Annotated in this window: 39 protein-coding genes and 4 pseudogenes (1 of these 43 running past the window's edge); 23 read left to right on the forward strand and 20 right to left on the reverse strand. The window is 68.8% G+C overall.

The annotated features are described in order from the left end of the window. On the reverse strand, nucleotides 1-460 hold the 5' portion of the coding sequence (locus tag V6U89_RS17020; RefSeq protein WP_334572178.1) for a hypothetical protein. Its footprint begins 605 nt before the window's first position; only the first 460 of its 1,065 coding nucleotides appear in the window; it begins with the start codon at nucleotides 458-460; its stop codon lies off the left edge, out of view. A gap of 981 nt (nucleotides 461-1,441) precedes the next feature. Between V6U89_RS17020 and V6U89_RS17025 the strand changes: the two genes are divergently transcribed. The 5 genes from V6U89_RS17025 to V6U89_RS17045 are packed head-to-tail and all read left to right on the forward strand — an operon-like array spanning nucleotide 1,442 to nucleotide 10,266. After that, a complete protein-coding gene (locus V6U89_RS17025; RefSeq protein WP_334572179.1) occupies nucleotides 1,442-1,981 on the forward strand; it encodes an RNA polymerase sigma factor in 540 nt (179 codons plus the stop codon). After that, nucleotides 1,974-3,893 carry a hypothetical protein gene (locus V6U89_RS17030; protein WP_334572181.1) on the forward strand — a complete coding sequence of 640 codons (1,920 nt, stop codon included), beginning with the start codon at nucleotides 1,974-1,976 and terminating at the stop codon, nucleotides 3,891-3,893. Before V6U89_RS17025 ends, V6U89_RS17030 begins: the two co-directional genes overlap by 8 nt. Further along, nucleotides 3,890-4,708 carry a hypothetical protein gene (locus tag V6U89_RS17035; RefSeq protein WP_334572182.1) on the forward strand — a complete coding sequence of 273 codons (819 nt, stop codon included), beginning with the start codon at nucleotides 3,890-3,892 and terminating at the stop codon, nucleotides 4,706-4,708. The genes V6U89_RS17030 and V6U89_RS17035 overlap by 4 nt, the downstream gene beginning before the upstream one ends. Beyond that, on the forward strand, nucleotides 4,701-9,152 hold the full coding sequence (locus V6U89_RS17040; protein WP_334572183.1) for a hypothetical protein: 4,452 nt from the start codon (nucleotides 4,701-4,703) through the stop codon (nucleotides 9,150-9,152). Before V6U89_RS17035 ends, V6U89_RS17040 begins: the two co-directional genes overlap by 8 nt. Next, on the forward strand, nucleotides 9,136-10,266 hold the full coding sequence (locus V6U89_RS17045; protein WP_334572185.1) for a Wadjet anti-phage system protein JetD domain-containing protein: 1,131 nt from the start codon (nucleotides 9,136-9,138) through the stop codon (nucleotides 10,264-10,266). The genes V6U89_RS17040 and V6U89_RS17045 overlap by 17 nt, the downstream gene beginning before the upstream one ends. 786 nt (nucleotides 10,267-11,052) lie before the next feature. On the opposite strand, the pseudogene V6U89_RS17050 reads toward V6U89_RS17045, so the two are convergent. From V6U89_RS17050 to V6U89_RS17100, 11 genes and pseudogenes are all read right to left on the reverse strand, one after another. Next, nucleotides 11,053-11,693: pseudogene (locus tag V6U89_RS17050) on the reverse strand (nucleotidyl transferase AbiEii/AbiGii toxin family protein). Nucleotides 11,694-11,695: 2 nt separating this feature from the next. Continuing rightward, nucleotides 11,696-12,193: a hypothetical protein gene (locus V6U89_RS17055; RefSeq protein ID WP_334572226.1), complete on the reverse strand. Its 498-nt coding sequence runs from the start codon at nucleotides 12,191-12,193 to the stop codon at nucleotides 11,696-11,698. Between the two features lie 285 nt (nucleotides 12,194-12,478). Beyond that, nucleotides 12,479-13,549 carry an LLM class flavin-dependent oxidoreductase gene (locus V6U89_RS17060; RefSeq protein ID WP_334572186.1) on the reverse strand — a complete coding sequence of 357 codons (1,071 nt, stop codon included), beginning with the start codon at nucleotides 13,547-13,549 and terminating at the stop codon, nucleotides 12,479-12,481. 152 nt (nucleotides 13,550-13,701) lie between these two features. Next, complete coding sequence (locus V6U89_RS17065) at nucleotides 13,702-14,943, reverse strand: vanadium-dependent haloperoxidase (protein ID WP_334572188.1); 1,242 nt, start codon at nucleotides 14,941-14,943, stop codon at nucleotides 13,702-13,704. 134 nt (nucleotides 14,944-15,077) lie between these two features. After that, nucleotides 15,078-16,142, reverse strand: coding sequence for an aldo/keto reductase (locus V6U89_RS17070; RefSeq protein WP_334572191.1), 1,065 nt, complete (start codon nucleotides 16,140-16,142; stop codon nucleotides 15,078-15,080). A gap of 19 nt (nucleotides 16,143-16,161) precedes the next feature. After that, nucleotides 16,162-17,499: an LLM class flavin-dependent oxidoreductase gene (locus V6U89_RS17075; RefSeq protein WP_334572192.1), complete on the reverse strand. Its 1,338-nt coding sequence runs from the start codon at nucleotides 17,497-17,499 to the stop codon at nucleotides 16,162-16,164. Next, nucleotides 17,496-18,233, reverse strand: a complete 738-nt coding sequence (locus tag V6U89_RS17080; RefSeq protein ID WP_334572194.1) for an ABC transporter ATP-binding protein — start codon at nucleotides 18,231-18,233, stop codon at nucleotides 17,496-17,498. The genes V6U89_RS17075 and V6U89_RS17080 overlap by 4 nt, the downstream gene beginning before the upstream one ends. Next, on the reverse strand, nucleotides 18,209-19,045 hold the full coding sequence (locus V6U89_RS17085) for an ABC transporter permease (protein ID WP_334572196.1): 837 nt from the start codon (nucleotides 19,043-19,045) through the stop codon (nucleotides 18,209-18,211). Before V6U89_RS17085 ends, V6U89_RS17080 begins: the two co-directional genes overlap by 25 nt. Then, complete coding sequence (locus V6U89_RS17090) at nucleotides 19,042-20,106, reverse strand: ABC transporter substrate-binding protein (protein ID WP_334572198.1); 1,065 nt, start codon at nucleotides 20,104-20,106, stop codon at nucleotides 19,042-19,044. The genes V6U89_RS17085 and V6U89_RS17090 overlap by 4 nt, the downstream gene beginning before the upstream one ends. Next, nucleotides 20,107-20,619, reverse strand: coding sequence for a flavin reductase family protein (locus tag V6U89_RS17095; RefSeq protein WP_334572199.1), 513 nt, complete (start codon nucleotides 20,617-20,619; stop codon nucleotides 20,107-20,109). 341 nt (nucleotides 20,620-20,960) lie between these two features. Continuing rightward, nucleotides 20,961-21,335 (reverse strand): hypothetical protein, encoded by a 375-nt coding sequence (locus tag V6U89_RS17100; RefSeq protein ID WP_334572202.1) that lies wholly within the window; start codon nucleotides 21,333-21,335, stop codon nucleotides 20,961-20,963. A gap of 328 nt (nucleotides 21,336-21,663) precedes the next feature. Between V6U89_RS17100 and V6U89_RS17105 the strand changes: the two genes are divergently transcribed. The 5 genes from V6U89_RS17105 (at nucleotide 21,664) to V6U89_RS17120 (ending at nucleotide 25,788) form a co-directional block, all read left to right on the forward strand. Further along, complete coding sequence (locus V6U89_RS17105; protein ID WP_334572203.1) at nucleotides 21,664-23,742, forward strand: hypothetical protein; 2,079 nt, start codon at nucleotides 21,664-21,666, stop codon at nucleotides 23,740-23,742. A gap of 48 nt (nucleotides 23,743-23,790) precedes the next feature. Further along, complete coding sequence (locus tag V6U89_RS30200; protein WP_442933939.1) at nucleotides 23,791-23,859, forward strand: hypothetical protein; 69 nt, start codon at nucleotides 23,791-23,793, stop codon at nucleotides 23,857-23,859. Continuing rightward, nucleotides 23,840-24,232: a hypothetical protein gene (locus V6U89_RS17110; protein ID WP_334572204.1), complete on the forward strand. Its 393-nt coding sequence runs from the start codon at nucleotides 23,840-23,842 to the stop codon at nucleotides 24,230-24,232. The genes V6U89_RS30200 and V6U89_RS17110 overlap by 20 nt, the downstream gene beginning before the upstream one ends. A 186-nt stretch (nucleotides 24,233-24,418) precedes the next feature. After that, nucleotides 24,419-24,886: a hypothetical protein gene (locus V6U89_RS17115; protein WP_334572206.1), complete on the forward strand. Its 468-nt coding sequence runs from the start codon at nucleotides 24,419-24,421 to the stop codon at nucleotides 24,884-24,886. A gap of 602 nt (nucleotides 24,887-25,488) precedes the next feature. Further along, a complete protein-coding gene (locus V6U89_RS17120) occupies nucleotides 25,489-25,788 on the forward strand; it encodes a helix-turn-helix domain-containing protein (protein ID WP_334572207.1) in 300 nt (99 codons plus the stop codon). A gap of 168 nt (nucleotides 25,789-25,956) precedes the next feature. Here the strand turns inward: V6U89_RS17120 and V6U89_RS17125 are convergent, their stop codons facing one another. After that, nucleotides 25,957-26,565, reverse strand: a complete 609-nt coding sequence (locus V6U89_RS17125) for an ATP-binding protein (protein WP_334572208.1) — start codon at nucleotides 26,563-26,565, stop codon at nucleotides 25,957-25,959. A 177-nt stretch (nucleotides 26,566-26,742) separates the two neighbouring features. Between V6U89_RS17125 and V6U89_RS17130 the strand changes: the two genes are divergently transcribed. Beyond that, on the forward strand, nucleotides 26,743-26,946 hold the full coding sequence (locus V6U89_RS17130; RefSeq protein WP_334572209.1) for an STAS domain-containing protein: 204 nt from the start codon (nucleotides 26,743-26,745) through the stop codon (nucleotides 26,944-26,946). Nucleotides 26,947-27,259: 313 nt separating this feature from the next. Continuing rightward, nucleotides 27,260-27,963 (forward strand): annotated as a pseudogene (locus tag V6U89_RS17135) (IS701 family transposase); the annotation flags it as partial. Between the two features lie 94 nt (nucleotides 27,964-28,057). Here V6U89_RS17135 and V6U89_RS17140 read toward each other — a convergent pair. Next, nucleotides 28,058-28,291 (reverse strand): annotated as a pseudogene (locus V6U89_RS17140) (IS701 family transposase); the annotation flags it as partial. 979 nt (nucleotides 28,292-29,270) lie between these two features. On the opposite strand from V6U89_RS17140, the gene V6U89_RS17145 reads away from it, so the two are divergent. The 4 genes from V6U89_RS17145 to V6U89_RS17160 all read left to right on the forward strand — a co-directional run bounded on the left by V6U89_RS17145 (nucleotide 29,271) and on the right by V6U89_RS17160 (nucleotide 33,580). After that, the gene (locus V6U89_RS17145; protein WP_334572210.1) at nucleotides 29,271-29,573 is read left to right on the forward strand and encodes a DUF4193 domain-containing protein; all 303 of its coding nucleotides are present in this window, start codon (nucleotides 29,271-29,273) and stop codon (nucleotides 29,571-29,573) included. 1,320 nt (nucleotides 29,574-30,893) lie between these two features. Further along, entirely contained in the window at nucleotides 30,894-32,321 is a 1,428-nt protein-coding gene (locus V6U89_RS17150; protein WP_334572211.1) for a DEAD/DEAH box helicase, read from the forward strand. 192 nt (nucleotides 32,322-32,513) lie between these two features. Then, on the forward strand, nucleotides 32,514-32,717 hold the full coding sequence (locus tag V6U89_RS17155) for a cold-shock protein (protein ID WP_091456013.1): 204 nt from the start codon (nucleotides 32,514-32,516) through the stop codon (nucleotides 32,715-32,717). A gap of 74 nt (nucleotides 32,718-32,791) precedes the next feature. Further along, nucleotides 32,792-33,580: a class I SAM-dependent methyltransferase gene (locus V6U89_RS17160; RefSeq protein WP_334572212.1), complete on the forward strand. Its 789-nt coding sequence runs from the start codon at nucleotides 32,792-32,794 to the stop codon at nucleotides 33,578-33,580. A gap of 804 nt (nucleotides 33,581-34,384) precedes the next feature. Here the strand turns inward: V6U89_RS17160 and V6U89_RS17165 are convergent. Continuing rightward, nucleotides 34,385-34,756, reverse strand: coding sequence for an ArsR/SmtB family transcription factor (locus V6U89_RS17165; RefSeq protein WP_334572227.1), 372 nt, complete (start codon nucleotides 34,754-34,756; stop codon nucleotides 34,385-34,387). Between the two features lie 481 nt (nucleotides 34,757-35,237). On the opposite strand from V6U89_RS17165, the gene V6U89_RS17170 reads away from it, so the two are divergent. The 5 genes from V6U89_RS17170 (at nucleotide 35,238) to V6U89_RS17190 (ending at nucleotide 39,899) form a co-directional block, all read left to right on the forward strand. Then, nucleotides 35,238-35,420, forward strand: coding sequence for a hypothetical protein (locus tag V6U89_RS17170; RefSeq protein ID WP_334572213.1), 183 nt, complete (start codon nucleotides 35,238-35,240; stop codon nucleotides 35,418-35,420). A gap of 111 nt (nucleotides 35,421-35,531) precedes the next feature. Next, nucleotides 35,532-36,947 carry a multicopper oxidase family protein gene (locus tag V6U89_RS17175; RefSeq protein WP_334572214.1) on the forward strand — a complete coding sequence of 472 codons (1,416 nt, stop codon included), beginning with the start codon at nucleotides 35,532-35,534 and terminating at the stop codon, nucleotides 36,945-36,947. Between the two features lie 292 nt (nucleotides 36,948-37,239). Further along, nucleotides 37,240-38,631 carry a ferredoxin reductase family protein gene (locus tag V6U89_RS17180; protein ID WP_334572215.1) on the forward strand — a complete coding sequence of 464 codons (1,392 nt, stop codon included), beginning with the start codon at nucleotides 37,240-37,242 and terminating at the stop codon, nucleotides 38,629-38,631. 51 nt (nucleotides 38,632-38,682) lie between these two features. Further along, complete coding sequence (locus tag V6U89_RS17185; RefSeq protein ID WP_334572216.1) at nucleotides 38,683-39,168, forward strand: FMN-binding protein; 486 nt, start codon at nucleotides 38,683-38,685, stop codon at nucleotides 39,166-39,168. Further along, nucleotides 39,165-39,899, forward strand: coding sequence for an FAD:protein FMN transferase (locus tag V6U89_RS17190; RefSeq protein WP_334572217.1), 735 nt, complete (start codon nucleotides 39,165-39,167; stop codon nucleotides 39,897-39,899). The genes V6U89_RS17185 and V6U89_RS17190 overlap by 4 nt, the downstream gene beginning before the upstream one ends. Here the strand turns inward: V6U89_RS17190 and V6U89_RS17195 are convergent. Beyond that, nucleotides 39,888-40,157, reverse strand: a complete 270-nt coding sequence (locus tag V6U89_RS17195) for a hypothetical protein (RefSeq protein WP_334572218.1) — start codon at nucleotides 40,155-40,157, stop codon at nucleotides 39,888-39,890. The two genes, V6U89_RS17190 and V6U89_RS17195, sit on opposite strands and share 12 nt — an antisense overlap. Nucleotides 40,158-40,651: 494 nt before the next feature. On the opposite strand from V6U89_RS17195, the gene V6U89_RS17200 reads away from it, so the two are divergent. Next, nucleotides 40,652-41,350 carry a putative quinol monooxygenase gene (locus tag V6U89_RS17200; RefSeq protein WP_334572220.1) on the forward strand — a complete coding sequence of 233 codons (699 nt, stop codon included), beginning with the start codon at nucleotides 40,652-40,654 and terminating at the stop codon, nucleotides 41,348-41,350. A gap of 182 nt (nucleotides 41,351-41,532) precedes the next feature. Further along, complete coding sequence (locus V6U89_RS17205; RefSeq protein ID WP_334572221.1) at nucleotides 41,533-43,725, forward strand: FUSC family protein; 2,193 nt, start codon at nucleotides 41,533-41,535, stop codon at nucleotides 43,723-43,725. Between the two features lie 121 nt (nucleotides 43,726-43,846). Here V6U89_RS17205 and V6U89_RS17210 read toward each other — a convergent pair whose 3' ends face one another. The 4 genes and pseudogenes from V6U89_RS17210 to V6U89_RS17225 form a co-directional block, all read right to left on the reverse strand. Continuing rightward, nucleotides 43,847-45,022 (reverse strand): glutathione-independent formaldehyde dehydrogenase, encoded by a 1,176-nt coding sequence (locus V6U89_RS17210; protein WP_334572222.1) that lies wholly within the window; start codon nucleotides 45,020-45,022, stop codon nucleotides 43,847-43,849. After that, nucleotides 45,019-45,364 (reverse strand): annotated as a pseudogene (locus V6U89_RS17215) (DUF1275 family protein); the annotation flags it as partial. The gene V6U89_RS17210 and the pseudogene V6U89_RS17215, both read right to left, overlap by 4 nt. Nucleotides 45,365-45,442: 78 nt before the next feature. Further along, entirely contained in the window at nucleotides 45,443-45,901 is a 459-nt protein-coding gene (locus V6U89_RS17220; protein ID WP_334572223.1) for a PPC domain-containing DNA-binding protein, read from the reverse strand. Between the two features lie 1,192 nt (nucleotides 45,902-47,093). Beyond that, the gene (locus tag V6U89_RS17225) at nucleotides 47,094-47,318 is read right to left on the reverse strand and encodes a hypothetical protein (RefSeq protein WP_334572224.1); all 225 of its coding nucleotides are present in this window, start codon (nucleotides 47,316-47,318) and stop codon (nucleotides 47,094-47,096) included. Nucleotides 47,319-47,696: the final 378 nt, after the last annotated feature.

Consider the following 47,696-nt stretch of genomic DNA (forward strand, 5'->3'; position numbering starts at 1 on the left):
CAGCCATGGAGCGCACGTCGGGGAGCTTCTCCGGCTCGCCGAGGGCACGTACGGCCTGCCTGATCAACGTGTCGGGGATCAACCCGGTGCTCGACAAAAAGGTCAGCATCGCTGACGCGGTCTTCATCTCCGAGGTGCGGAGCTTGCCGGCGGCGGTGGGGTTGTGCAGGCACCAGAGACCGAGAATGCACGTCTCCATCGAGGCGCGCGCCAACAGCGCCGCAGCCTCCCGCTGGCGGGTCCGTACTGCGCGGCGCGTTTCGCGTTGCAGCCACAGCAACCGCAGCAGCGCCAATTGCGCGAAGTCCAACCCAGTCGCGGCCGTCTCGTCCTGCGGCCAGGGGGTGCTGGTAGCGAGGTCGCGGGCGCGGCGCCGGACGCGGGCGCGGCGCAGCAAGTCGGGATACGGCAACACACCACGAAGGACCACTCGGGCGATCAGCAGCACGACGGTCGTCACAGCCGACAGCATCGCAGGTCCATGATGCTCCGACCTCGCGATTTTGCCGGAGTCGGCCCATTTCGTCGTACCGTCGTACCGGGCCGGCAAGATTTGGTTGTGCCGATCCGCCAGAGGCAAGGAGCGATTGGACCACTGCTCCTGTCACTGCTGGGGGCAACCCTGTGCCCACACCGCGCGCACGAGAAGCTTTGGATCTTGGCCACACTGCCCGTGACCCGGTCGCCCATCGAGTTGTGTCCTTCGTACGCCGGCAGCGTCCGGCGATCATGTTCGATGGCCCCGTGTACTTTGCCGCGCTACGGCCAGGTGACAGAAATCTGACGCGGCGCTCAGGGCGGCGCGTACGCCAAGTTATCGATAGTGTCACTCGCGGCATCGAGCCGGAGTCATGCTGCCGCAGCGGAGCATCTTGGGGGATTGATGGCACCGAGCAGACGTTCCGCAGTCCTGATCGGAGTCGACCAGTGTGGCGGTGACGTCCAGTTACCTCCGCTTCGGCATGCCGAGAGCGATGCTCTTGCGCTGCGGGACGTGCTGTTGGACCGGGAGATCGGCACCTTCGACGACGGCGCGGTAGAGATGTGGCGTAGCGGCGATCCGTCACCTCCTAGCGACGTTCACAGCCGCCGGAAACCAAGCGGCGCTCGCGCTCGCGTACACCCTTTGCCAACGTTTCCGGCTAGCGGCTTGCGAAATCTACCGCCTCTACTGAACCAACTGGGTCTTTGGGGTCGGTCCGCTGTTCCGGTGGGCCGCCTGCCTGCGCAAGGACGCCCCGATACGCTCGACGATCGACCGAGCAGCGGCCGACGGACTGGCTGTGCCTCTCTTCGGCTCAATCACCAGACAACGTGACCGCCGTGGCGGACCTCCGGTCACCCGATCGGGTGATTCGAGAGTGGATCGCGGCAACCCGTGCAGCGAATCGTGGCTTCCGAGCACATCTACTCCTGACAGCGGATCGCGAGGAGGAAGACGGTGCCGACAACGAGTGAGGATGGCGCCGATGACGTCGTTTCTGACGAAACCGCGCCACGACTCGACTACGAGGACTTCTTCCGCCAGCACCATAACCGCCTGTTCGACCACGCTCGCCGGATCGCGGACAACCGCCAGCAGGGTGAGGACGCTGCCCAAGAAGCCTTGATCGAGGCATACAAGCGGTGGTCCACGGTATCGGTTATGGATCAGCCGGTGGGTTGGGTCATCCGGGTCATCACGCACACGCTGTATCGGCTGCGCAAGGAAGGACGGCGACTTCCCACGGCACCGCTGACCAACGAGCGGCAGGCAGTGTCGGACCCCTCCGAGGCTGTGGCCCAGTACCTCGACTTCGAGGACGCTGTGGCTCACCTTCCACCGCGCCAGCGTCAGATCATCGAACTCTGGTGGAAGTCAGACATGGGAACGAAGGAGATTGCCGCAGCGCTCAACATCAGGGAATCCAGCGTCCGCACCAACCTCGCCCGTGCCCGTGGCCGGCTTAAGGTACTGCGGGGGAATGACACCAGTGAGTGACGACGACCTCAGCGTGCGGCGCTGGATGAAGCTGCTGGAAACCCAGCATCGGTACCGCCCGCCGCGTGCGGAGATGGAGCTGTTCGACCAGGCAGAGCAGGCACTGGAGGAAGGGCGGCACGCGGAGCGCCGCGGAGACCTCGACGAGGCCGTAAGGCACCTGAGGGTTGCGGCTCGGGAGGGTGTCGGAGACTCCTTGCTCCTGCTTGCCGGCGTGCTGGTCCGCGCGAAGCGATACGCCGAGGCGCTGAATTGGTGCCAGGTTGCCGAGGAGGAAGGATTCGACGAGGCCGTGGACCTGGCGGCCCGCTGTCGGACCGCGCTGGGCATTCCGTTTCCCGTCCGGGCAGACAAGCCAGCTCCCCCCGGGCTGGCGTCCGTACCGGCCACGCCCGCACCGAAGCAGGGGAAAATTCCGGGACGCGGCATCGGTTCCACGCCCAGTGCTGACCTGGGGCTGACCCGGCGGCTCAAGGCCCTCGCCTGCACCGTCCCACTTCACGAGTTGGATCACCACAAGGCCAAGTTGGAGCGAATCGACGCCTCGGTCTACCAGATGGCCGAGATTGCGATGCACATCATCGACCAGGTCACCATCGCCATGGACTTCGACACCGGAGTGGCCCACGAAACCGTCGAGGAGCGGGTCACGCCATTCGTGGCAATCCAGGCACCTGATCGAGGATCCGACGAGCACCGGCGCGTGGCCCGATGGGTCCTCGAGAAGCTGATCAACGTCGGCACGGTCGACCGCGTCTTCCGACACGTCTACGGCGAGATCAACGCCGACGGCGACTACCAGCGGCACACCTTCGACTTCAAGCTAGTACGCGAGGTGCCCGGGCTCCACGGCGAAATCTATCTTCGCGCGACCGACGAGGCGATCAACGTGCTCGTCGGCGCACTCGATACCGACGTCGAATCCGCGCAGGTGGCGGCCGAAGTGAAGCTAGACAATCTGATCAACCGCGGCCAACTCGCGGACGCGAGGGTGGCCGCCGAGCAGGCCCGTTACCGAACTGTCCAGTACGGAGAAATGCTTCGCCAGAAGCTCGACGCCACCCGCCGCAACGTGCGCGTAGTGGACTGGGAGCACGAGCTGCCCGACATGCTCGACCGGGCGCTCGACCACATCGAGAAGCGGTTCAATGTCGAGCACGCCATCCTGCGCAACATCACTGAGGCGCGCGACGAGTCGGACGACCCGGATCACAAACGCCGGGCCGCGGAACTCGTCGACATCGTCACGGACTGCATACGGAGGCACACCCAGCTCCAGAGCCGTCTCCAGTCTGCACGAGGGGTGTTCCGCGAGGAGCAGGACCGTCAGCAGTTCTCCGGTCCGCCGCAGCGGGCGGCGCTCGACCTGCACGGCCAGCTCCTCAGGCCCATGCTCGGCCTGTCCGTCTCGGACGCGGTGGCCCCGCTTGAGCGGTTCTTCCGCGCCGCCTCCGGCGTGCACAGCCCGGACACGCCCGCGCTGCCGTCCCTGGTATCCATGTTGCTGCGTCCCGTCGTCGACCGCGACCCGACGGCGGGCCCTGTGGTCGTCCCCCGGGTCGACCCGGTGCCAGACGACCGGAGGTTCACCGACGAGCATCGGCGCAGGGCGGAGGCCTTGCTGAGCCTCAGCGACGAGGTTCGCTACCTCAGCTCGCTGTTGCGCGAGGCCGCAGACTTCGACGACGACCTGCCGGCGCTGATCGCGCTGCGCGCCGCCCACGCGTACAGCCCGGGGATCGGCGCGGCGGCCCTGCACGGCCATCGCCGGATACTGCTCGCCGTTCCGGCCGGCCATCTCATCGACTCATCGCTCGCCGGAGTGACCGGCGACGACCTGCTGCTCACCACCGCCGACGTGGTGGAGGCACCGACCGATGATCCCATCGCCGTACCGAAGGAGTCCGCGTGAACCAGCCCGACGTCACCGACACCGAGCAGGCGGCTCGGCTAGTCGGCCTGGGACTGCGGGGCAAGCAGGTGCCCGACCGCGATATGACCTACCGCGGCCTGGTGCACCGCTACCAGCAGGACGAGGTCTTCGCGGCCTCGGTGGACGCGATAGCCGACGGGCTCGGGCTGACCGTGCTCGATGTCACTAAGCGCAGCGGTATCGTGCTGGCGGCCCAGCCCGGCTCGGCGTTCGAGATCAAGATGGACGAGTACGCGCGCCAGGCGAAGCTCCGCGAAAGACGTGACACCGAGAAAGTGCTCCACGGCATCGCCCACCTCGCCGTCGCGGCGCTGAGCTTCCCACGGCCGGACGACCTGGCCAACGACCAGTACGTGGGTCGTGTCTCAGTCGAGTCCGTGGACCTGGTGGTGCGGGAGACCTGCCGCCTGCTGGACGAGCGGGCCAACCGCGACTCCGCCAACGCCGACCCCTCGGCCGACGAACCGGAGTTGGAACGCGCGTGGCGCGCCTACCTGCGGCGCCCCGAGGTGGCGGCCACGAAGGACAGTAGGCGCAACAGTGACAGCACACGCGGCATGGTGAGCCGTGCGCTCCGGTGGCTCGCCGACCGCGGGCTTCTGCAAGCCGTCGGTGAGGAGGCCGACGAGGTCTTCCGCACCACCAGCCGCTACCAGATCCACGTCCGCCAGCTCGCGTCGCAGGCCGCGTTCCGCGAGCTGCTCGACCTGGGTGTGGTGCCTCCGCCGAGTGGTAGCGGCCTGAACGTCACCGCGGTTCCCCGAGAAGATCTGAAGCGAGGAATCGATGTATGAGCTTTCCAAAGTACGGCTGTACTCCGTCGGCCCTCCCGGCGCCCGCTACGAGGACGTCACCATCGACCTGTCCGGCGCGGGAGAGCCCGTACCCGAGCAGCAGTTGATGCTCGGCCAGCCGGAGCTGCGGCGGCCGTCGCCCGCCTCGATCCTGTTCCTGGAGAACGGCGGCGGGAAGTCGGTGCTGATCAAGCTAATCTTCTCGGTCATGCTGCCCGGACGCCGTCAGGTGGTCGGTACGTCGAACACGAAGGTGCTGGAAAATTTCGTGGGCCGCCACGACGTCGCCCACGTCGTACTGGAATGGATGCATACCCGAACCGGCCGCCTGCTGCTCACCGGCAAGGTCTCGGATTGGCGCGGCCCGCAGTCCGGCGATGACAACCTCGTCGACCTGTGGTACAGCCTGCGTCCCAATGACACCGTGAGCATCGCGACGCTCCCGTTCGCCGACGACGGTCACAATCTCGTTGCCACCGAGTTCCGCTCCCGGCTCGACGACCTCGCCGACGACGACCCCGCCCTCGAACTGGAGTGGGCGGACAAGCACGGGAAGTGGTCCGCGTGGCTCGGCAAGCTCGGGCTGGACTCCGAGCTGTTCCGCTACCAGCGCGCCATGAACGCCGGGGAGGGCGAGGCGGCCGACGCATTCACGTTCACTACCGACGAGGCGTTCGTCGACTTCTTACTCAAGGCGGTGCTGCCGGCCGGGGAACTCGCCGATTTCGCCGACTCGATTGCTGGACACGCGAGCAAGCTTGCCACGCGCAACGACCTGGAGTTGGAGCGCTCGTTCGTGGAGGGGGCCATCGAGCGCCTCGAACCACTGGAAGGGCAGCGGTCCCTCACCGAGCGGGCCGCCGCCGAGGCCGCCGAAGCGTCGTTAGACCTCGACCGGTTCGTCGCGCGGCTGGACGCCCGGGTCGCTCATGAGGCCAAGCTGCTGGAGCAGCGCGAGGAGCACATCGGGGAACTGGCCGGCGCCGTCTCGGACGCCGAACGTGCCCTCCGCGGCGCGGAGGACCTCCACGCCGCGCTGATGCATCACACCGCGACTCTACGGCTGGACGCCGCTCATGGGGCCGAGCGGGCCGCGAGCGAGGAGAAGGCACGCGCCGAGCGTGTCGTCGGGGGATGGGCGGCGACGCGCACGCTCATGGACATGGAAAAGGCGGCCGGACGCGCCGCCGCGCTGCGGGAGGTGGTGGGACAGCGGCACGACGCCGCCCGGGTGGCGTTGTCCGCCCGCAACGCGAGGTCGCGCGAACTGGCGCGCGCCCTGCTGGTTACCGTGGACGAGGCCCACGGCGAGGCGGAGCGGGAGGACGCCGAGCTGGAGAGGTTGCGCAGCGCGACGGAGGCCACCGACCGGTCATGGCGTGCCGCGATCGAGGAAACCGCCCAGGCCAATGCCCGGGCCGCGCAGCTCGAGGAGCGCGTGGTCGGCGTGGACGCCGAGATCGCACAGGCCATCCGAGCGAAAGTGATCACGTCGGCGGCCACTCTCGCCCAGGACGCGGTGTCGCTGGCCGAGAGCGTCCGGGCCGAGGCGGCCGCTCTCGCCGAAAGCGAGCAGTCTCTGGAGGGACGACAGGCCGAGGTGGAGCAGGCCCGGACGGAGTTGGCCTCGGCGCGTGAGGCCCGGATAGCCGCCCATGGCCACGACAACGCCGCGCGGGCCGCACTGGAGCATGCGCAGGCCGTTGCCGCGGCGCTCGCCCGGGAGCCACGTCTGGCTGAACTGCTCGACACCGACGACGTCCTGCTGGAGTACGACGCCGAGACGCTGCTCGACCAGCTCGCGCAATCCCATGCCGACATCGACGCGCAGCGCACCGCCCTGCGGGTGGCGAACGTGGGTGACGAACCCACCTTGTTGATATGGGAAGCCGATCCTGAAGCGCTGCTGCCGCCCCACGACGAGGTCACTCGGATCCGGGACCTGCTGGAGTCAGAGGGAATTGCTTGCGGGACCGGGTGGGACTACCTGGCCGACCGCACCGACGAGTCGATCCGGGCCGAGCTCGTCGGGCGACTGCCGCACCTGGCCGGTGGCGTCCTGGTCAACAAGCCCGAGCACCTGACCCGTGCTCAAGAGGTGATCGCCGCGCATGGTTACCGGCCGACGGGTACCGTCGTCGTCGCCACCTCCCAGTCGTTGGACGTCGTGGTGGACTCACGGTTCGACCTCTCGATTCCCTCGTCGGCGGGGTTCGTCGCCCCGCCCAGGGCTGGGCTGTTCGACCGTACGGCTGCACACGCGGAGTACACGCGGATCGCCGAGGAGCACGCGATTCGAAAGGCTCGGCTGCGCGAACTGGATGCCGCCTACGGCGCGGACCGGGCGCTCTCGGCCAGGCTTGAAGAGTGGTGCCGCGAGTACCCGCCCCGCGCCCTGGCCGACCTCGCAGAGGCGGCCGCCTCGGCCGAGGCCGCTCTGCGGGAAGCGGTCACCCACGTGGACAACCGCGAGCGGGTGCTCGGCGACGCGGTCACGGCGCAGGACAGCCTAAAGAGTCTGCTCGTGGACATGCGCCGAGCATTCGACGCGCTCAAGGAGCGATCCCGCGGGCTCACCGAACTCGCGTCGCGCGGACGCGAGGCAGAAATCTGGCGGCGCGAAGCGACACAGGCTCGAATCGAGGCCAGAGCCGGGGAGGAACGGGCCGCACGGCTTGCCGCTGACCTCGACCGGCTACGCGACAACATCGAGGCCAGCCAACGCAGAGCCGACGACCATCGCACACTAGCGGTGAGAACGCGCGAGGAGATCGACAATCTCCCGGAGGGAACCACGGTCGACCGTCATGACCCGCTCCCCACACAGCCCGTCGCCGTGCTTCGGGACGTGCTGCGCGAGGCGCAGCGCGTCTACGACAAGGCAGAGGTCGGTGATGACCAGCTTAAGGAACTGAAACAGGCTGAGGGCACGGCGCGCGAGACGCTGCAGCGCTGGGAGGAGGTACCTGTCGACGTACGGAACATCACTCGACTCCTGCTCGCCTCCACGAACGGGGCCGATGTCGCGTCGAGAGCCGCCGCTGTGGCCCAGGCCGACAGGCGTCTCGAGGCCGCCAGCCAGGAGCACGAGCGAGCCCTTCGCGAGAGGGCAACGCTCGAAGAGCGTCTGGGGCAACTCCGGAAACCGTCGGTCATGCTTGCTCAGTCGACCCGTCCGAGGGACGTCGCGCACGGCACACGGCTGATTGCCGAAGCTGCCGAGACCGTCGCGGAGGCGGAAAAAACCTACAAGATCCGGGCCGACGAACTCGGCAGAGTTCGCACGGAAGTGCAGCAGGCGAGGGCCCTCGTCGATTCGCTCAGGACCATCGCCGACCTGCACCGTGGGGTGCAGGACGCTCAATGCCCGTCGAGTGACTCCGAAGCCGAGCCGTTCCAGGGAGACGGCGCGTCCGCCAGCAGTCGGTATCGCGAACTGCACCGTATCGCGGTCACGAAGCAGAAGGCGGCCGCGGACGGCGAGCGAGCGCTGCAGAAACTGGCGGAGGGACTCCACCAGTTCGCGGCGGAGGCCAGGTTCGTGAGCCTCAGCATTCCGATCCGCATCCTGATCGCCGAGGTGACCATCTCGGCGTTGGCAGGTTACGCCGCTGAGTGGATTCGGCAACTGCGACCGCGCCTCCGGTCGCTTTCTGACGACCTGGCACAGGTCGATCGGCACCGCACCATCATCCTCGAACGGCTCACGGCAATCGTGGACGGCGCACTGCGCCGGCTGCGCATGGCGCAACGGCTGTCGAAGCTTCCTGACGGGCTCGGTGACTGGACCGGACTCGAGTTCTTGCGCATCGGCTGCTCACCCGTCGCCGGAGATCTGCTCGCCCACCAACTGGGCACGGTCCTCGACGACGCTGTGGAGCGCTACGCGGCGACCGAGAAGTGCGACGGACTCGGCGTCGTGCTGCGTGCTGTCCGGGCTGCCGTACCCAGAGGCTTCAAGGTTACGATGCTCAAGCCGGACGCCGTGCTACGTGCCGAACGAGTCCGGATCTCCGACGTGCGTGACGTGTTCTCCGGCGGACAGCACCTCACCGCCGCGATCATCCTCTACTGCACGTTGGCCGCGCTGCGCGCGAACGACCTGGGGAAGACCCGTCGCCACCACTCCGGCGTGCTGTTCCTGGACAATCCCATCGGCCGCGCATCCGCCACCTACCTGCTCGATCTCCAACGTGGGGTGGCGGCCGCCCTCGGCGTTCAGCTCGTCTACACCACGGGCCTCTACGAGGAGGAGGCATTAGGTGGCTTTCCGTTGATCGTCCGGCTGCGCAACGACGCGGATCTGCGGGCCGGACGCAAGTATCTTTCCGTGAACGAACGGATCGCGCCGCATCTGGAGGCGCTCGCGTCGTCCAACGGCACCGGCGTCGTCACCCCCACGAGAATCCTCATCCCGAAGCGGCGTCGTGGCGAAGCGCACTGACCGGCTCGCGGAAGCCCTATACGACAAGCTCAGTGAATGGGCCATCGCAAAGCGGTGGCGCGGCACCACGTTCAAGGAGGTCCCCATCGACGAAGTGCGCCGGTGCTTCCATGCGGTCTACCAGCGCAGAGAGAGCGACGACGCCGCCACGGCGATGCTCCGCGCGAGCCTGTCCGTCCTGGCCGAACGGGCGCAGATCGTGCCGGTGCAGGCCACTGACTCCGAGAGGATAGCGCTGCCCCAGAAGATCAAGCTCGTGCCCGTAGCGTCAAAGACCCCGAGGACCGTGCCGCCGATGCCGCGATGGCATCCGCAGATGTACGACCTGGAGGACGCCTGGCAGACGGCCACGGACAAGCAGCGCGTCCGGTACGAGGCGATCAACCGTTGGCTACTGAGCAATCCCGACACGACCCCGGTCCCGCTGCGGGAACGTGCTCTAGAAATCTTCAGCGCCTCCGGTGATGAGGAGAATTTCCCATCGCCCGAGAAGGCGCTGGACGGCATGCGCGACGGGCCCCTCTTCGGTGACCAGGAGAGGCTTCTTCGACTGTTGCATGCCGTCGCGACCCCACCCCCCCTGCTGAGCAAACGCGTACTGACGGAGGTGTCGGCGAACCACTGGACCCACGTCGGCGACGGTGACCTGCTGCTCGTGGTGGAGAACAGCGCGACCTGGTGGTCGATCGTGAGGGCCCTGCCCGCACGGCATAACGTGGGACACATCGCCTGGGGTCTGGGGGCGAGCTTCATGGCGTCCGTCCGGTCGATCGCCGACAACCACGAAATCCGCCGGATCCGCTACTTCGGCGACGTGGACCTCTCCGGATTGCGCATCCCGGACTCCGCGCAGCGTACGGCGTGCGCCGCCGGCCTGCCACAGGTGCGCCCTGCGGTGCGGCTCTACGCGGAACTCTTCGCGACGGGTCGAAGCTGGCGGGCCGGTGACAACGCCGTGGACCAGGGCCGCGCCCGAGCGTTGGTCGGCTGGCTTCCCGAGGAACACCATGACGCAGCCGCCCGGCTGTTGGTCGAGGGACGCCGTATCGCCCAGGAATGGGTCGGATATCGGCACCTCGTCCGCACCCGGACGTGGCACCGCGACCTCCTCTGACAGCGAGAATGTAGGAGCGGGTGACCCGGACGGTATGACTCACCCTTTGCCTGACCGTAGATGTTTTCAAGGGGATTCGTCGGCTTGTCCGGACGGGGGCCTGCGGTCCGCCCATCGAGGACCCTCATCCGCATCTCGCCGGGGCCTGCCTTCGCGGTGACGAGCCCACAGCAGGTCAGCGAGCTTCGCGGTACCCGGGCGCCAGGTTCCGTGCGGTCAGCTTCGGAGTAGCGTCGTCTGGCCTCTGAACCGAAGCTTTAATCGCCTACCTGGCAGGCATGATCAAAATTTTGGGTCGTCGTGTAAACCCTATGGGCCACGCATCGATCGCCCCACTGATTCGAACTCCCACGGCAGCAGTGACGCCAGCCGACCTGTGAAGGGCTTACCGATCTCTACCCACCGGTCCAACTCCGCGGACCCGGATCGAAGGCCCCACCGACCGGTCCGGTGCTGACACCATAGACACTCTTATGTACGTCGGTGCTCGGTCTGCTCCATTTGGAGCCGCAAAGCGGTGCCGCGAGTAAGGGGGGGCGGTCCGTCTGCCCGCTGCGGCCGCCTGACGTTGAGCTCGCTCTCGAGGCCGGCTCGCGGACGAACGGTTTCCTAACCCGACGCTCCGCCGGTCTCCACAGGCCGATGACCTGCGGCTTTCTATCTTCTGCCGTTGCGTGCCGGTCGCTCCGCGGGCTCGCTGCGATCGCTTGCTGAAGATCAGCTGGAACGTTGTGGGTCCTGCGTGTACATGCTTGGCGCTGCCGCGAGTCGGGAGCCGAGTCATCCTTACTCGTCGTCGAGCAGTTCACGGCGCCATTCGGCGAATCGGCTCCGGAGACTGTCCAGCGCTCGGCCAGTGACGCCGTACTGGGCGAAGTCGTCAGGGTCGAGCAGGGCGGCTTGTCCGAGGGCGTCGGCGAAGATGCGCGGGTCGAAGCCACGGTCGGCGCGCTTGGCGAGGGTGAGGAGGGCTTCGCGGTGTAGCGGCCGGATCGGAGGGTGGCGTCGATGTCGATGAAGTCGCGGGCGAACGCTCGGCCGTAGAGGGCGCTCATCTTGTTCGCGACCGCGTCGTCGGGGTGGAGTACCGGGCCGATCGCCATGAGGATCGGTTCGTTGGCGCGCCAGTCCACGCCGAGTTCGACCTTGGAGATCCGCACACCGTCGGTGACGGCCAGCCGGGCGAAGGTGTCGTACTGGCGCTCGGCCTCGACGGTCAGGCCGTCGTCTCGGTAGGCGTGCACGACGGCGGTGACCGCGGCGGTGAACTCGTTGCGGCGGTCCCAGGCGGTGAACAGGTCGACGTCCTCACTGGGCCGCTCGACGAGCCCGGCGGCCTGAACCGCGTAACCGCCGGCCAGCGCGAAGCCGTATCGGTCGGCGGCCGCGAGCCCGGTACGGGCGAGGCGTTCGTGGAAGGGGTCCACCGCTATGCCGCGTTGCTGCGGGTGGCGGTGAGTTCGGGAAAGGCTTCCTCCCAGCGCTGGCGGAGCTGGGGTGGCAGCCAGAGGGTGGGCCAGAGCCGCCGGAGGAGGTCAGCATTGAGCCAGGTGTTCAGATCCTCGACCGTACTGGCTTCGCTGAGTACCACCTTGTACATGCTGCCCAGGCGTGCGGTCCTGTTCAGGTCGTACTCGGCGTGCCCGGACCAGTCGAGATGACGCGGAAGCGTCACCGTGCCTTCGGTCGGGCCGTGCAGTTCGGCAAGGGTTTCGGCCACCACGTAGGGCCTCCGGTCACCGTAGGGCCGGTAGTCCGCCGGCGGCTGGGGTGATGTCCTGCGCCGGCTGAGGTTGGTCGCCCGTCGGACTTCCGGTCGTAGCGCCTGACGGATCGTCTCCCGGCTGTACCCGGTGACCCGCTGCAGATCCACCGGCCGCCATCCGGCCGCATGAAACGCCCGCAGCTGCTCGTCCCGCTCGGTCAACGCCTCCGCCCGCGTCGCCTCGTACCTGGAAACAACCGCGGGGAGCTGTGGTCCACAAGCGTGGAAGCCATTGACAGCTTCGTTGTACACCAGCGCGCCGAGGCCGAACGCGCTGCTCTCGCGGACGGCGACCTGGATGGCTTCGAGATTGGCGAGCACTTGAAGTCACCACGTGCCAGCTTTGCCCTGGTATGTCTGTGTCGGCGGCGGTAGCTGGCTCGACCGTGTACCGAGGCCGCCCGAACCGAGCAGCTCCGTGTCACTGGGACCTCAGACCACCGGCGCTCATCCGCGTAACAACGGCAGGAGTTGGTCGCCTTGGCGCTCGACCTCCGGCAGGTAGGGCGTGTCGGAGAGCACGAAGTGGGTGATGCCGAGCTCTTCGTACTTGCGCAGTGACCTCGCCACATCCTCGGCCGAGCCGACCAGCCAGGTGGTGCCCGCTCCGCCGGCCCCGAACCTCCCGGGAGTGGTGTAGAGGTTGTCGTCGAGCACCTCTCCGCGTGCGGCGAGATCGAGCAGCCGCCGCTGACCGACGGCGGCCTGCCAGTTCGGGTTGCGCACGATGGTGCCCGTGCCGTTCGCCATCTGTGCGACCTTGGCTTCGGCGTCGGCCCAGGCCTGTTCGGTGGTGTCCCGCACCAGCGTGGTGACACGCAGCCCGAACTCCAGCGGGGCATGCTCGCGTCCAAGCTTCGCGCTGAGCTGCTTGAGTCGCTCGATTCGCTCGGCCACGCCGTCGAGTGGCTCGCCCCAGAAGAGCTGGACGTCGGCCTCGGTGGCGGCCACCTTCTCGGCGGCGGGGGAGGCGCCGCCGAAGTAGAGCCGCGGGTTCTTGCGCTCGCCGCGCACGACCGGTCGGGGCGCCACCGTGGAGTTGGTGACACTGAAGTGCTCGCCCTGGTAGGTGACGTTCTCCTCGGTCCACAGCTTGCGCACGAGCCGGATGAACTCCTTGGTGCGGGCGTAGCGGTCGGCTTGGTCGCCGTCGCCGTCGCCGTCGCCGTAAGCCGCCAGGTTGTCCTTGCCCGACACGATGTTGATCAGCACTCGCCCCCCGGTGAGATGGTCCAGCGTGGCGGCGGCGGCGGCGAAGTTCGCCGGGCGCCAGTAGCCGGGCCGGATCGCGATCAGCGGTTGAAAGGTGGTCGTCCGGGCTGCCAATGCGGTGGCGACCGTGAAGGTGTCGGGCCGTCCCCAGCCGGTCCCGATGAGCGCGCCGCCCCACCCGTGCTTCTCGAGCGCCTGTGCGTGGCTGGTGAGCGTGTCGAGGCTGTTGTGGTTTTCGACGACGTCGTCGCCGCGGTGACCGGGCTCGACCTGGTTCGGGATGTACCAGAGGAACTCGAGGCTCATCAGTGGGTCTTCCTGCTCTTTCGATGACGTGGCGGAAATGGACGTTGCTTGCGGGGGAACTTCCGGCGCAGGACTGCGTGATCTCGCTCTGGAAAGGCTCGGAGCCCGCCGGGGCGAAGCGGCGACGGGCCGCCCCGCGCCGGCGAGCCGGTTCAGCCGAACAGCCGTGGTGCGTTGCGGACGGTGTGCGCAGCGACGTCGCGGCCGAGCCGGACGCCGACCTCGTCCGCGGTACGGGTATGGATCCCCGACCACACCCGGGCGTCGATGTTCTCCTTCGTGGGGCGCCGCCAGTCGCGGTAGGTGCGGGTGGTGCCGGGCTGGCTGGGGCTGGTGATGGTGTACGGTTCCCGGGCTTGCGCCCCCAGCAGGGCGGTGAGCACCTGCTCGGCGGCACCGGAGTAGGTGTTGTGCCCGCTCGGGTAGTCCGGGTGCGCGGGCGTCGTGTGCAGCGGCGTCCATTCCGGGTCACCGTCGGCGATGGCGCGGATGGCGGTGACCGGTCGCCAGCGTAGGTAGGCGTACTTGGCGTCGGAGGTTGCGATCTGAGTGTCGACGAGCGCGACGTGGAAGATGGCCACGAGGCTCGCCCGCCAGGCGACCGGCCGGGTGGACTGGGCGAGCGCGGCGCGCAGGATACCGGTATAGAGGGTCAGCGAGGAGCCGAGCCAGAACGTCGCCGTGTCGGTCTGCTGCGGTGTGCGCACCACGCTGTCGGCCGCGCCGTACGCACGGACCTCGGCAAGGTCCGCGCGGTAGCGCTCCGAGTCCAGCGCGGGCGGTGGACCGGGCCGGTACCGGTCCGCGCGGTCGAGCAGGAACGGCGTGGCGAACCGGGTTCCCGCCTGCTGGGCGGAGGCGAAGCTCGGCGGGGTGGGTTGCCAGACGCCTGGTCCCGGTTGGGGGTTGGGATACGCCGGGTTGACGGAGGCGGGATCGAGCCGGTCGCCGGCTCGCTCGGCGAGGAGCGAACGCGCTTCAGTCTGACCCGCGGCCACGCCGCGCTCCTTGGCGTGGCCGTCGGGAATCCGGTCCAGCGTGGTCCGCAGTGCCGCGTCGAGCGTGGGCGCACCTTCGGGTATCAGAGTGCTCAGCGCGGTGTGGACGGCAGACGCGAGCGCGGCGTCCTGGTAGTGGCGCACGCCCCCGGTGGGCGCGGTGCGGAGGGCGCGGGCGGCGGCGAGCCAGCTGATCGCCCACGCGCGGCTGTTGGTGACCTGCGGCCGGGTGCCGGTCGCGATGGTGGCCGCGGTCGCGTCGTACCACACGAGAGTGGTGTCGACCGAGACGGTGGCGGCGGCTGCCGGTGCGGCGGCGGGAATGCCGGCGACCAGCGCGGCGGCGGCGATCCCGGCCACGCCACGGCGCCAGCCGCGAAGTGTCAGCAGGGTCATGATGCGGTCGCTCCTTGGGCGGGTGAAGGGCGGAATAGCGGGGTGTTGAGGGACCCGCGGTGTCGGGCGTCAACAGTCGCCGGACACCCGCTCGTGGCCCACGAGACGCCGCCGCGTCAGCCGGCGGCCTCGGGTCACTGAGCCCCTCCGGTGGCGTGTGGCGATGTCCCGCCGCGACGGCGGCGCGTCAGGTCGGCCAGCGACGGGGGTTGGTAGCCGGCGTCGGCGGGGTTCAGGGTGGTGCCGGGCGGGACGATGGCGTCGATGCGGTCGAGCACGTCGCGGGACAGCGTCACCTTGGTGGCCCCGAGCTGCGACTCCAGGTGTGCCAGGGTGCGTGGTCCGATGATCGCCGACGTGACGGCCGGGTGTTCCAGGACGAACGCGATCGCCAGGTGGATGAGCGACAGCCCGGCCTCGTCGGCGAGGGCGGCCAGCTTGTCGACGGCGGTCAGCTTGGCGGCGTTGGCCGGCACGGTCGGGTCGAACCGGGCCGGGAACCGGTCGGCCCGGCGGGAGATCGGGGCGTCGAGCCCGGCGTGGTAGCGCCCGGACAGCCAGCCGCCGGCCAGTGGGCTCCACGGGATCACCGCCAGCCCGTACCGCTGGGCCACGGGCAGCACCTCGCGCTCGGCCCCGCGGGCCAGGATCGAGTACGGCGGCTGCTCGCTGACCACCCGTTCCCGCCCGCGCCGTTGCGCGATCCACTGGCCCTCCACGATCGCCGACGGCTCGAAGGTGGAGGTGCCGATGTAGCGGACCTTGCCCTGGCGCACCAGGTCGGTTAGCGCGCCGAGGGTCTCGTCGAAGTCGGTGTCCGGCTCCGGCCGGTGCGTCTGGTACAGGTCGATCCAGTCGGTGCGCAGCCGGCGCAGGCTGTTCTCCACCGCCCGGATGATCCATCGGCGGGAGTTGCCGCGGTGCTGCGGGTTGTCGCCGACCTGGCCGTGGAACTTGGTGGCGAGGAAGACGTCGTCCCGCCGCCCGCCGGCGAGGGCCTTGCCGACTATCTCCTCTGACTCGCCGCCGGAGTAGACGTCGGCGGTGTCGATGGCGTTGATGCCCTCGTCGAGCGCCCGGTGAATGATCCGGATGCCGTCCTCGTGGTCCGGATTGCCTCGTTGCCCGAAGTTCATCGCGCCCAGAGTCAGGGAGCTGATGCGTACGCCGGTGCGACCGAAGGGTCGGTAGTCGACCATCGTTCTCCGTTCCTGGTGATCAGCGGGACGCGGCCGCGAGCTGCCGCGTGAACTGGTTGGCCGGGCGGGGCAGCCCGTAGTGGTCGCGCAGGGTCGCCCCGGTGTATTCGGTGCGGAACAGGCCTCGGCGCTGCAGGATCGGCACGACGTGGTCGACGAACGCTTCCAGCCCGGACGGCAGCACCGGGGGCATGATGTTGAAGCCGTCGGCCGCGCCGCTGCGGTACCACTCCTCCATGGCGTCGGCGACCTGCTCCGGGGTGCCGGCGAAGGTGCGGTGCCCGCGCCCGCCGCCGAGTCGGCCGATGAGCTGGCGTACCGTCAGTCGTTCCCGTCGGGCCAGGGTGACGATCAGCGTGTACCGGCTCTTGGCGCCCTCGATCTCGTCCTCGCTGGGTAGGTCCGCGGGGAGTTCCTTGTCCAGGTCGAGGTCTTCGGGGTCGACCCGCAGCGTGGTGGCGAGCTGCTGGCGGGCGTACTCAGGCTTGATCAGCCGGTCGAGCTCCTCTTCCAGAGCGCGGGCCTCCGCCTCGGTGGCGCCGATCGCCGGCACGATGCCCGGCAGGATCTTGATGGTGTCCGGGTCCCGGCCCACCTGCGCGGCACGCTGCTTGAGGTCGCGGTAGAACGCCTGCGCCTCGACCAGCGTCTGCTGGGCGGTGAAGACGGCCTCGGCGTACCGGGCGGCCAGTTCCTTGCCGTCCTCGGACGACCCGGCCTGCACCAGCAGCGGGTAGCCCTGCGGCGACCGGGGGACGTTGAGCGGGCCGGCCACCCGGAAGTGCCGCCCGGAGTGGTTCGGCGGGTAGAGCAGGTCGTCGTCGCCCCACCGCCCGACGTCCTTGTCACCGAGCGGTGCGGCGTCGTCCCAGCTGTCCCAAAGCTTGAGCGACACCTCGATGAACTCCGCCGCTCGCTCGTACCGGTCCCGGTGCGCCGGCAGGTCGTCCAGGTTGAAGTTGCGGGCCGCCTTCTCGCCGGCGGTGGTGACGATGTTCCAGCCGGCCCGGCCGCCGCTGATGTGGTCCAGCGACGCGAACCGGCGGGCCAGGTTGAACGGCTCGTTGTACGTCGTCGAGGCGGTGGCGATCAGCCCGATGTGGTCGGTCGCACCAGCCAGGGCGGTGAGCAGCACGGTCGGCTCCAGCGTGCCGCCCGGCCGCCGGCCGATGCTGTTCCACAGCACCGGGCTGTCGGCGAGGAACAGCGAGTCGAGCTTGCCGCGCTCGGCGATGCGGGCCAGGCGCTTGAAGTGCTCGACGTCGGTCTGCGCGAACGGGTCGCTCTCCGGCAGCCGCCAGGCCGCCTCGTGATGGCCGACGCCCATCAGGAACGCGTTGAGGTGCAGCATGGTCATCCTTCCGTCTGATTGACGCCGAGTGCCCGCAGCAGGGAATCCCGGTACGCGAGGAACTGCGGTTGCCCGTGTGACCGCGGTGCGGGCAGGTCGATGGCGAGGTCGAGCGCGATCCGGCCGGTGTCGAGCAGCAGCACCCGGTCGGCGAGCGTGACGGCCTCGTCCACGTCGTGCGTGACGAGCAGCACCGTGGGCCGGTGCCGGGCGCACAGCTCGCGCAGCAGGCCGTGCATGCGGAGCCGGGTCAGCGCGTCCAGCGCGCCGAACGGCTCGTCGGCCAGCAGCAGCTCCGGCTCGGACACCAGCGCCCGGGCCAACGCCACCCGCTGCTGCTCGCCACCGGACAGCTCGTTCGGCCAGGCCCGTTCGCGGCCGGCCAGGCCGACCTCGGCCAGGGCCGCGCGGCCGCGCTCGTGTGCGTCCGGTCCACGCAGGCCGAGGACCACGTTGTCCAGGACGCGCTGCCACGGCAGCAGCCGGGCGTCCTGGAACACGACCGAGGAGTTCTCCGGTACATCCACCAGGCCCGAGACCGTTGCGTCGCCGTCGAGGCCGGCGAGCGCACGCAGCAGTGTGCTCTTGCCGGAGCCGCTGCGACCCAGCAGTGCGACGAAGTCGCCCGCGCCGATCTCCAAGTCGAGCCCGTCCAGGACAGCTCGATCACCGAAGCCGCGTACGAGTCCCTGGACCCGTACGGTGCGGGTGGCGGTCAGTCCGCCAGCGTGCGTCGCCACGACAGCGCCCTCCTCTGCGCGAGCCGGACGGCGCCGTCGGACAGCAGCCCGAGCAGTCCGTACAGCACGAGTCCGACGATGATGACGTCGGTCTGGCCGTACTGGCGGGCCAGCTCCATCATGTAGCCGATGCCGCTGGTCGAGTTGATCTGCTCGACGACCACCAGGGACAGCCACGCGCCCACGACCGCGAACCGCATGCCGAGCAGGAAGCCGGGCAGCGCGCCGGGCAGCACGATCCGGCGGATGAAGGCGACCCGCGGCAACCGCAGCGACTCGCCCAGTTCGACGTACCGGCTGTCGATGCTCCGCAGCCCGTTGTGGGTATGTATGTAGACCGGGACGAACACGCCCAGCGTGATCGTGATGACCTTCATCTGCTCGCCGATGCCGAACCAGAGGACGAGCAGCGGCAGCAGCGCGAGCGCCGGGATGGCCCGCTTGATCTGGATCGGGCCGTCGAGGACGGCCTCGCCCCATCGGCTCAGTCCTGCGATCAACGCGAGCACGGTTCCCACGACGGTGCCGATGGCGAGGCCCAGGCCGGCCCGCTGGGCCGAGATGGCCAGGTTGTCCTGAAGTCGGCCGTCGACGATGAGGTCGCCCGCCGTGGTCACGACGGTCCAGGGCGCCGACAGGGTACGGGGGTCGATCCAGCCGGCTGCCGAACCGCCCGCCCACACCGTCAAGAGCAGGAACGGACCGATCGCCGCTCCGAACGGGATGGGGCGGCCCGGCTTCAGGCGGCGCCTGGGCTTGCGGGCGGGAACGGTCGCCGTCGCCGCAGGCCGGGTGAGAACGGATGCGCTCACCGGGCACCCCCCGCGGTGAGCGCGTCTGCGGCGACGGATTCGTACCGCCGGTCGTACAGGTCCTCGGCCTTGAGCGGCTTGTTTTTGGTCTCCTTGGCCAGCAGGTCGATGGTCTCCTGGTGTCGGGCGATGGCCTCGGTCCAACTCGCCGGGATGTCGGCCACGCCGGCGTTCTGGACCAGCCACCTGCCGTCGTCGGTGGTGAGGCCCTGGTCCTTGACGTAGTACCGCTCGATCCACTCGTCCGGGTTGGCCTCGCGCCACCGCCAGGCCCGCGCCCACGCCTGCACGTACTCGCGGATCGCGGCCGCCTTCCCCGGATCGGCCAGCACGGTGACCGGCACGTACAGGTGGCCGGGATCGTCCCGCAGGCCGTGTGCGATGGTGGTGGCGCCGTCCCGGCCGTACTTGGTCTCGTAGCGCTTGATCTGCACACCCCCGATAGGGGCGACCTCGACCTGGCGGCTGGCGAGCGCGGTCGAGTAGACGTCGCCGGTGCTCGGCAGCTCCACCAGTTTGACGTCCTCCTTGGACAGTCCGGCCTTGTGCAGCACCCGCAGGACCAGCGCGCCCTGTGCCTGCCCCGGGCTGTACGCGACCTTCTTGCCCCGGATGTCGGCGAGCGTGGCGACCGTGACGCCGGGTGCGATGCCGAGCCGGTAGATGGCGTGGTTCAGCGGGTCCTGGCGGTACCTCGACGCGACGATCTTGGTGGGGATGTTCGTCCAGTGCGAGTGGATCGGCGGAATATCGGCGACCGCCCCGACATCGAGGGCGTCGGCCCGGAAGGCCTCCAGGGTCTGTGGGCCGCCGCTGATGTTGGCCCACTGCACCTCGAACGAGAACTTCTCTGCCTCGCCGGAGAACTCGATCGCCTTCTGGTGCTCCTTGTCGCCGACGACGAGCTTGGTGCCCTTCGGTACGGACTCGGGCAGCGGCGCGCCCGCGGCCAGCGCCGCTTGTGGCGCGTCGTCGCCGGCGCACGCGGTGACGCCCAGCGCAACCGCGCCGAGGGTGGCCGACAGGAACGCCCGGCGGTCCAGGATGATTGGAGATTTCACCTATGACTCCTTCGTGGCTGGTTGCAGGGCGGCGTACCGCCCCATGTGGTAGAGCAGGGGTGCGCCCTCTTCGTGGTGGCCGGTCAGTGGCTCGGCCAGCACGATCGCGTGGTCGCCGGCGAGCACCCGCTGGGTCACCCGGCACAGCAGCCAGGCGACCGGTTCGTGCAGCAGCGGCACCCCGTACGGGCCGTACCGCCATCCGGAGTGCGCGGCGAACCGGTCGATACCGCTGGTCGCGAACGTCCGCGCGACGTCCCGCTGCTTCTCGCCCAGCAGGTGCACCGCGACGTGCGCCGCGCCGGCGACGGTCGGCCAACTCGACGACGACCGGGCCAGGCAGAACGACACCAGCGGAGGGCGCAGGGACACCGACGTGAACGAGGTCGCGGTGAACCCCACCGGCGGATTGCCCGCGGCGGTGACGACCGCGACCGACGCGGCCTGCCGGCGCAGCAGGGCGCGGAACGTCTCCGGGTCGACCGGCGCGGGCGGTTCGGCGATGACAGTCATGGACGTTCCTCCTGTCGAGGTACGACGGGCACGCGCCGGCCCGGGCAGGTGTGGGTGCGACGCGGCATCGAGCGGCCGTTGATCGGATCCCGGAGACGCAGCCGGTCGTCGTCGAGCCAGCGGCGCGGCGGTGGAGGGAAGTCAGGGATGCGCGCTCAGCGGCAGCAGCCGCATGCGGCGGTCCAGCCACGGCAACATCCCCGGGACACCGCGACCGCGGTGCCGTCGAGCGGGGTTCCCTGGCTGATCATGGCTCATACAGTAACCCCTAATACCTACAGGCTAAATAGGAATTCCAGCCACTGGGACACCCCGCACCTTCGGCAATCTGCGCGCTGGCCTCACAGGTGAACGAGCCGGGCAGCAGGCGGCGCGCGTGGGGGTGGTGTTTCGGTGTCGGCGGAACGCTGCCTGCGGGCCGCGGGGGCGATGCCGGCGGCGGCGGCCATCTCAGCGACGGTGATTGGTCGGTCGGCGTGGTCCTCGGCGTAGGCCATCGCCCGGCGCAGCCCGCGGGGTGTCACGTCGTCGGACGGTAGGTGCGTGGTGAGGCTGGTGTTGGGGAACACCGCGAGCGCCGTCGCGGCGAGGAGGTGGCGTGCCGGTCCGGCGATCAGCGGGTTGGCGATGAGGGCGGCCTCGCTCAGCACGCTGCTGGTCAGGTAGGAGACGGTCTGGGTCCGTGTCGAGAAAGTTGCGCGGAGATCGGCCGGCAACTGTCGAAGCGCAGGTCCGCGTCGCTGATACCGTGCCTCGACCGCAGCAGCGACATCGTGACGTCCGCCTGCGAATTGCCACGGAACTCGTGGTACACCTGCTCGGCGTTCGGCCCCGCCAACCGGTGCCCACCTCCTCGCCGACCCGACGCCCACTCACCCGCAGTAGATGACCACCGCAGCTGGCCGCGTGACTGTCGCTTCCCGCACTGTAGGACGCGGAGGTGTCACTTTCATCGACCCACCGGTCGGGAGAGGCTCAACCCGCAGGAACGGCTGAGGCGAATTGTCTTTGACGGACTCACTTGCATTCCGGGATCATGTTCTGGTGACTGCGGTAAGCGATCCGGCGAACGAGGAAGACGTCGAAGAGTTGACCGGCTCGGCGGACGGCGGTGAGTTGAACACTGCCGACTGCGATGCTTCACCCCCAGACGCGGATGCTCCCGACAGTGAGCCAGTGCTTCGCCCGCCCACCGAGGACGATCTGGCCCACCTCGTTGATCTTGCCTTCGCCACGGCGACGGCTTGGACAAGCCTGCCGGACCGGTTTTACACGCTCGCCCGTGGAACCGGCATCGACCCTGACTCGGCCCCGACGCAACCCGTCCTTCGTGCGCTGGGATTCTTCCTTACCGAGGAAACCAAGTCCGGGCGCCGATTGGTGGAACTGCGGTGGAAGACCGGTTTCCACACGGAAGCGTTGCCACCACCCCGTCTCCGCTCCGTAGCTGACGCCGAAGCCGAGGCGTGGGAGAGGCTTGCTGGCAAGGTCACGCATCCGGCTGCTCGGGCCAGGCTTTTGGACATGTTGGTGTTACGCGGTGGGACGGGCACACCTGACCGCGCCGCTGCGGCGGTTGCTGCGTACCTGGACCATGCGATGGCACCGTCGACCGTGATCCGACGGTCTGGCGATGACGACGTTGAGGCGAGGTGGCTCGACCGCGGGTTGACGCTCTCCTTGGGCCGTGCCCTGTCGCTTACGCGTATCGCGGCTGCTGCCGCCACCGGACCGGCGATCACCAAGCGGGCGGTGGCCGTGGCGCTGAACTTTTCAGGTGCCCGAGTACGCTCGAAGCGACCACAGGTCGGTTCAGCCCTGTCGACACTGGCACTTCTTGCAGCAAACCGTGGCCTTCTTGATCCGGCGGAGACTGCGCAGCTGTTGTCCCTGATTGAGGAAGAGGCTGCCCACCACGCCGATCTTGATCATGTCGTGGATCAGCTCATGGATCTGCTCATCCTCGTGGACCCATCCCGTCGCGAGGCGGCACACAGGGTGCGGGTGAAGACGCGGCTCGACCTTGCCGTGGGGCGGGAACCCATGGTGGCCATGGGGTTCCTAGAGGAGGCGGCGCGACTCGCGCGGACCTTCCACCTGGACGACCTGCGGGATGAAGCCGTGCGGGAGATGCAACGCGTGGCAAGGTTCGACCATGGCCTGCGAAGCATTTCTACCCAGATAACCATCCCGGGTTCGATCCTTGACGCCGAAGTTCGGCGTGCCAGCGACGGTGCCGACTGGCGCGAGTCCATGTCGAACTGGCTCGCGACGCCGGCGCCATCTGGCGGTCTAGCCTCCAACGAGCGAACATCGCGCCACATCGCTTCGCTTAGCGTCGTTCGCCGGTTAGCCTCCGTTGTGCTGATCGGTGCCGACAACATGCCCCGATGGCGTCCAGAAACCGAGGAGGACAGGGACGCCTACGAATTGTCGCGCACAGAGATAATGCGCATGACGCTGTCCGGAGAACTGCTCTCGGCAGCGCTGGACCGCATCGTCGGACTGCATGGCGTGCCGCCCGTCACCGAACTCTCCATGTTTCTGGCCGGGAACGGATCCGGCAACGTCGCCTTGGCGACCGCTCTGGCCCGCAGCTTTCATCGCTACTGGTCAGGGGACTACGAGGGCAGCCTGCATACAGCGGCCGTCCGGGTCGAGGCCGGGGCGCGTGCATTGGTGTTGCTGCTCGACGAGCCGGCGTACACCGTGGCCCGGACCAAGGCCCAAGGCAAGTACGTCGGGCTTGACCAGTTGCTCGATATCTTGGCTCGCCGCGACTTCGACCCAGACTGGGACCGGTTCATCCGTACCTTTCTCCTCGGGCCGACGGGCCAGAACCTGCGCCATGACGTCGCACACGGCTTTATTCTCAAGGAGCCCAGCCCGTCCACGGCGGCCCTTGCGCTGCGGGCATGTTCGCTGTTCGTCCACCTGCTGTGGGAGCCATCGACCTCGCTCGACATTCGCAGTGACCCGACGATGCCGAGACCTGCGTGGACGATCATGGACGCTGTCCGCAGCACAATTGGCACGGCGGTCCGGTCGCCGCGACTTGTCCCGGCACTATTGCGGTCCGAAGCCGCAGCCTTCCGAGCCGCACTTCAACGAGGGCGGCGATAGGCGGGACTGGTCACCACGACGCTGCAGGGAGGACAGCCGGGTCCCACCCTGTCGCGCCTGCAGCAGGTGAGTCAGAGCCTGGTGGTGATCCGAAAGGGTGGCGGTGACCTGCCCTAACTCCCGCCTCGCGGTGGTCGATTACCTGGCGCAAGCGCTGCACGCCCGCGGCCGCGCCTGCCGATGCTTGCCCCCGAGGCCGAACCCGGTAGGCGCAACCGATCAGCCGCCGGATCGGCAAGAGAAGAATTCGACCGTTGTCGTGATTATGTCCGGATCGGCCAAGGACACCGACCGTGGGGTGCAGCGCGTGAACATCACCGTAGCTGCCGCCGTCCCCACGCCACCCAATGGCGACGTCAGCCACCAGAAGGTAGCGGAGCCGCACCCATCGGCGGTCGGTGTACCGGACATCATTCTCGCCTACCACGATCCGGACGGGCCCCTGATCCGTTACATGGCGCCCCACCTGTCGACAGGCGACCGGCGGTAGGCCTCCCACGGTCCGGCAAGATTTACAACGTGGGGGAGGCTACCTGAAAGACATCGCCTCTGGGGCATACCCATCGAAGTACCACACCGACCAGCCCATGGGTGGTCATGCTGCCGACTACCTCAGGGGTTACACCGACTGGTGGGGAGACGCGGACGCGCATCGCTGCGGTGGCCAGGTGATCGTGTGCTGAAGACCGGAACCCGGCCCTGGTGGCTGGTGGCGGGGGTGCTGGTGGTGGCGCTCGGGCTGCTTGTCGGGGCGGCGTTCCTCGTGTGGCCGTTCATCCGGTACCCCGTGGAGCGGGCGGCCGCGGCGCACCTGGACGAGGTCAGCGTCGACCGGGCCGACTACCTGGGCGAGGGCACGTCGGACAAGGACGCCGCGTCGCGGCTGTGGATCAGGCGCGACAGCGCCGAGGTCGAGCCCCTGCCGACGTATGACGGGCGGCCGTTGCGTCAGGATCATGGCGGCCGGGCGAAAGCGGCCCGGATGCCCTCGCCACCGGCGATCAGCGGCCGCATCACCGGCCGGCTGGCGTGTACCAGGCGCATCATCTGCGGGACGACGGTTGCTACCAGCCGTCGGGACAACCGTCGATGCGATACTGAAAGCAGGGGCAGCCGCCGAGAAAGTCTAGGTCCGAACCACTAGACATTCTCGGCAAGCCTGGGTAACGTTCCTGTCGTTGACAGCAGAGATCATCAAAGACGCAGACGAAGCAGACCGAGCGTTACGCAGGGCCCGGACACATGTCGTGGCTCGCTCGGAACAGCGGTGGAAGTGCTGATCACCGCACGCAGCAAGGCAAGGTAAGGCACGTGGGATTGGAAGGTAAGACCCTGACGTAATTCCAGGTCAGGGCAAGCAGGTGGGCCGATGCTGGTTCAGGGCTCGCCTGGCAGGACAGTCCGCCGCACGTGGCCGGGGTCATGAAGTCGCGTGGGGCTCCGACGCCGGCGGGCAGCACGACAGGCACCACAGAAATTGGAAGCAGAGGAAAGGGAGGGCCCGAACACCGTTGGATCGCCCGTCTCCAGGACGCAGTTGACCTCTGGAGCCGGACACCGCAGTTTCCATCGAACGAGAGGTGGTCTCCGGTCACGCTTATGCGATCCTCGCACCCCAAGCCGCCGACGGCGGCAGGTGCGGATACGACAACCCGACGAACGTGTCGGTAGATGGTGTTTTTGACCCGTAACCCCGGGCCCCGGCGCGGAAAGCGCCGGGGCCCTCGTCCATGGAGAGGTACATGTATGGCCCAACCCGACGACATGTTCGGTGACGACGACTACCCCGCCTACACGATGGGCCGCGCCGCGGAGATCACCGGCGCCTCGCAGGACTTTCTGCGTCGCCTCGACGAGGCAAAGCTGATCACCCCGTTCCGGTCGGCCGGCGGCCACCGCCGTTACTCCCGTTACCAGTTGCGCCTTGCCGCGCGGGCCCGGGAGATGGTTGACCGAGGCACCGCCCTGGAAGCCGCCTGCCGGATCATCATTCTCGAAGACCAGCTCGAAGAAGCCCTCCGGCACAACCAGAACCACCAGCGCTAACGGCAAGCGGACGCTGCCTGATCTCATCGCCTTACGGTCCTTCTCCACCAGAGGGACCGTTTGTCGTACCCACTCCAGGGCTCAGCATCACGCCAGGGGGAAGCGGGTAGTGGGCCTTGACTCGCTCGCCGTCGTATGGCCGGCTGGGAGCCGGCGTGGCGTTTCCGGTCATCGGATCGGTGCTGTTGGTACGTCGGTGAGGTGTTTGGTGATGCGGAGCAGCACTTGATCCGGTGGCCCCGCGACGAAGGCGGCCGTGTCGGCGAGTGCGGCGATCAGGGGCAGTCCACGGCCGCCGACGGTGAGCGGGGCGGGGAGTTCAGCGTCGAGTCCGGCGCCATTGGGGGTACGGCCGCGGTTGCCGACCTCGAGCAGGCAGACGTCGTCGTCGATGATGATGGTGATGTCGACGGTGCTGTCAGGCTCGGCGTGCATCACCGCGTTGGCGCATGCCTCGGTGATCAGCACGGCGAGGTGACCACGGGAGTCCTCGGCGGCGTCGGTGAGGCTCAGCAGGGTGGTGAGTACATGGCGGGCGCGGGTCACCGAGGACGGTTGCCGCGGGAGTGACAGCGTCATGCTCACGCGCATTGCGCAGTTCCTCCTCGGCCCGTGCGTGACCGCGCCGGACGACTGTGTCACACGTTGAGGCGGGATGCTCCGGTTGTGATCGGCACTACCCGTGGATTGCTGAGGTGAAACGGTCAGGGTGTCGGCGCGACGTACGCCGGCCGGCGGCGGTTCACCCGCCGGCAGAATAGGGTAAGCGGGGATCATCGGCGTGGGAGTTGTTGTGGGTCTGCTGTTGTCGGTCCGGCCGGGCCGGGGTTGCACCGTGCTCGAGGTGCAGGGCGAGCTGGACATGGCGACGTCCCCGCAGTTGCGCGAGGGTCTACAACGGTTGGTTGACGCCGGTGACCGTCAGGTAGTGGTGATCTGGCCGGGGTGGGGTTCATGGACTCCAGCGGGCTGGGCGCGCTGGTGGTGATGTTCAAGGCGTTGTGTGACGTCGGCGGTCGGTTGTGCCTCGCTGCGGTGCAGCCCGCCGTGCATAGAGTCCTGACGGTCACGTCGCTAGATCGAGCTATCGATGTCTATGACAGTGTGCAGGCGGCTGAAGCCGATCTGCCGTCCACGGACAACGCGACAGGCCGGTAGTCAGTCGGGCAGCGCGGTGCTGGCACGAGCCGTCCGCCCTCAGCGCGGTCCGATCCGCAGCCGCCGAATACCTCACCGCGCTACGCCTTGAAGCCGCTGGCGGCGACGTCACGTGGCGAGGTGGTCGTACTCATGGCCACGATGTACTCGTCACCCGCGGCGATAGGCAATTGCTCGTGGACGCGAAGCTGCTCGCGCCCACGAGCGCAGCCATTCGCCGCCTCGATGCAGCAACCAGGTCTACAGGCGGAGGCACCTTCCGTGGGTACCGATGGCCGGATGCACCTCGCAGTGGTAAGCCTCCCCGAGCAGGGTGTCGCCGGATGGGATGCAGCGGTTGCTGCGGTGGGCGGACTGGGATGTCGAGGCGGTCCGTGATGACGTGCGGGATTACCTGGTGGAGCATCTCGGTGACCCGCAGGGTGTGCTGATCGTCGACGACACCGGCTTGCTGAAGAAGGGCATGTGGTCGGCGGGGGTGGCCCGGCGGTACTCCGGCACGGCCGGCATGGTCGAGAACTGTCAGGTCGGATTGTTTCTGGCCTACCGCACGGCGAAAGAGCACGGGCTGATCGACCGGCGGTTGTATCTGCCGGCGGCGTGGACCGACGACCGTGAACGGTGCCGCGCCGCGGGCGTCCCCGACGACGTCGAGTTCGTGACCAAGCCGCAGATCGCCAAGACCCTGCTGGCTCGGGCACTGGATGCCGGGGTGCCGGTCGGGTGGGTCACCGGCGATGAAGCTTACGGGCAGGTCAAGAGTCTGCGGGTCTGGCTGGAAGAGCGGGATGTGGGCTATGTGCTGGCCACCCGCCGCAACGACGACATGATCACCACCACGATAGGCACCTGCGTGCCGACGAGCTGATCGCCGCCCTGCCCGCCCAGGCGTGGTGCCGGCTGTCCGCCGGCCCGGGCGCGCACGGTCCCCGCGACTACGACTGGGCCCGCATACCGGTGCGGATCTGCTGGCGACCCGGCCGCGGCCACTGGCTGTTGGCCAGGCGCAGCATCACCACAGGTGTCATCGAGCCAGAGCCAGTCGAAGGGTTGCGGTTGTAGGCCCTCGTTCATCTCGACCACCGACACGAGTCGTGCTCTCGCGCCGGTGATCGGCATGGTGAAGGAGATCTCCGCGCCGTTGAAGGTGACGGTGGGATGCTTCACCCGCCCGCTCCGCAAGGGTCCAGCCGTTCTTCCGCTCCGGCCCGGCAGCCAACCCACACAGGTACTGCCGCACCCGAGCCCGCGGCTTAGCCCGCCGGAACCGACCCGCGATCCGCGCGTGCAACCGATCCAACTCCGCCGCCCACGCATCGACCTCCGTCACCGCCACGGCAGACATCATGCACCACACGCATCCGCAACTGCCGTTGCAGTACTAAGATCCCGGCGTCACGCAGTTCGCCGAGCTTCCGGAGCAGTCTGCGTCCGCCGGCTGGCGATGGCCCGCAGAAAGCCCCACGAATCCAGGGAGATACCGATGTCGGAGCCTGAGCCCGTTCAAGACGCCCACGCCGAGGATGCCGACACGCCAACCACGGCCGAGACCGAGACCGAGACCGACGGGCCTGCCGTTGACGCAAATCGGGCTGCCCGACGCGGGAAGGGCAAGGTCGCCTCGCCTCAACCGTATGGAAAGGGTCAGCGCCTCGGCGGCCGGGGCTCGGTCCAGAGCCCGCGCCAGTGGGGTAACCGCCGAAGCGGCTGATCCGTTGGTGGAGCCTTCGTCGGCACACGGCGGGTGTCCGCGGCGATGGTGGCGGGGAAGCAGCGCGCGAGCAGCAGGATCTCCGTACTTCGACGGCCTCAGTCAACCGAAGGATGATCATCGCGGTTTGCGCCAAGCGGATGCTTTGATATCGGGCCTGATGCGGTCGGTGCTCGTGGTAATGCGTGACGTATTCGGCCAGGGTCGTCAGCAAGTGCGGGGGTGATCCCGTCGAGGCACTCGTGCCGTACCGTGCGCACCCGTCTCTCCGCGTACGCGTTGGCCTCGGCGCTTGCGGCGGGGTACGCAGGAATGTCGATGCTTTCAGAGGCAAGAACGCGGGCGCGCACTTCGCGTCGCGGTCACGGATTACCTCTTCGCGAGGGCGACAGACGGCAACGACCGGTCCGGGACATCGTCTCGCAGTGCCTTTCGGGGCCGGCCATGGCCGGGGGAGTGGGGAGTCATTCTCCGCCGGGATGGCGATCACTGCCTATGGCGCCCCTCGCATCCAAGGGCGAGCGCTACCCTTCCACCGCTCGCTTGAGCGCCACGACATGGGCCGCGGTCTACCGTCGTGAGTCCCATGATCCAAGTCGGAGGGGCCATCACGATGAGCAAGCCCATCGATTACGACGCACCGCGCCGACCCGCCGTTGAGGTTGAAGACGACAGCCTGGAGGAACTCAAGGCGCGCGGCGCGTCGCCGCAGTCAGCAAGAGTCGACCTCGACGAGGCCGAGGCTGCCGAGAACTTCGAGCTGCCCGGCGCGGACCTGTCCGGCGAGGAACTGACCGTGGCGGTCGTGCCGATGCAGCCGGACGAGTTTCGATGCGCGCGCTGCTTCCTGGTGCACCACCGCAGTCAGCTCGCCGCGCAGCCCGACGGCCGGGAGATCTGCCAGGAGTGCTCCTGACGTCCACTGTCAGGCCACCATTTCCCGCCATTCCGGACGACCACCCAGCCATGCGCCGGCGAGGATCTCCGCAGACGCCCGACCCGGACAGGGGTGTACCTTCGACCGACCTGCGATGCCGCCGGTCTGCGCCTCTACCTCCCATCGCTGGCCGTCGGTGCGGATGTAGACGTCGCGACGCCCCCGCGGACTCCGGTCCCCGTTCCACCAGTGACGTTTGATTCTCACCTGCTGACCGTATAGCACTGTGCGGAAAGACGAACCCTAATGATCTTGAGAAGACGGTCAGTGCGATCGGGAAACCCACAAATTGTGGACGAGAGTTGGGAGACCTGACCGGGCAGGCACAGGACGCATCCGCGGAGCGCCGCCTTCGCGACGCCACGTATGCCTTCTGAGCAGATGTCCGGCGAGCGCATCCACGGACCGATCGAAGCGATTCAACAGCGCGCCGAGGGCGACACGTTCGACCGCCTCGGCGCACGTACCTCCCAGCCATCCAGTCAGACCCCAAGCAGGTCATGTCATGAGCTGTCCGACTCTCATCGCCGGCGGCGAGACGGGCGGCGCCTACACCGTGCGCTGTTGCACTGGGGCGACCACCCCGATCGGGGTCACGATGGGTGCGGCGCGCGCGGGTCGCGGCAGCACCCTCGACGGGGACACGTTGATCGGGATGGCCGACGCGACAACGTGCGTGGGCAGGGCCGAGCGGCCGTCCACCGCCACCGCCCGATCTGGTGGTCCAGTCGTGGAGACGTGCTGATCCACCTGCACAGGACGTCGGTACCTGCGACGCGTCGAACCGACACGCGTGGTAGCCCTTACCGACTGGGCCCCGTTGCGTCGTGATGCCTAACGAGTCGTCGGCTTCCGGTCGGCGTCACCCTCGACACGGAACGGAGTGCGCAGGCGGGTCATCGCAGCCGAACTTACGTCGACGGCAGGTGTGTGGTCGAAAGCCCCATTTGCTCCCGGTGCTCCACGGAACAAATTCGAGTCATGCGCGGTTACATCAGTCAAGAGCTGCTCCAAGTTTGCGCGCCAACGCGCGACCCACCCGCTCGCACATGCAAGCCGGGTGCGGAAAATGAGCGGGGCGGATCCGGCCGCTCGCCGGGGGCGTTGGATCCGTTTCGCTCGGCCCGTCGAACCCTAACCCAGAAAGCCATCGTGCACGGCCTGGGCCGGGGTGCGGGTAGATTGATCAACGGGTCCGCCGGTTTCCGACCACGGCCTGCCTCTGATGTCGACCACCACGCGCCGCGACCAATCGGTCAGCGCCGTGCAGGGCGACCCCTTCCACGTTCGGAGACTCCCATGGCGGCACGCCGCCCCAGCAAGACACCCCTTGTCACACCCACCTCCTTCGCCGACCTTGGCGTGCCCGGCCACCTGGTCGCCGCGCTCGAGCAGGCGGGCATCAGCACGCCATTCCCGATCCAGGCCGCGACGCTTTCGGATTCACTCGCCGGACGCGACGTGCTGGGTCGTGGCAGGACGGGATCGGGCAAGACATACGCCTTCGCTCTCCCGGTCCTCGCCCGGCTCTCGGCCGCCACGTCTCCGCGGCTGCCCGGCCGCCCGCGCTCGCTCATCCTGGCGCCCACTCGCGAGCTGGCGACCCAGATCGAAGCGACGATCGCACCGCTGGCCACCGCGCTGTCGCTGCGGACCCTGACGATCTTCGGTGGGGTGAACGCGCGGCCGCAGGTGGGTGCACTGCGTGCCGGGGTCGATATCCTCATCGCCTGTCCCGGCCGGCTCGCCGACCACGTTTCGAACGGCCACGCGATCCTCGACGCCGTCGAGGTCACGGTGCTCGACGAGGCGGACCACATGGCCGACCTGGGCTTCCTGCCGGTCGTACGGCGACTCCTCGACAAGACACCGCCCCGCTCCCAGCGGCTGCTGTTCTCGGCGACGCTCGACGCGGGCGTCGACGTCCTCGTACGGCGGTACCTCTCCAACCCAGTCACCCACAGCGTCGACTCGGCGATGTCCCCGGTCGCCGCGATGACCCACCACGTGCTCCGGGTGCGTCACGATGACCGGCTCCCCGTCCTGATCGACCTGACCGCCGCCCCGGGGCGAACGCTCGTATTCACCCGCACCAAGCGGGGCGCCAAGAAGCTGACCAGTCAACTGGTCGCCTCGGGCGTGCCCGCCGTGGAGCTGCACGGCAACCTGGCGCAAAACGCCCGCACCCGCAATCTGGCGGCGTTCTCCGCCGGCGACGCCCGCACGCTCGTCGCGACCGACATCGCGGCGCGCGGAATCCACGTCGACGACGTAGCTCTCGTGATCCACGCCGACCCGCCCGCCGAGCACAAGGCATACCTGCACCGCTCGGGGCGGACCGCGCGTGCCGGAGCGAGCGGCACCGTCGTCACCCTGATGACCGACGACCAGGTCACCGACGTGCGCGACCTCACCCGCCAGGCCGGCATCAACCCGACGATCACCCGGCTTGGGCCCGGTGACTCGCTGCTCACCGAACTCGCCCCGGGCGAGCGCCGCTTCGTGACGCCTCCCGTAGCGACGACGGCGCCACATCACGGACGAGGCCACAGCGCCACACGGCGCCCGGATCCGCGCACGGCGGCGGGCGGATCGACCGCCAGCGCAGCGCGCGGGAGAGGCTCGGAAAGTCGTCGGGCGAGTGCCGCGGAAACCACGTCCGCGCCACGGGGCGCGGCGGCGTTCTCTTCCGGCACGCGGGTTGGTAGCCGGCGCGGTCAGCGCTGACAGCGAAATCACCGTGCCGCGCGCCCGTGCTAGCCTCGCCGGGTTGCAACCTTCGGTTTGTCGCATACTTTGCCAGCGCCTGGTGGGTATCTAACCCGCCAGGCGCTTTTTGTCCTGCCGGTTCTTCCGGACCAGCAGCGGCGGCAACCGAGGGCCCGTACGTGGCTCCATCCGCTACTCAAAGGAGAAGACATGGCACTCGGCACAGTCAAGTGGTTCAACGCGGACAAGGGCTTCGGCTTCATCGCACAGGATGGTGGCGGCGCTGACGTCTTCGCCCACTTCTCGGCCATCTCATCGAGCGGGTTCCGCAGCCTGGAAGAGAACCAGCGGGTCGAGTTCGACGTCGAGCAGGGCCAGAAGGGCCTTCAGGCCGCCAACATCCGTCTGGTCTGACGTTGACTCCGCCAAGCCGTGGCGTCGAGGCCTCGCCCGTCGCCACGGTGGTGGCTGAGACCACGGACCGGCGAATGCCGGTCCGTTCCGACACCGCGGTCCTTCCCGGCCTCAAACCGCTGGTGTTGCAAGCGCTGTCCGCCCCCGAGTACGCGGCCGGGACCGCCAGCATCGACCGGCTCCGGCTGGCCCCGGTGCCGCTGGTGCCGGAGGTGCGACTGGTCATGGCCGAGGACGCGATCGTCCTCTGGGCACGACTCGAAGCCGAGGCGGGCCACGTCCTCCCGCCGCCGTTCTGGGCGTCGGCCTGGACCGGCGGGCAGGGTCTCGCGCGTTACATCCTCGATCACCCGGACACCGTGGCCGGTTGCCATGTCCTCGACGTCGCATCCGGCTCCGGACTGGTCGCTATCGCCGCGGCGATAGCCGGCGCCGCCGGAGTCACCGCCAACGACATCGACCCCTACTCGATCGCGGCAATCAACGCCAACGCCCACGCCAACGGCGTCGAGTTGACCCTGTCGTCGAGTGACCTGCTTGACGGCGACGTTGACGGCGTGGATGTGGTGTTGGCCGGTGACGCGCTCTACCACCCGTCTGTGGCGGCCCGGATGCTGCCGTTCCTCGCCCGCGTCGTGGCGAAGGGCGCTCGGGTCCTTGTTGGCGATCCGGACCGGGGCCACCTGGCCCATGACTGGCTGGAGCGGGTGGCGACGTACGAGGCGCCGATGAGCGGCGCTCCGGAAGACGCGCAGCTTCACCTGACGAGCGTGCTCAAGCCACGACGCGACAAGGTGGACGACCGGCGGGGCCGGGCCACACGGCTGCGGCGTGAACCCCTTCACTGCCGCACCCGTGAGTGAGGCGAAGCTGTTGCCAGCGCCACTGGCGCCGTGCGGGCGAGCGCCGCATCTGAGACGGTCTACGACAACCGGTCCGAGAGCGACGGCCTCGACCTGTTCGACCCGCAGGGGCTGGCCGGCGGGGTCGTGAACATTCATAGTTAACCGGCGCCGGCGGTGGCTCCCACCGGCTGCCACCACTCGACGGAGAATTGTTCCCGCCGAGCCCGGCCTGACCCGGCGCTACGAGGTCTCGCCTACGTCGTGTTCCAACTGTGAGAGCATCGCCTTCGGCCCCTGTTGGGGCTCGACCTGCCGGGCAGCCGCCTGTTCGTCGGCCGCCCTGGCGGAGTGCTTTTCGGCTCCAACCGCCTTGCGGTTCGCTCGCACTTGATCAAGTAGAACCCACTGCCATCCGAGTCATCAGGGTGCCGATGGCTGGTCGGGCTCAAGCCTGCCTCGATCTTGCCAACGCTCAATGCAACAGTGCCCTCCCGCCGCAGTACCCGACCCGTCTCGGCGTCGCCAGCGCGGGCGATGACTTTCCACCGGACCTCGCTGGTCAGCCACACGTCCCGGCGGCCCAGCCGTCCGCAGATGCCGTTCCACCAGCGCCCCGCCACTTCCCGCACCAGCGCATCGTACAAGCGTACGACTGGCGCTGTTTGGCGAACGAGGGCGGTGGGGCGGCTGGCGCCGGCTTCCGTACCAACCAGCACTTCACGCTTAGGCAGCACCCACTGCGCCGCCACCACCTCGACGACTTCGGGGCTGCCGACGTGCGGCTGGGAACTCTGCACCGGCGCCCGCCTGCGGCAGTGCCGCTCAGCGGGCCTTCTTCGTCGCCCGCTTGCGCGGCGGCGTCAACAGGTCGGCGACCGCCGCGATCGCCGACGGCACCAGGCGGTAGTACGCCCAGACGCCCCGCTTCTCGCGCTCGAGCAGGCCGGCCTCGGTGAGGATCCGAAGGTGATGACTCACGGTCGGCTGGGAGAGACCAAGCGGCGCGGTGAGGTCACTCACCGACGCCTCGCCCTCCGGAGCGGACTGGATCAGACTGAGCAGTCGCAGCCGGGCCGGGTCGGCGAATGCCTTCAGCACTCCCGCGAGCCGCTCGGCATCGGCACGCTTGATCGGCTCGCCAGCAAGAGGCGAGGTAACGGGCGTAGCAGTTTTCGCAGCTCCCACGTCTTCCATCGTTGCACCAACACCATCAATAGGCCGGTGGAACCAGGACCAGGTCACCGTCCGTTCGCGCGTAGGGAGCAGTGTTAACTCGTCCCGGCCGTGTCCGCGCCCCGACGGGCGAGTGTCTGCGTCGGCCCAGCATGTCGGGACCTTGGGCCACAGATGGTGAAGCGCCTCGTCCAGGCCGACGGCGGCCAGTGGCGTGAGCAGACCGGCGACGCGGCCACGCAGCCCCGGAGGGCCGGCTGCCGCAACGGGTAGGCGCTGTGCTCGTCGGCCGTCGGACCCGGTCGTTAGCGCTGCCTCACCGCCTGCCGGCGTCCGCGCTCGTGGCACGGTCCGGCGGTCTGGTGCCGTTGCTAATGAGAGCTACCGGGTCGGGTGCGGCAGACTCGTTCCGGCGTGAGCCACTTGACCATTAGCTTGCGGAAGTTCTCCCGGATACTGCCAGGCAGCTCGCTTGACTGTGGAAACTGGCGGGAGGGATGACGTGCTGTTCGTGGGAGACGACTGGGCCGAGGATCACCACGATGTCGAGGTGCAGGACGAGACCGGCAGCTGGCTGGGCAAGGCGAAACTCGAGGAGGGCATCGGCGGGATCGCCGGCCTGCACGCGCTGATCAGTGGAGGTCTGCCAGACGGGAACGCACATCCGGCGGATGTCGTACGGTGAGGGCAAGGGGCGCCCGGATGTGCAGGGCGGTGAGGACGCTGGCGCCACACCCAATTCCGTGCACTCCAGAGCGTGGTGCTTGACGTAAGCAGGTACGCCCCGGGGGGGGTAATGCGATATCGAACCTGGCTCTTCGTCGCAATCCTGGAATTGCTCACCGTGGCGGGCGGCTACTTCGTGATACGGGAAGTTCCGGGAACCCCGTCGCCGTCATCGTCCGAGCAGACGGGGCTCCCGCTGCGGGACCCGGAGCAGCGGGTGAGCCAGGACGGGGTGTTACGGGTGCGGATTGCCCTGGAGCGACGGCAGGTGGACGTGGCCGGCCGCAAGCTGTGGGCCATGGCCTACAACGGCCACTACATGCCACCCACGCTGCGGTTCCGGCCGGGAGACAGGTTGGAGCTGGCGTTCGAGAACCGGCTGGGCGAGCCCACGAACCTGCATGTGCACGGGCTGCACGTGTCACCCCGCGGCAACTCCGACAACGTTCTTACACACATCCACCCCGGCGAGACGTTCCACTACTCCTACCAGTTCCCGCGCAACCTCGCCCCGGGCACCTACTGGTACCACTCACACGCGCACCCGTTGTCCGAAGCACAGGTCGCCGGCGGCGCCTCGGGCATCATCATCGTGGACGGACTCAAGAAGTACCTGCCACCGGAGCTACGCGACATCCCGGAACACGTCGTCGCACTGAAGGACTTCCAGGTTGAAGGCGACGGGATCAAAACAGAAAATCTGGATATCAGCGCGACCACCAAACGCACGGTCAACGGCCAACTGAACCCGACCATCAAGATCCGTCCGGGTGAGACTCAACTGTGGCGGCTGGCCAACATCAGCGCCAACATCTTTTACCAGTTGCGCCTGCAGGGACAGCAATTTCAGGTGATCGCCCAGGACGCCAACCCCGTCAACCGGATCTTCGCTGCGGACACGCTTCTCCTCCCCGCCGGCGCCCGGTTCGACGTCCTGGTCCGGGGCGGCCCGCCCGGCCGCACACAGTTGGAGACGCTGGCGTACAACACCGGAGCGGGCGGCGACCAGTTTCCCCAGGCCAATTTGGCCACCCTGGTCTCGGAAGGAGAACCGAGGGCTCGGGTGCCGCTGCCAACGGCATTCGCGCCGACAGAGGACTTCCGCAACGCCAGGGTCGACGCAAAGCAAACGGTCGTGTTCTCCGAAAACCAAGCAACAAAGCAGTTCTTCATCAACGGCAAGCAGTTCGATCAGAACCGGGTGGACATCCAGTCCAAGCTGAACACGGTAGAGGAATGGACAGTCCGCAACGAGAGCAACGAGCAGCACACCTTCCACGTCCACACCAACGATTTCCAGTTGCTGAGCACGAACGGCAAAGCTCAGGAAAGCCACGGCTTGCAGGACACCGCGCTTCTGCCCGCCAACGGAGAGATAGTCATCCGGATTCGGTTCGCGGACTACACGGGTAAGTCCGTGCTGCACTGCCACATCCTGCAGCACGAGGATGCGGGCATGATGGCGATCCTGAACATAGTCAAGTAACTGGGCCGTTCGGCGAGGAGATCCGCCCCGCATCTCTGAGGGCCGGGTTCGGCGCGGAGCTACGGTGCGCCGTGAGGCGCTGTGTGACCGAGTGCGGGTGGAAGACGTGCACCGCTCGCTGGCCCCGTCGTAGCGGGTCAGCGTAGCTGAGGACAGCTCAATCATCTCTGTCCGGTGTGAGGTCTGGTCGATTCTCCGATGGCACCACACGCTCGCCGGTGGATTCCGGAGATGGCAATGGGGAACTCCGACGGCTAATGGGCGAACAGGGCTGGTGCGGGACGGGGGTCTTGTGACTGGGAAGGCGCGGTCGGTCGACGCGGCGGCCAGGCCCGTACGAACCGCCGCATGGCCGTGGTGGGCTGATGCGATCGCCTCGGCCGCGGCGGTCAGCCTTCTGGTGGTCGTCGCGCTCTGGGTGCGGGGCGGCGGTGTGCAGGGTCTTCGTGGCTGGGCGGCGGGTTTGACGTCGCTGGGCCGGTTGACCGGGCTTGTCGCGGCGGACCTGCTGCTCATCCAGGTGCTGCTGATGGCGCGTGTGCCGTGGATCGAGCGCACCTACGGTCAGGACAGGCTGGCCCGTTGGCACCGCGTCGTCGGGTTCACGTCCTTCAATCTGATGCTTGCGCACATCCTGCTGATCACGGTCGGGTATGCCGCGACGGATGGGGTTTCGGTGACAGGCGAGGCGTGGTCGCTCGTCACCACGTACCCGGGAATGTTGCTGGCGGCCGCCGGGGCGGCCGCCCTGACGATGGTCGTGCTCACCTCCCTGCGGGCCGCGCGGCGGCGGCTGCGCTACGAGGCGTGGCACCTGCTGCACCTGTACGCCTACCTCGGCGTCGGCCTGGCGCTGCCGCATCAGCTCTGGACCGGGGCCGACTTCACCAGCTCCCGGGCCGCGACGCTGTACTGGTGGACCGCGTACGCCGCGTGCGCCGGCGCCGTGGTCGCCTTCCGGCTCGGGCTGCCGGCCTGGCGGACGCTGCGGCACCGACTCACGGTCGACGCAGTCGTCCCGGAGGCTCCCGGCGTTCACTCGATCTACCTGCGCGGCCGCCATCTGGACCGTTTGCCGGCCCGCGCCGGGCAGTTCTTCCAGTGGCGGTTCCTGAGCGGCCCGGGTTGGAGTCGCGGCCATCCGTACTCGCTGTCCGCGGTACCGAGTGAGGACACGCTGCGGATCACGGTGCGGTCCCGTGGTGAGGGCAGCGAGCCGGTGTCAGAGTTACGGCCGGGTACCCGTGTGTTGGTTGAGGGGCCGTACGGCCGGCTGACGGCCGCCCGGCGCACGGCTGCGCGGGTCACCATGATCGCGTCCGGTATCGGAATAACCCCGCTGCGGACCTTGTTGGAAGAGTTACCGTACGCGCCGGGCGACGCCACGCTGCTGTACCGGGCGCGCTCGGCAGAAGACCTGGTGTTTCGCCAGGAACTGGAGCGCCTCGCGGCCGTCCGTGGCCTGCGCGTGGAGTACCTGTTGGGGCCGCGCGGGCGGGCGGGTTCATGGTTGCCGGCGGGGTTCGGCGACGACGCGAAAGCCTTGCGTGAGCTTGTCCCGGACATCGCGCAGCACGACGTGTTCGTCTGCGGACCGGACGAGTGGATGCAAACGGTCGTTCGGGCGGCTCGGCAGACAGGCGTGCCGGCGCAGCGCATTCATCTTGAGCGCTTCACCTGGTAACTCGGCCACCCATTCCGCATGGCGCTCACAATCCGACCCGAGGAGGACGACATGCGTAAGATCACGATGTGGTTCCTCGCCACGATCGCCGTGGTGGTACTTCTCTTCAGCTACAAGACGTCGACCGGACCCGGCAGCTCGCTCTCGGCCGGAACCGTTGACGGCGCAACCGCGCCGGGCGTGGTGACCGGCCCCGGTGCGCCGGCGGACCCCGGGACGTCAAAGGGCACCGTCGCACGGTCCGGTTCCACCACCGTCGCCGACGGCCCCGTGGTGCAGACGAAGCGGGGGAACGTCCAGGTGCAGGCTCACCTCAGCGGTGGCCGGATCACCGACATCAGCCCGGTGACGGTGCCGAACGACAACAACCGCTCCCGCGAGATCAACAAGCACGCGGTGCCGCAGCTGCGCACGGAGGCGCTCGCCGCGCAGAGCGCGCAGATCGACGCGGTGTCCGGGGCGACGCTGACCAGCCAGGGCTACACCGAGTCGCTGCAGGCCGCGCTGGACTCCGCTCAGTTCAAGGCCAAGCCGTGACCAGGCAGGCGTTCGTCGAGCAGATCATGGGTCTGCCCGTCAGCGTGCACCTACGTGGCCCCGACGCCGACTCCCCGGCGGCGGCACACGCCGTCGCCGGGGCCTTCGCCGAACTGCGCCGAATGGACGCCATCTTCAGCACGTACCGCCCGGACAGCCGGGTGAGCGCGCTGAACCGGGGAGAACCGGTACACCATCCGTTGGTCGACGTCGTACTCGACCTGTGTGAGCAGGCCCGACAGCGTACCGACGGCTACTTCAACGCCTACCTCCCCGAACCGGGCGGGGGCACCCGCTTCGACCCGTCCGGCCTCGTCAAGGGCTGGGCCGTCGAGCGCGCCGCGCAGCACCTGGACGGCTACGAGTCCTACCTGAACGCCGGCGGGGACATGACGGTACGCGGATCCTGGCGCGTGGGCATCGAGGACCCGGCACAGCCCGATCAGCTCCTCACCGCCATCGAGGTCGTCGACGGGGCCGTCGCCACCTCGGGCAGCGCACACCGCGGAGCGCACATCGTCGATCCGCACACCGGCGCCCCCGCCCGGGGCCTGCGCTCGATCACCGTCATCGGACCGTCCCTGACCTGGGCCGACGTGTACGCCACCGCAGCAGCCGCCCAAGGGCCCGAGGCAGTGACCTGGCTCGCCACACTACCCGGGTACGAGGCCCTGCTCGTCGGCGACGACGGCGCCCTACTGGCCACACCCGGCTGGCCACTACCCGCCTAACGCGGTGGCCGGTTCGCCGGCGAGGATGAACACGCCCGGAGAGTCGGTGACCGGCCGCCCGTCCAGCTTCGGATCAATGCCAGGGGTGCGGTAAACGATCGTGTCGTTGCGGTTGCCCGGCTGCGGGCCAGCGACGGCGATGACCGGGAGTCCGTCGTACTGAACGACCGGGTCGGCCTCGGTCGGGTCCAACAACATGACGAAGACTCCCTGGTTCTCCGCCCCGAACTGCACGCGCCCGTCGTCCTCGTACTCCATCTCGTCGGCGTGTGCCCCCGAGCCGCCCACGGTCGCCGCCCCCGCGCCGGACGCCGCTCCCGTAGCCCCTGCGGCGACGCGGCCTCCGACAGTTCAGCGCGGCCAGCGTCGGCCGGGGACACCGTTCAGCAGGGAAACCGCGGCGGGCCGGCGTAGAGCAGGCCGGTCGCTGCTGCCTGCGGTGGAGCAGCACAGTTGCCGGCATGAACGCCGCGCGCCGGGTAAAGGCGCCGTTCCGTTTCTCTGGTGGACATTTCGAGGGGGTCAGACGCGCGCCGTGAATCCGCCGGGCCGGGCTGACAAAGCCGGGGAAGGGACCAGGCGCGATGAGTCTCGTTGATCTTGCCACCCACGTCCCGTACTGCGTCATTCCGGCCAATCACCGCCCGGTGCGGACATACGCTGCGGAGAGAGCAAGCGCCGGGATTCATTCACACCATCGGATGCCCTGGCGAGGCAGGTGCCGGCAGGGAACGGCAATCGGGAGGAAGCAGATGGGTGCGAGCGGAGCCGCTGGACAGGACGAGGCATCGCCCTCGCCGGCGCCCGACCAGGTCACCGTGCTCGCCCAGTTCGTCGCGAAGCCCGGCCGCGAATCCGACGTGTGTGACGTGCTGCTGCAGCTGGTCGGACCGTCACGCGCGGAGTCGGGCAACGTGAGCTACGACCTTCATCGGCTGAAGAACAATCCGGCCGCGTTCTACGTGCTGGCCAACTGGCGGGACCAGGCTGCCCTTGATCACCACACGGCGAGCGAGCACGTCCGCACCCTGCTGGACGAACAGGCGGTGCCGGATCTGGTGGCTGCGCCGACGCTGAGCTACGCGCGGCCGCTCACCAGCCCGGATGCCAGACCGGACCGGACCCGAGCGACCGCGAACTCCCCCGCCCAGGTGACCCTCGTCCCGTTCTTCACCAGCAGGCCGGGTGCGGTCGACGCGGTGCGTCGGGCCCACCTCACGATGGTGCAGCCGACCCGGGCCGAACCGGGCTGCCTCGACTACGACCTGTACCAGTCCCGGGAGGACCCGTCGGTGATGTTCTTCTACGAGAACTGGACCGACCAGGACGCGCTCGCCAAGCACATGAACACGCCAAACTTCTACCGGTTTGTTCGCGGCGAGGTGGACGGGCGCCTGGTGGTCCCCTGGACCGCGCACATGATGGCGATGGTCAGCCAGCCCGCCGGCTAGACCAGCCGGGCTGCCCGGCGTCCCGGTCCTGGGTCTGCTCGGCGTCGGACGTGGGCTCGCCCCGGGTGGGGTTCAGCCCCTTCCGCTGCCACGCTTCGACGATGCGCCGATCATGTCCGCGCCGAACACCCGAGCGACGCAGGCGCTTCGATTGGCACAATCAACATGTTCGGGGGCAGGACATGCGGTTGGGACGGCGTGTCCTCGGCTGGCTCCGCCGCCGGGATCCGGGATATCGCACAGTTCGCCGGGCGGCGCGGCTGACGTTCGTCGCCTCCGTCAGCTTCTACGGCTGCCGGTACGGCCTGGACAGCACGGTCCTGGCGACGTACGCGTTGTTCGCCACGGTCGCTACCGGCTCGTTCGCCCAGTTGCCGGGCGACGCGTCCCAGCGAGCGCGCACGCTGCTCGCCGCATTGCCGATGGCGTGGGTGCTGGTGGCCATCGGCACCGTCCTGGCCTGGGGCACCTGGGCTGCGCCGGTCGGGATGCTGGTCGTCGGGTTCGCCGTGGCGTTCGCCGGCGTCGGCGGCCCGCGCCTGGTCGGGCTGGCCAACGCGTTCCAGCTCTTCTACATCCTGGCCTGCTTCCCGCCGTATCAGCCCGGGACGCTGCCGGCCCGGTTGGCTGGGGTGACGGTGGGCATCGTGCTGGTGAGCCTCAGCGAGGCGACGCTGTGGCCCGACCCGCCACCGGTCGTCTTCTCGCACCGTTTGGGCGACGCGGCGCGGGAGGTCGGCGCGTTCCTTGAGGGAATCGCGGACGTGGCGTCCGGGCGGCAGAGTGCCGACGCGGAGCTGGCGCGGCGCCACCCTCGAGCCATCCGTGCGGTCGAACAGGTGCGGATACTGCAGCTAACCCCTACCCAGCGGCCCATGTCCGCCGGTGTGCGGGACCGTGCGTTGCGAGACGCTGCCGCCGCCGTACACGAGATGCTCGCGCTCGCCGAGTCGCTCGCGACCGGACGGGGGGCAGCCGAGGCCAGGGACGCCGACGCGGCGCGGCTGCTGCGGCAGTCGGCAGCATCGATCCGCTCCTCCGGCGACATCGCGCTCGGGGAAGCACAGGCCGCCGGCGCGGACGACCACCTAGATGCCGCAAGCGCCGCACTCGAAAGGCGGCGGGCCCGGGCGGGGCAGCGGACCCACGCCACTCGTCTGCGTGTAGCCGCCATCGTTCAGGCGGTGGTCGTACAGGCCGACATCTTGGCGACCGCCACGCGGCTGGCTGGCGGTTTCCCGACCAGACAGGCGACCGAGCGCCCGGCCACCGGGCCCGACCAGTTCTGGTACGCCCGGCGCAGCGCCCTGTCGTTGTACTGGCAGCAGTTACGCGCACACCTCACACCGCGCTCGGTGTACTTCGAGGGAGCCGTCCGGCTCGCCGTGGCTCTCGCCGCCGCCCGCGTCATCGCCGGAACGTTCAACCTGCTCCACGGCTTCTGGGTGCTTCTCGCCATCCTCACTCTCATGCGGACCTCCGGCGCGGACACCCGCACCACGCTGCGTCCCGCACTGGTCGGCACGCTCATCGGCGCCGTCGCTGGCGGCCTGCTGCTCCTCGCTTCTCCACCGCCCGAGATATACCCGGCGCTGCTGCCGATCACCATGGTGCTGGCGTTCGGCGTCGGCCCCGTGCTGGGCACGGGCTGGTCGCAGGCCATGCTGACACTGCTGCTCATCTTCGTCTTCGCCCAGCTCACGCCGGTGAGCTGGCAGCTGGCCGGGGCCCGCGCGGTGGATGTCCTGATCGGCGCGGCGGTCGGCGTTCTTGCCGGGTTGTTGATGTGGCCCCGAGGCGCCAGCAGTGAGCTGCGGCGCAACGCCGCCGCCTACCTCGCGGCTGCTGCGGAGGCCATCGCACAAACCGTGCAGGCACTCGCGGGGGAAGACCGAACGCCCGGGGCGCTTGACGCGGCGCGTCGAGGAAAGATCCTCACGGACGCATCCTTCGCCCAGTACCATTCCGAGCGCCACGATCCGCGGATGTCGCAGGTGGACTGGGAGGTCGTACTGATCGCCGGTAATCGCACCCTGCGCGGCGCAGAGGCGCTTCTCGCCCGCGACCGGCCCGGAGTCCTGGCGTCCTGGCCCGACTCCGCAGCCCAGCTCGTCGGCTGGGCTCAGCGACTACGGTCCGCTTACGCCCACCTGGCCAGACAGTTGCCGCAGGGCCAGATCCGCCGTCCCGTCGCCCCGCCGGTGGCTGCCACGGACATCGTCGACCACGTCGACGAGAGCATTCGGAGCGGCGAAACCCGCCCCGAGGTCCTGCGCCTGGTCGAGGTCGGCGTGTGGCTTGCCAGCCTCACCGGCCACATCGCGCGGATCCAGTCACCACCGGTGGCGCCGGCGGAATATCGGAAGGAGGCGTAGGCGGATCCCGGGCATCCCGAGTCCGGTCACTGCGGGTGCCTTCGCCGCAGGTGAGATCCGGCGATGTCCGGGAGACCCCTAGACAGGGCCAATTTCGAGGCCGGAAGTTCCGGATCATGTCTCACGGGTGCAGGACCGCCTTGATCACCCCGTCCTCACGGCGGTCGAAGCGCCGGTACAGGTCGGGCGCGTCCGCCAGGGTGCCGTGGTGGGTGACGATGATGCCGGGCCGGGCTCGGCCGGAGACCACCAGGTCGCGCAGCAGCCGGGTGTAGCGGCGGTCGTGGGTGCGGCCGAACCGGACCGCGACGCCCTTGCCGAATAGCGTCCCCCACGGTGCGACCAGGTCTTCCCGGGCGGTCGCCCCGGGCCGCGGGTGCAGGTCCTTGTCCGGGTACACGCCGGCGACGCCGATCGCGCCGGTCGGGTTGACCAGTTGGGCTGCGTCCGCGATCACCTGGTTGGGGCGTTCCTGGTCGGGGTGTTCGCGGTCGCGGGCCTGGAACCCGACCGCGTCGACCACCTTGTCGGCCCCGCTCAACTTTTCCTCTCCGAGGGGCAGCCCTGCCCGTGCCCGGTCCTCCCGGATCTGCTCGACCGGGTCGCCGCGGCGGAAGTCGATCGGGACCGCTCCCAGTTCGCCGGCCTTGTCCAGCCGGGCGTCCACGCCGTCCACGCAGTACACGACCCGGGCGCCCAGGATCAGGGCGGAGTACGCGCTGAGCAACCCGATGGTGCCGGCGCCGAAAACGGCCACCGTGTCACCGGGTTCCACGCCGGCGAGGGTGGCGGCGGCGTGCCAACCGGTGACGAACGCGTCGGCGAGCAGCACGAAGTCGTCCTCGTGCGCGTCGCCGGGCTCCCCGGGCAGGTGCACGCAGTTTGCGTCGGCCCACGGCACGCGAAGCAGGTCGGCCTGGGCACCCCGGTAGGGGCCCATCCCCGCGTAGCCGTACGCCGCGCCCGGCCCCTCGGCGCGGACCCGCAGACACGCCGCGGAAAGTCCCCGGGAGCACATCGCGCAGGTGCCGCAGAACACGTGGGTGGGGATCACCACCCGCATGCCCGGCCGGACGGTCTGCACGGCGCTGCCCACCTGCTCGACCACACCCAGCGGTTCGTGGCCGAACACCAGGCCGGGGCTCGCGCCGGTCCGACCGTCGTACATGTGCAGGTCGGTACCGCACAGGCCGCTGGAGGTGATCCGCACCAACGCGTCGGTCTCCGCCTCGAGCGTCGCGTCGGGCACCTGGTGCACCCCGACGGTCCGGACATCCTCGTAGACCACCGCTCTCATTCGTGCTCCCTCCGGTCGGTGACCCCGTCCCTCCGGCGCGCCAAGCCGACGGCAACGACCACGACACCCACCACCAACGCCCCCGCCAGGGCGGGCGCCCAGATCGGCGCCACGCGTAGCGTCAACGCGCCGAGCACGGCACCGCCGAGCAGCCCGAGCAGGCGGCTGAACCCACCCGCGCCGGCGGCGAACCGATGCGGATCGAGCACGACGCCCCGGACCACGTCGGTGAGCGAGCCGGTCAGGTACGTCTTCGAGGCACCCCCGTACCCCGGAGCTGATCGTGACCACGCTCTGCATCCCGTTCGCCACCGACGCGCCACCGACGCGCCACCGAGCACCGCCAGCCCACCGCCGTCGCCCGGCAGGCGACCTGGGATTAGCTCCGCCGGCAGCAACAGCGGCGAGCGGCAGCCCGGCCTATTCAGCGCCGTGTGTCCATGGCAGCAATGCCAACCCGGTCTCCTGGTCGATTTGCTTTGTGAGGTTCGCTCCGACCTCGGTGATGATGACCTCGAGAGTTGGCCAGACCTCACCCCGCAGGAGGTGGCCCCCGACGGTCGTGCCGTCCCGGTGGCCGAGCACCGTGTGCACGTGCAGAGCTGGCTTGCCCTGGTTGTCGGCGATATCGCCCAGCAGGGACAGGACCTCGACCTGTTCCCGAACCGGAATTCCCAGGTAGGTGCGCTTCCCGCGGTCGAAGTACCCCAGCTCCGCCGACTTGAACCCACCGACGGCCGTGACCTGGGCACCGCGAATGCAGTACCGTTCCGCCACCTCGTTGATGGCGGCCACGGCGTCCTCCCCCTTGCCGACCGCGACCACCACCATGCGCCGGTGACCATCAGTTAGTTCGACGTCCCTCACGATCTTCCTCATCTCGATAAGACGGAGACAGCTAGCCTCACTCAGAGTGAACCGCCGACTCGGATGGGGGCAGCGGTTCTCGGCCTTTCTGGTCGTAGGTTCCGTAGGACGCTGGGCGGGTCACTCGTGAACCGCCTGCCGCCTTTCGGGGTTGGCTCTCCGGGGCTGTGTTGCCCGCCCGGCGTCCGGCCGTGGTTTGACTCAACAGAGGCGTGATCGTCGGCCGGTACTCCAGTTCGGCATGTCGTCCGCGGTCTTCGTCAGTTCGTAGAGGAGTGGGAGGACGACCAGGTGATCACGATCGGGGTGGGCACAAGCGCGCCCACACCGCGACGGCAGTGGACGATGCCAGCCAGCGGCCGTTAGCCAGCCTGCAGATTGAGTCCACCCTGCGTGACTACGGGCGGTTGCTGCGCGCTGGGCCGGCCGCGACGAGCATCGGCAGTGGGCGGTGGAGAGCGGTCGGGGCCTGAGCCGGCGTCTGCCGTCGGGCCATCCTGTAGGCGAAGTCCTGACCGTGTCCGAGTGACCGACCCCGACCGGCTCCTCCAGCGGATTGCCCGGAACGAGAGCAGACGCGCGGCGGGCTGAGCTCGATCAGGCGGCGGTTTCCGCCAATGCGCGCCACGCGTCCCGGTGGGTGGCTTGCCGTGCCGGATCGGCCACCGGGGCCGCGCCAGCAGCCGTCGGGTGTACGGGTGCGCGGGCGCGGCGAGTACCTGGGTCCGCCGGCCCCTGCTCCACGATCAGGGGCCGCCTTCGCAACAAGGCACCTGGCCGCATTTCTGCTGATCAGGGGCCGCCTTCGCATCTGGTGGTGGGTAGAGGATTCGAACCTCTGTAGCTTTCGCGACTGATCTACAGTGCGCCCCATGCGCTCAGTACCCGGGTAGCAAGCCGGGGTGGCCGGGGTGGGTTGGGGCGACTCTTGGGGGAAGTGTCCACCCCGGCCGGACCGGCTCGGCAACGCCGGTCCCTCTTATGGCGATGCGGGGTCAGATTCCGTTACAGCTCAGTCCGAATGCCGGGAATCGGGTGACCCCGTCGTTGGAGGCATTAAAGCCGCCTCGACGAGGTCTCGGCTGGCAGGCTACGGCGCCCACCCAGCATCCGGCGTACGCGGTGATCAGCCCGTCGAACGATGGGAGCTGCTGGCTGGGCTGGGAGCCCTGCCGGGTGATGCCGGCGCGGTGCGGCCGTGTCGTCACTGGTTGCCGCGGTGTGCGCCACCTGGGTCGGCGGCTGGGTTCTCGTCGGAGGGCGAGGTGGCGCCCGACGAGATCCCCGCGACGCCCATGGGGGACTGGAACTGCTCGTCGGGCTGGCCTGGGTCGGCGTGGAGCCGGTCCGGCGCGCCGGGTCCGGGGTCGGCACCGCGGGCGTGCTCGTCGAGTTCGTAAGGAAGGGAGGGATCAACCGGGTTCGTCATGCGGACCAGGTACCACCACGGGAGCGGGCGAAACCCGGCCCCGGGATGGAGGTCGGGCGACCGGCGCGGGACGGCCCGGCACTCCGCGACCGGCCGACTCCGGGCACTCGAGCTCGACCTCGGTGAGGTCGAAGACGAGATATGGCGAGGTCCCCCTGGTGAGCCGGTCAGCAGTAGCGAGCGGGGTCGGTGGGGTCAAGGTGCCTCTGGCTGATCCTTGTCGCGAACAAGGTCTGGTTCCGGCTAACGGCAGTAGGCCTAGCCTTCACCCGGCTCGGGGTATCGCGGGCGGAGGCGGCGCAGCTGTTCCGTCACCGACCAGCCGCCCGTCAGGCACCACAGGGCGATGACCGGGTCGCAGATGGCGCAGCCGTGCGA

It is taken from the genome of Micromonospora sp. CPCC 206171 (assembly GCF_036906755.1).
In the GTDB taxonomy this organism is placed as follows: Bacteria; Actinomycetota; Actinomycetes; order Mycobacteriales; family Micromonosporaceae; genus Micromonospora; species Micromonospora purpureochromogenes.

Excerpts from the sequence above, each read along its gene's own strand:
- V6U89_RS17040 (WP_334572183.1), top strand. The coding sequence starts at position 4,701 with ATGTATGAGCTTTCCAAAGTACGGCTGTACTCCGTCGGCCCTCCCGGC.
- V6U89_RS17060 (WP_334572186.1), bottom strand. The coding sequence starts at position 13,549 with ATGAGCCTCGAGTTCCTCTGGTACATCCCGAACCAGGTCGAGCCCGGT.
- V6U89_RS17065 (WP_334572188.1), bottom strand. The coding sequence starts at position 14,943 with ATGACCCTGCTGACACTTCGCGGCTGGCGCCGTGGCGTGGCCGGGATC.
- V6U89_RS17070 (WP_334572191.1), bottom strand. The coding sequence starts at position 16,142 with ATGGTCGACTACCGACCCTTCGGTCGCACCGGCGTACGCATCAGCTCC.
- V6U89_RS17075 (WP_334572192.1), bottom strand. The coding sequence starts at position 17,499 with ATGACCATGCTGCACCTCAACGCGTTCCTGATGGGCGTCGGCCATCAC.
- V6U89_RS17095 (WP_334572199.1), bottom strand. The coding sequence starts at position 20,619 with ATGACTGTCATCGCCGAACCGCCCGCGCCGGTCGACCCGGAGACGTTC.
- V6U89_RS17120 (WP_334572207.1), top strand. The coding sequence starts at position 25,489 with ATGGCCCAACCCGACGACATGTTCGGTGACGACGACTACCCCGCCTAC.
- V6U89_RS17125 (WP_334572208.1), bottom strand. The coding sequence starts at position 26,565 with ATGATCCCCGCTTACCCTATTCTGCCGGCGGGTGAACCGCCGCCGGCC.
- V6U89_RS17130 (WP_334572209.1), top strand. The coding sequence starts at position 26,743 with ATGGACTCCAGCGGGCTGGGCGCGCTGGTGGTGATGTTCAAGGCGTTG.
- V6U89_RS17145 (WP_334572210.1), top strand. The coding sequence starts at position 29,271 with ATGAGCAAGCCCATCGATTACGACGCACCGCGCCGACCCGCCGTTGAG.
- V6U89_RS17150 (WP_334572211.1), top strand. The coding sequence starts at position 30,894 with ATGGCGGCACGCCGCCCCAGCAAGACACCCCTTGTCACACCCACCTCC.
- V6U89_RS17155 (WP_091456013.1), top strand. The coding sequence starts at position 32,514 with ATGGCACTCGGCACAGTCAAGTGGTTCAACGCGGACAAGGGCTTCGGC.
- V6U89_RS17160 (WP_334572212.1), top strand. The coding sequence starts at position 32,792 with ATGCCGGTCCGTTCCGACACCGCGGTCCTTCCCGGCCTCAAACCGCTG.
- V6U89_RS17165 (WP_334572227.1), bottom strand. The coding sequence starts at position 34,756 with ATGGAAGACGTGGGAGCTGCGAAAACTGCTACGCCCGTTACCTCGCCT.
- V6U89_RS17175 (WP_334572214.1), top strand. The coding sequence starts at position 35,532 with ATGCGATATCGAACCTGGCTCTTCGTCGCAATCCTGGAATTGCTCACC.
- V6U89_RS17185 (WP_334572216.1), top strand. The coding sequence starts at position 38,683 with ATGCGTAAGATCACGATGTGGTTCCTCGCCACGATCGCCGTGGTGGTA.
- V6U89_RS17195 (WP_334572218.1), bottom strand. The coding sequence starts at position 40,157 with ATGGAGTACGAGGACGACGGGCGCGTGCAGTTCGGGGCGGAGAACCAG.
- V6U89_RS17200 (WP_334572220.1), top strand. The coding sequence starts at position 40,652 with ATGGGTGCGAGCGGAGCCGCTGGACAGGACGAGGCATCGCCCTCGCCG.
- V6U89_RS17205 (WP_334572221.1), top strand. The coding sequence starts at position 41,533 with ATGCGGTTGGGACGGCGTGTCCTCGGCTGGCTCCGCCGCCGGGATCCG.
- V6U89_RS17210 (WP_334572222.1), bottom strand. The coding sequence starts at position 45,022 with ATGAGAGCGGTGGTCTACGAGGATGTCCGGACCGTCGGGGTGCACCAG.
- V6U89_RS17220 (WP_334572223.1), bottom strand. The coding sequence starts at position 45,901 with ATGAGGAAGATCGTGAGGGACGTCGAACTAACTGATGGTCACCGGCGC.
- V6U89_RS17225 (WP_334572224.1), bottom strand. The coding sequence starts at position 47,318 with ATGACGAACCCGGTTGATCCCTCCCTTCCTTACGAACTCGACGAGCAC.